Origin of the sequence: Moritella sp. F3, assembly GCF_015082335.1 — a bacterium.
In the GTDB taxonomy this organism is placed as follows: Bacteria; Pseudomonadota; Gammaproteobacteria; order Enterobacterales; family Moritellaceae; genus Moritella.
This window is the reverse complement of sequence record NZ_BLRL01000004.1, coordinates 1-57,671: the sequence shown is the minus strand read 5'-3', so window position 1 is coordinate 57,671 and position 57,671 is coordinate 1. Positions and strand designations below refer to the sequence as shown.

The 57,671-nt window shown below is 41.1% G+C and carries 50 protein-coding genes, 2 tRNA genes and 1 other RNA gene (1 of these 53 running past the window's edge); 19 read left to right on the top strand and 34 right to left on the bottom strand.

What is annotated here, in order from left to right; all coding sequences use genetic code 11:
• The 3 genes from JFU56_RS08815 to JFU56_RS08805 form a co-directional block, all read left to right on the top strand.
• Positions 1 to 216 carry the 3' end of a methyl-accepting chemotaxis protein gene (locus tag JFU56_RS08815; protein WP_198436925.1) on the top strand. Its footprint begins 1,485 nt before the window's first position, so only the last 216 of its 1,701 coding nucleotides appear in the window; the start codon falls outside the window, past its left edge; the stop codon is at positions 214 to 216.
• An 82-nt stretch (positions 217 to 298) separates the two neighbouring features.
• Positions 299 to 1,837: a nodulation protein NfeD gene (locus tag JFU56_RS08810; RefSeq protein ID WP_198436924.1), complete on the top strand. Its 1,539-nt coding sequence runs from the start codon at positions 299 to 301 to the stop codon at positions 1,835 to 1,837.
• The gene (locus JFU56_RS08805; protein WP_198436923.1) at positions 1,818 to 2,606 is read left to right on the top strand and encodes a slipin family protein; all 789 of its coding nucleotides are present in this window, start codon (positions 1,818 to 1,820) and stop codon (positions 2,604 to 2,606) included. Before JFU56_RS08810 ends, JFU56_RS08805 begins: the two co-directional genes overlap by 20 nt.
• Positions 2,607 to 2,742: 136 nt before the next feature.
• Here JFU56_RS08805 and JFU56_RS08800 read toward each other — a convergent pair whose 3' ends face one another.
• The 7 genes from JFU56_RS08800 to JFU56_RS08770 all read right to left on the bottom strand — a co-directional run bounded on the left by JFU56_RS08800 (position 2,743) and on the right by JFU56_RS08770 (position 12,975).
• Positions 2,743 to 4,338 carry an isocitrate lyase gene (locus JFU56_RS08800; RefSeq protein ID WP_198436922.1) on the bottom strand — a complete coding sequence of 532 codons (1,596 nt, stop codon included), beginning with the start codon at positions 4,336 to 4,338 and terminating at the stop codon, positions 2,743 to 2,745.
• Between the two features lie 84 nt (positions 4,339 to 4,422).
• Positions 4,423 to 6,039: a malate synthase A gene (gene aceB, locus JFU56_RS08795; RefSeq protein WP_198436921.1), complete on the bottom strand. Its 1,617-nt coding sequence runs from the start codon at positions 6,037 to 6,039 to the stop codon at positions 4,423 to 4,425.
• 266 nt (positions 6,040 to 6,305) lie between these two features.
• Complete coding sequence (locus tag JFU56_RS08790; protein WP_198436920.1) at positions 6,306 to 7,211, bottom strand: alpha/beta fold hydrolase; 906 nt, start codon at positions 7,209 to 7,211, stop codon at positions 6,306 to 6,308.
• A gap of 199 nt (positions 7,212 to 7,410) precedes the next feature.
• On the bottom strand, positions 7,411 to 8,118 hold the full coding sequence (gene phoU / locus JFU56_RS08785) for a phosphate signaling complex protein PhoU (protein WP_198436919.1): 708 nt from the start codon (positions 8,116 to 8,118) through the stop codon (positions 7,411 to 7,413).
• 24 nt (positions 8,119 to 8,142) lie between these two features.
• Positions 8,143 to 8,961, bottom strand: a complete 819-nt coding sequence (gene pstB / locus JFU56_RS08780; protein WP_198436918.1) for a phosphate ABC transporter ATP-binding protein PstB — start codon at positions 8,959 to 8,961, stop codon at positions 8,143 to 8,145.
• 129 nt (positions 8,962 to 9,090) lie between these two features.
• Positions 9,091 to 10,737 (bottom strand): phosphate ABC transporter permease PstA, encoded by a 1,647-nt coding sequence (gene pstA, locus JFU56_RS08775; RefSeq protein WP_198436917.1) that lies wholly within the window; start codon positions 10,735 to 10,737, stop codon positions 9,091 to 9,093.
• A gap of 27 nt (positions 10,738 to 10,764) precedes the next feature.
• Complete coding sequence (locus tag JFU56_RS08770) at positions 10,765 to 12,975, bottom strand: ABC transporter permease subunit (protein WP_198436916.1); 2,211 nt, start codon at positions 12,973 to 12,975, stop codon at positions 10,765 to 10,767.
• Positions 12,976 to 13,192: 217 nt separating this feature from the next.
• Here JFU56_RS08770 and JFU56_RS08765 point away from each other — a divergent pair, with 217 nt between their 5' ends.
• Complete coding sequence (locus JFU56_RS08765; RefSeq protein WP_198436915.1) at positions 13,193 to 13,696, top strand: glycine cleavage system protein R; 504 nt, start codon at positions 13,193 to 13,195, stop codon at positions 13,694 to 13,696.
• Positions 13,697 to 13,882: 186 nt separating this feature from the next.
• Here JFU56_RS08765 and JFU56_RS08760 read toward each other — a convergent pair whose 3' ends face one another.
• The 4 genes from JFU56_RS08760 to phoB form a co-directional block, all read right to left on the bottom strand.
• Positions 13,883 to 15,343 (bottom strand): NarK family nitrate/nitrite MFS transporter, encoded by a 1,461-nt coding sequence (locus JFU56_RS08760; RefSeq protein ID WP_198436914.1) that lies wholly within the window; start codon positions 15,341 to 15,343, stop codon positions 13,883 to 13,885.
• Between the two features lie 335 nt (positions 15,344 to 15,678).
• Positions 15,679 to 16,656: a PstS family phosphate ABC transporter substrate-binding protein gene (locus tag JFU56_RS08755; protein ID WP_198436913.1), complete on the bottom strand. Its 978-nt coding sequence runs from the start codon at positions 16,654 to 16,656 to the stop codon at positions 15,679 to 15,681.
• Positions 16,657 to 16,915: 259 nt separating this feature from the next.
• Positions 16,916 to 18,214 (bottom strand): phosphate regulon sensor histidine kinase PhoR, encoded by a 1,299-nt coding sequence (phoR, locus tag JFU56_RS08750; protein WP_198436912.1) that lies wholly within the window; start codon positions 18,212 to 18,214, stop codon positions 16,916 to 16,918.
• A gap of 22 nt (positions 18,215 to 18,236) precedes the next feature.
• Positions 18,237 to 18,923, bottom strand: coding sequence for a phosphate regulon transcriptional regulator PhoB (gene phoB / locus JFU56_RS08745; protein ID WP_019440384.1), 687 nt, complete (start codon positions 18,921 to 18,923; stop codon positions 18,237 to 18,239).
• A gap of 397 nt (positions 18,924 to 19,320) precedes the next feature.
• Between phoB and rdgC the strand changes: the two genes are divergently transcribed.
• The 4 genes from rdgC to JFU56_RS08725 all read left to right on the top strand — a co-directional run bounded on the left by rdgC (position 19,321) and on the right by JFU56_RS08725 (position 23,765).
• Entirely contained in the window at positions 19,321 to 20,235 is a 915-nt protein-coding gene (rdgC, locus tag JFU56_RS08740; RefSeq protein ID WP_198436911.1) for a recombination-associated protein RdgC, read from the top strand.
• A gap of 510 nt (positions 20,236 to 20,745) precedes the next feature.
• A complete protein-coding gene (locus JFU56_RS08735; RefSeq protein ID WP_198436910.1) occupies positions 20,746 to 21,900 on the top strand; it encodes a Na/Pi symporter in 1,155 nt (384 codons plus the stop codon).
• A gap of 210 nt (positions 21,901 to 22,110) precedes the next feature.
• On the top strand, positions 22,111 to 23,475 hold the full coding sequence (yegQ, locus tag JFU56_RS08730; protein WP_198436909.1) for a tRNA 5-hydroxyuridine modification protein YegQ: 1,365 nt from the start codon (positions 22,111 to 22,113) through the stop codon (positions 23,473 to 23,475).
• A 26-nt stretch (positions 23,476 to 23,501) separates the two neighbouring features.
• The gene (locus tag JFU56_RS08725) at positions 23,502 to 23,765 is read left to right on the top strand and encodes a YfhL family 4Fe-4S dicluster ferredoxin (protein WP_198436908.1); all 264 of its coding nucleotides are present in this window, start codon (positions 23,502 to 23,504) and stop codon (positions 23,763 to 23,765) included.
• An 89-nt stretch (positions 23,766 to 23,854) separates the two neighbouring features.
• On the opposite strand, the gene rimJ is transcribed toward JFU56_RS08725, so the two are convergent.
• From rimJ to JFU56_RS08710, 3 genes are all read right to left on the bottom strand, one after another.
• Positions 23,855 to 24,430: a ribosomal protein S5-alanine N-acetyltransferase gene (gene rimJ / locus JFU56_RS08720; protein WP_198436907.1), complete on the bottom strand. Its 576-nt coding sequence runs from the start codon at positions 24,428 to 24,430 to the stop codon at positions 23,855 to 23,857.
• A 32-nt stretch (positions 24,431 to 24,462) separates the two neighbouring features.
• A complete protein-coding gene (locus tag JFU56_RS08715) occupies positions 24,463 to 25,041 on the bottom strand; it encodes an NADPH-dependent FMN reductase (RefSeq protein WP_198436906.1) in 579 nt (192 codons plus the stop codon).
• Positions 25,042 to 25,213: 172 nt separating this feature from the next.
• Positions 25,214 to 25,756, bottom strand: a complete 543-nt coding sequence (locus JFU56_RS08710; protein WP_198436905.1) for an SCP2 domain-containing protein — start codon at positions 25,754 to 25,756, stop codon at positions 25,214 to 25,216.
• Between the two features lie 195 nt (positions 25,757 to 25,951).
• Here JFU56_RS08710 and JFU56_RS08705 point away from each other — a divergent pair, with 195 nt between their 5' ends.
• Complete coding sequence (locus tag JFU56_RS08705) at positions 25,952 to 26,947, top strand: peptidase U32 family protein (RefSeq protein ID WP_198436904.1); 996 nt, start codon at positions 25,952 to 25,954, stop codon at positions 26,945 to 26,947.
• Positions 26,948 to 27,043: 96 nt separating this feature from the next.
• On the top strand, positions 27,044 to 27,925 hold the full coding sequence (locus JFU56_RS08700; RefSeq protein WP_198436903.1) for a U32 family peptidase: 882 nt from the start codon (positions 27,044 to 27,046) through the stop codon (positions 27,923 to 27,925).
• Between the two features lie 60 nt (positions 27,926 to 27,985).
• On the opposite strand, the gene nlpI is transcribed toward JFU56_RS08700, so the two are convergent.
• From nlpI to rlmE, 15 genes are all read right to left on the bottom strand, one after another.
• On the bottom strand, positions 27,986 to 28,873 hold the full coding sequence (gene nlpI, locus JFU56_RS08695) for a lipoprotein NlpI (protein ID WP_198436902.1): 888 nt from the start codon (positions 28,871 to 28,873) through the stop codon (positions 27,986 to 27,988).
• 80 nt (positions 28,874 to 28,953) lie between these two features.
• Positions 28,954 to 31,071 carry a polyribonucleotide nucleotidyltransferase gene (gene pnp, locus JFU56_RS08690; RefSeq protein ID WP_198436901.1) on the bottom strand — a complete coding sequence of 706 codons (2,118 nt, stop codon included), beginning with the start codon at positions 31,069 to 31,071 and terminating at the stop codon, positions 28,954 to 28,956.
• 211 nt (positions 31,072 to 31,282) lie between these two features.
• The gene (gene rpsO, locus JFU56_RS08685; RefSeq protein ID WP_019440396.1) at positions 31,283 to 31,552 is read right to left on the bottom strand and encodes a 30S ribosomal protein S15; all 270 of its coding nucleotides are present in this window, start codon (positions 31,550 to 31,552) and stop codon (positions 31,283 to 31,285) included.
• A 217-nt stretch (positions 31,553 to 31,769) separates the two neighbouring features.
• Positions 31,770 to 32,735: a tRNA pseudouridine(55) synthase TruB gene (gene truB / locus JFU56_RS08680; protein WP_198436900.1), complete on the bottom strand. Its 966-nt coding sequence runs from the start codon at positions 32,733 to 32,735 to the stop codon at positions 31,770 to 31,772.
• 2 nt (positions 32,736 to 32,737) lie between these two features.
• The gene (gene rbfA, locus JFU56_RS08675) at positions 32,738 to 33,163 is read right to left on the bottom strand and encodes a 30S ribosome-binding factor RbfA (protein WP_198436899.1); all 426 of its coding nucleotides are present in this window, start codon (positions 33,161 to 33,163) and stop codon (positions 32,738 to 32,740) included.
• A gap of 77 nt (positions 33,164 to 33,240) precedes the next feature.
• Positions 33,241 to 35,952 carry a translation initiation factor IF-2 gene (gene infB / locus JFU56_RS08670; protein WP_198436898.1) on the bottom strand — a complete coding sequence of 904 codons (2,712 nt, stop codon included), beginning with the start codon at positions 35,950 to 35,952 and terminating at the stop codon, positions 33,241 to 33,243.
• A 26-nt stretch (positions 35,953 to 35,978) separates the two neighbouring features.
• Positions 35,979 to 37,478 carry a transcription termination factor NusA gene (gene nusA, locus JFU56_RS08665; protein WP_019440400.1) on the bottom strand — a complete coding sequence of 500 codons (1,500 nt, stop codon included), beginning with the start codon at positions 37,476 to 37,478 and terminating at the stop codon, positions 35,979 to 35,981.
• 14 nt (positions 37,479 to 37,492) lie between these two features.
• Positions 37,493 to 37,951 (bottom strand): ribosome maturation factor RimP, encoded by a 459-nt coding sequence (gene rimP, locus JFU56_RS08660; RefSeq protein ID WP_019440401.1) that lies wholly within the window; start codon positions 37,949 to 37,951, stop codon positions 37,493 to 37,495.
• Between the two features lie 239 nt (positions 37,952 to 38,190).
• A tRNA-Met gene (locus JFU56_RS08655) sits at positions 38,191 to 38,267 on the bottom strand.
• Between the two features lie 175 nt (positions 38,268 to 38,442).
• Positions 38,443 to 38,527 (bottom strand) — tRNA-Leu (locus tag JFU56_RS08650).
• A 123-nt stretch (positions 38,528 to 38,650) separates the two neighbouring features.
• Positions 38,651 to 38,971 carry a preprotein translocase subunit SecG gene (secG, locus tag JFU56_RS08645; protein WP_198436897.1) on the bottom strand — a complete coding sequence of 107 codons (321 nt, stop codon included), beginning with the start codon at positions 38,969 to 38,971 and terminating at the stop codon, positions 38,651 to 38,653.
• 260 nt (positions 38,972 to 39,231) lie between these two features.
• Positions 39,232 to 40,566: a phosphoglucosamine mutase gene (gene glmM, locus JFU56_RS08640; RefSeq protein ID WP_198436896.1), complete on the bottom strand. Its 1,335-nt coding sequence runs from the start codon at positions 40,564 to 40,566 to the stop codon at positions 39,232 to 39,234.
• Between the two features lie 103 nt (positions 40,567 to 40,669).
• The gene (folP, locus tag JFU56_RS08635; protein ID WP_198436895.1) at positions 40,670 to 41,521 is read right to left on the bottom strand and encodes a dihydropteroate synthase; all 852 of its coding nucleotides are present in this window, start codon (positions 41,519 to 41,521) and stop codon (positions 40,670 to 40,672) included.
• Positions 41,522 to 41,615: 94 nt separating this feature from the next.
• Entirely contained in the window at positions 41,616 to 43,535 is a 1,920-nt protein-coding gene (gene ftsH, locus JFU56_RS08630; RefSeq protein WP_198436894.1) for an ATP-dependent zinc metalloprotease FtsH, read from the bottom strand.
• A 294-nt stretch (positions 43,536 to 43,829) separates the two neighbouring features.
• A complete protein-coding gene (rlmE, locus tag JFU56_RS08625) occupies positions 43,830 to 44,474 on the bottom strand; it encodes a 23S rRNA (uridine(2552)-2'-O)-methyltransferase RlmE (RefSeq protein WP_198436893.1) in 645 nt (214 codons plus the stop codon).
• Positions 44,475 to 44,588: 114 nt separating this feature from the next.
• On the opposite strand from rlmE, the gene yhbY reads away from it, so the two are divergent.
• On the top strand, positions 44,589 to 44,885 hold the full coding sequence (gene yhbY / locus JFU56_RS08620) for a ribosome assembly RNA-binding protein YhbY (protein WP_019440407.1): 297 nt from the start codon (positions 44,589 to 44,591) through the stop codon (positions 44,883 to 44,885).
• A 132-nt stretch (positions 44,886 to 45,017) separates the two neighbouring features.
• Here the strand turns inward: yhbY and greA are convergent, their stop codons facing one another.
• The gene (gene greA, locus JFU56_RS08615) at positions 45,018 to 45,497 is read right to left on the bottom strand and encodes a transcription elongation factor GreA (RefSeq protein WP_198436892.1); all 480 of its coding nucleotides are present in this window, start codon (positions 45,495 to 45,497) and stop codon (positions 45,018 to 45,020) included.
• Between the two features lie 874 nt (positions 45,498 to 46,371).
• Here greA and JFU56_RS08610 point away from each other — a divergent pair.
• Positions 46,372 to 46,995: a trimeric intracellular cation channel family protein gene (locus JFU56_RS08610; RefSeq protein WP_198436891.1), complete on the top strand. Its 624-nt coding sequence runs from the start codon at positions 46,372 to 46,374 to the stop codon at positions 46,993 to 46,995.
• Positions 46,996 to 47,138: 143 nt separating this feature from the next.
• Here JFU56_RS08610 and tyrS read toward each other — a convergent pair whose 3' ends face one another.
• Positions 47,139 to 48,335 carry a tyrosine--tRNA ligase gene (tyrS, locus tag JFU56_RS08605; protein WP_198436890.1) on the bottom strand — a complete coding sequence of 399 codons (1,197 nt, stop codon included), beginning with the start codon at positions 48,333 to 48,335 and terminating at the stop codon, positions 47,139 to 47,141.
• Between the two features lie 172 nt (positions 48,336 to 48,507).
• On the opposite strand from tyrS, the gene JFU56_RS08600 reads away from it, so the two are divergent.
• Together JFU56_RS08600 and JFU56_RS08595 are read left to right on the top strand one after the other, a co-directional pair.
• A complete protein-coding gene (locus JFU56_RS08600; protein WP_198436889.1) occupies positions 48,508 to 49,809 on the top strand; it encodes a peptidoglycan DD-metalloendopeptidase family protein in 1,302 nt (433 codons plus the stop codon).
• Positions 49,810 to 49,836: 27 nt separating this feature from the next.
• On the top strand, positions 49,837 to 51,033 hold the full coding sequence (locus tag JFU56_RS08595; protein ID WP_198436888.1) for an anhydro-N-acetylmuramic acid kinase: 1,197 nt from the start codon (positions 49,837 to 49,839) through the stop codon (positions 51,031 to 51,033).
• A 154-nt stretch (positions 51,034 to 51,187) separates the two neighbouring features.
• On the opposite strand, the gene grpE is transcribed toward JFU56_RS08595, so the two are convergent.
• A complete protein-coding gene (gene grpE / locus JFU56_RS08590) occupies positions 51,188 to 51,820 on the bottom strand; it encodes a nucleotide exchange factor GrpE (RefSeq protein WP_198436887.1) in 633 nt (210 codons plus the stop codon).
• 518 nt (positions 51,821 to 52,338) lie between these two features.
• Between grpE and nadK the strand changes: the two genes are divergently transcribed.
• The 3 genes from nadK to bamE all read left to right on the top strand — a co-directional run bounded on the left by nadK (position 52,339) and on the right by bamE (position 55,639).
• The gene (nadK, locus tag JFU56_RS08585) at positions 52,339 to 53,220 is read left to right on the top strand and encodes an NAD(+) kinase (RefSeq protein ID WP_198436886.1); all 882 of its coding nucleotides are present in this window, start codon (positions 52,339 to 52,341) and stop codon (positions 53,218 to 53,220) included.
• 248 nt (positions 53,221 to 53,468) lie between these two features.
• Entirely contained in the window at positions 53,469 to 55,130 is a 1,662-nt protein-coding gene (gene recN, locus JFU56_RS08580) for a DNA repair protein RecN (RefSeq protein WP_198436885.1), read from the top strand.
• 152 nt (positions 55,131 to 55,282) lie between these two features.
• Positions 55,283 to 55,639 (top strand): outer membrane protein assembly factor BamE, encoded by a 357-nt coding sequence (gene bamE / locus JFU56_RS08575; RefSeq protein WP_019440416.1) that lies wholly within the window; start codon positions 55,283 to 55,285, stop codon positions 55,637 to 55,639.
• 123 nt (positions 55,640 to 55,762) lie between these two features.
• Here bamE and JFU56_RS08570 read toward each other — a convergent pair whose 3' ends face one another.
• Complete coding sequence (locus JFU56_RS08570) at positions 55,763 to 56,092, bottom strand: RnfH family protein (protein ID WP_198436884.1); 330 nt, start codon at positions 56,090 to 56,092, stop codon at positions 55,763 to 55,765.
• Positions 56,073 to 56,516 carry an SRPBCC family protein gene (locus JFU56_RS08565; RefSeq protein WP_198436883.1) on the bottom strand — a complete coding sequence of 148 codons (444 nt, stop codon included), beginning with the start codon at positions 56,514 to 56,516 and terminating at the stop codon, positions 56,073 to 56,075. The genes JFU56_RS08570 and JFU56_RS08565 overlap by 20 nt, the downstream gene beginning before the upstream one ends.
• Before the next feature lie 221 nt (positions 56,517 to 56,737).
• On the opposite strand from JFU56_RS08565, the gene smpB reads away from it, so the two are divergent.
• Together smpB and ssrA are read left to right on the top strand one after the other, a co-directional pair.
• A complete protein-coding gene (gene smpB, locus JFU56_RS08560) occupies positions 56,738 to 57,217 on the top strand; it encodes an SsrA-binding protein SmpB (protein WP_019440419.1) in 480 nt (159 codons plus the stop codon).
• A 41-nt stretch (positions 57,218 to 57,258) separates the two neighbouring features.
• Positions 57,259 to 57,617: a transfer-messenger RNA gene (gene ssrA / locus JFU56_RS08555) on the top strand.
• Positions 57,618 to 57,671 lie beyond the last annotated feature (54 nt).

The window sequence follows — 57,671 nt, the reverse complement described above, 5'->3', positions numbered from 1 at the left end:
GCTGTTGATGGCATCAATGATATGACCACGCATATTGCCACTGCCGCGACAGAACAGAGTTCAGTCACCGATGAAATAAACCGTAACATGATCAATATTCGCGATGTCGTTACCCAGCTATTAGCATCCAGTCATGAGACGACACTAGTTTCTACAGACTTATCAGCCGCAGGCGAAGAGTTAGAATCACTGCTCAGACAATTTAAGCTATCATAACGTCTGCGTTACTCGTGTATAACCGCCTGCATAACACGGGCACAGTATTTATGAGCTAGAATATAGGTAACGTCATCGTGAGATGTTACCTATGCATTATTTACTCATAAGCCTGCTATTACTATACAGTAGTATATTAAACGCGAACCAGACTGAACCAGCTGAGACGACCGCTAGCAATGTCGTCACGCCAGTGCCAGTATTAACCATCAAAGGTGCTATTGGCCCAGCCGTTAGTCATTACCTCACGTCTGAAATTAAGCGCGCTAACCAACAAACAACCAGTAATAGTCAAGGCGATAACGGCACACTCAACTCAAATTTAGCACCACTGATTATTATTACTATCGATACCCCTGGCGGCTTAGTCTCTAGCTTGCGTGATATTAACCAAGCTATTTTAAACTCTGATATCCCTATTGCTTGCTTGGTTCATCCACCCGGCGCAAGAGCCGCCAGTGCCGGTACCTATATTCTCTATGCCTGTCATATTGCAGCGATGGCGACCACCACCACATTAGGCGCTGCGACACCAGTCAGTATTGGTAACCCTCTGCCCGGCGGTGGTGATAAAAAACCTGCCAATCCTTATCAACCAACACCTAATGCGGATAACAAACCCGATACACAATCTGAAGATTCAGAAGGCAGCAATGCTAAGCAGAACGGGGCAGATCCAACGAACTCACCACAAGTAACTGAAAAAACAGCAATGGAAAAGAAAGTACTAAACGATTCAGTGGCTTACATTCGTTCTTTAGCGCAATTGCGTAAACGTAATGTGCAATGGGCTGAATTAGCCGTGACCGAGGCTGCCACACTGACTGCAGTGGAAGCATTGGATAAAAATGTCATTAATCTGATAGCTCAATCACCACAACATTTATTAAAAAAACTCGACGGCCAATACGTCACTATTAAACAGCAGCAAAGACGACTGACACTAACCAACAGTCCATTGGATCTACGTAAACCTAATTGGCGCAGTAACTTTATTGGCACTATAACCGACCCTAATATTGCCTACATTCTGATGCTAATAGGTGTCTATGGCATCTTACTCGAGTTTTACAGCCCCGGTATTGGAGTCGCTGGTATCGCAGGGTCGATTTCCTTATTCATCGCTCTGTACGCTTTCCAGCTATTACCACTTGATTATGTCGGCCTAGCATTATTATTACTGGGAATTGCGTTCTTGATAGCCGAATCGATGTCACCAAGCGTGGGGATTTTTGGACTTGGCGGGCTGATTGCTTTCACCCTAGGATCAATATTTTTATTTGATACGGATTTGCCGCAGTTTCAAGTATCACTACAACTCATCGCTGCATTAGCCGTGGTGTCATTACTATTTTTTGTGTTTATATTTGGGTATTTATGGGATATACGCAAAAACAAAGTCGTGAGCGGTAAAGAAGCTTTGATTGGTGCTCTAGTCACCGTAGACATCGGGTTCATCGGCCAAGGCCATATTAATATAAAGGGTGAATGTTGGTCAGCTTATTGCCCGCAGCAACTCACCGCCGGACAGACAGTAGAAATCAATGGCATTGATGGCTTAACGCTGATCTTATTGCCAGTCACTGAATTGGAGGTTAACGATGCAAGCAATCCTCAGTAGCGGCATGTTATTCACCGGAGCAATTATCTTTTTATTACTCCTGTTAATCATGAGCATGTTTCGGATCCTACGCGAATACGAACGTGGGGTGATCTTTTTCCTCGGCCGTTTTGAAAAGGTCAAAGGCCCCGGTCTGATCATCGTCATCCCAATAATACAACAAATGGTACGTGTCGACTTACGTACCGTGGTCATGGATGTGCCCAGTCAGGATGTTATCAGTCGCGATAATGTTTCTGTACGCGTTAATGCGGTGATTTACTTTCGGGTCATTGATTCTCAAAAAGCCATTATCAATGTCGAAAACTTTCTACAAGCGACCTCGCAACTAGCACAAACCACATTACGCTCAGTATTAGGTCAACATGAGTTGGATGAGATGTTAGCCAATAGAGATATGCTCAATACTGACATTCAAGCCATCTTAGATGCCCGTACCGATGGTTGGGGTATCAAGGTGTCTAACGTTGAAATCAAGCACATTGATTTAAACGAAACCATGATCAGGGCGATTGCGCGACAAGCTGAGGCGGAAAGAACACGACGGGCGAAAGTGATCCATGCATCAGGGGAAATGGAGGCATCGGATAAATTAGTTGAAGCCGCTGCAAAACTATCGCAAGAACCGAATGCTATCTTATTGCGTTATCTACAAACCTTAACCGAGATCGCCAGCGAGAAAAACTCCACCATCTTATTTCCGATGCCGACCGAACTGCTAGCGAACTTAATGCCAGGAAAAAAGCCGAAGAATAAAGACGACACATGACCCCTCTAAAACACAAAAACCAGCCGAAGCTGGTTTTTTCATATTAACTGACTTTCTATTTTAACTCATAATAAAGTAGTTACTCTCTTGCTCCTCCCCTGTTTATAGGGGGAGGTTGGGGGGGGATTATAATAAGTTAAAACTGGTTCATCGTGTTATCTTCGCCGCCCGCTTTCAGTGCTGCATCACCAGCAAAGTATTCTTTATGGTCATCGCCCATGTCAGAACCTGCCATGTTTTGATGCTTAACACATGCAATCGATTGACGGATTTCTTTACGTTGAACACCTTTCACATAACCCAGCATACCTTGGTCACCGAAGTACTCTTTCGCTAGGTTATCCGTTGATAGCGCAGCTGTATGGTAAGTTGGTAATGTGATTAGGTGATGGAAAATGCCCGCTTCACGTGCTGAATCAGCTTGGAATGTACGGATCTTTTCATCAGCTTGGGCTGACAATTCTGTCGTATCATATTTCTCGTTCATCAAGTCTGCACGGTCATATGCTGACACGTCTTGACCTGCTTCAACCATAATATCAAAGATTTGTTGACGGAAATTAAGTGTCCAGTTGAATGATGGCGAGTTGTTGTAAACAAGTTTCGCATTCGGTACTACTTTACGGATCTCATTTACCATTGCACCGATTTGACCAACGTGTGGTTTCTCAGTTTCAATCCATAATAAATCAGCGCCGCCTTGTAGCGATGTAATGCAATCTAGTACGCAACGTGCTTCACCCGTGCCTTCTTTAAATTGGAATAAGTTACTTGGTAGACGTTTAGGACGTAATAATTTACCGTCTTTCTTCAGAATAACATCGCCATTACCTAGCTCAGCTTGTGTGATCTCATCACAATCAAGGAATGAATTATATTGGTCACCAAGGTCACCCGGTTCATTCGTTACTGCAATTTGTTTTGTTAGACCAGCGCCTAATGAGTCAGTACGCGCAACAATAACACCGTTGTCGATACCTAGCTCTAGGAATGCGTAACGAACAGCATTGATTTTCGCAAGGAAATCTTCATGTGGTACCGTTACTTTACCGTCTTGGTGGCCACATTGTTTTTCATCAGATACCTGGTTTTCGATCTGAATACAACATGCACCCGCTTCAATCATTTTCTTAGCAAGAAGGTATGTTGCTTCTGCGTTACCAAAACCTGCATCGATATCAGCAATGATTGGCACAACGTGCGTCACGTGGTTGTCAATCTTGTCTTGTGTATCAGCTACTTTAGCTGAATCGCCCGCATCTCTTGCAGCGTCTAGTTCACGGAATAAACCGCCTAATTCACGTGCGTCTGCTTGACGAAGGAATGTGTATAGTTCTTCAATTAATGCTGAAACAGATGTTTTTTCATGCATTGATTGGTCTGGTAATGGACCAAACTCAGAGCGTAATGCAGCAACCATCCAACCTGAAAGGTAAAGATAACGACGGTCAGTATTGTTTTCAAAATGTTTCTTAATAGAAATCATTTTTTGTTGACCGATAAAACCATGCCAGCAACCTAAAGACTGCGTGTACAGTGAAGAATCATTATCGTAGTTTTCCATATCCGCACGCATAATGTCTGCTGTGTACTGTGCAATCTCAATACCCGTTTTGAAACGGTTTTGAGCACGCATACGCGCTGTATATTCTGGGCTAATTGCAGCCCATTTAGAACCTTGTTCCGCTTTTAGTGTAGCGACCGCATCGATATCATTTGTGTATGTAGACATTTTTATTCCCTTAATAATTATTTTAATACTTGATACAACAAGAACACCGCGGGATAAACTAACCCCGCCCTATTCCAAAAATTTCTAATCTAAGAAATCGTAACCAGGAAGGGTTAAGAACTCAGCAAGGTGATCACTGGTTGTTAACTCTTCAAACAGTTTTGACGCTTCAGCAAAGCGGCTATTTTCGTAAGCTTCCACACCAATTTCTTCATCGCGAATAACCACAAGTTCTTCTTGTAATAATTGGCAGAACAATGCTTTTGTGACAACTTTACCGTTGCTTAATGTTTTACCGTGTTGGATCCACTGCCAGATTGATGCGCGAGAGATTTCAGCTGTTGCTGCATCTTCCATTAGGCCATAAATAGGCACACAACCATTGCCCGAGATCCATGCTTCTAAGTAACGAACACCAATACGGATATTTAAACGCATGCCCGTTTCAGTACGCTCACCATCACACGGTTGTAATAGTTCAGCTGCAGTAACAGGTGCATCATCAGCACGACTTACTTGGATTTGGTTAGCATTACCTTCACCAATGTATTCGTTCATCACGCCCATCGCTGTATCAGCAAGGCCAGGGTGAGCAACCCAAGTACCATCGTGACCATTTTGTGCTTCTAAGGTCTTATCTGCGGTTACTTTCGTTAATACTTTATCGTTTTCTTCTGCTGTTTTAGCTGGAATGAATGCAGCCATACCACCCATAGCAAGTGCACCACGTTTATGACATGTTTTAATTAACAAACGTGAGTAAGCACTAAGGAAAGTTTTATCCATCGTTACTGAATGACGATCTGGTAGTACACGGTCAGCATGCTTACGCAGTGTTTTAATGTAGCTAAAGATGTAATCCCAACGGCCGCAGTTAAGAGCAACAATATGCTCTTTCATGCTATATAGGATTTCTTCCATTTCAAATACCGCTGGAATCGTTTCAATCAACAGTGTTGCTTTGATCGTACCGCGTGCTAGGTTTACTTTATCTTCTGCATAGCTAAATACTTCGCTCCACCATTTAGATTCATGATGACTTTGTAATTTAGGGACATAGAAATAAGGACCAGCGCCTTTCGCTAACAATGCTTCGTAGTTATTCGAGAAGAACAGTGCAAAATCAACTAAGCAGCCCGGTACAATTTTACCGTTAAAAGTGATATGTTTTTCTGGTAGATGTAAACCACGTACACGACAGATAAGCGTCGCCGGATCTTCATCTAAACTATAGTGTTTACCGTTAGCTGGGTTGGTATATTCAATCGTGCCGTTTACTGCGTCACGTAAATTAACTTGACCATCTAATACACCCGCCCATGTTGGTGCGAATGAATCTTCGAAATCAGCCATAAATACTTTAACGCGTGCGTTCAGTGCATTAATCACCATTTTACGGTCAACTGGACCAGTAATTTCTACGCGGCGGTCTTGTAGTTTTGCAGGGATACCTTGAATTTTCCAATCGCCTTCGCGGATATGGGCTGTTTCAGGCAGGAAATCTGGTAATTCACCAGCATCCATACGCGCTTGTTTCTTTACGCGTTGGTTTAGTAACTCATCAACTTGAGGAGCGAACTTTTCGACTAACTCAGTCAACAAAGCAACTGCTGCAGGATTTAGGATCTGTTGTTGTTCTTGGTTGATTTCCCCATGGAAAATCAGAGAACCTGTTTCATGAGACTGGGTATTGGCAGTCATAGTTTCACTCCGTTGAAATAATGTGTATTGACAACAATTCGACACCATTTAAACGCTGGAAAAATAACGACCCAATGTTTTAAACACGTGTACGAATTGCTTTCTCTACCTACACATTGCAACAAGTTACCCATAAATGCAACATATTTCACACTAATGACACAGTGTCAAATTACAGCTTTTAACTTTCTTAAAAATCAGTGAATAGTGAAGTAAATAATGAAGTGAAATATACTTTCATATGAAGTCTATATTGACCAATAACATTAGCTGACCTTTGATGTAACCCAATCTGTTACATCGTTAAATACCTCTCTCGCGTTCAACTCATTCAGCATCTCATGACGGCCATCAGGATAAAGCTTAAGGTGTACATTCTCACAACCATTCATTGTAATGTGCTGCTCTAATGCTAATACACCTTTACCTTGTAAACCGACCGGATCTTTATCGCCACTAAAAATATAAATAGGTAATTGATTAGGGATCTTGGCGATTGCTGATTTTTGACTAATGGTGATCAACCCAGACATAAAATCGAGCCAAAATTGTGGCGAGCATGGAAAACCACAATAATCATCATCAATATATTTATCGACTTGTATGGGATCACGGCTTAACCAGTCAGATGTGGTACGTGTCGGTTGGAATTTACTATTGAATGCGCCAAATGAAACAAAATCTAAAAAACGACTTGGCGAACGCGCACCAATACGCATTTTTTCAATTTTGCTGACTAAGGTGGCCAATTTATACATGATTGGATTTTGGTAATTAGAGCCACTGAGCACTAAGCCATTCAGCTTACAGCCATGTAAGATCGCATATTGCTGCGCAATAAAAGATCCCATGCTATGGCCAAATAATATCAACGGCGCATGATGACGTGCTGTGACATTGTCAACGATAAGGTCTAAATCACTGATCACTTTCTGCCAGCCATTATCGTCAGCGTAATGCCCTAATACTGGAGCATCATCACCGTGACCACGATGATTAGCACCATACACTGCAATACCAGCGGCATTACAAGCTAAAGCAAACGTTGCATAACGCTGAATATGTTCAGCCATGCCATGGCTTAATACCATCACATAACGGATGTCCTGCTCAGGTAACCAAGCAAATAATTTTATCTCGCGACCATCAGCGGCCGTCAGTACAGAATGCATCCCTATATCCTTATCAATTAATACCCGTTCAGTTAATGACACATATACTCGCACGCTGGTCTGTCTTGTAAAGCAAAATTAATCTGCTACGCGATTTCATCGTCATTGTAATTACATTCATGTGAAAAACAAAAAAGCCTTGTTTATCAATTGATAAACAAGGCTTAATTTATTCACTGGCAGGCGTAATATAACCCGCTTATTTAGCGAGTAAATCTCTCACTTCGTCGTGATTAATATGGCGAATATCTTTACCTTTAACAAAGTAAATAATGTATTCAGAAATATTCTGACAACGGTCACCAACACGCTCTAATGCACGAGCACACCAAAGTACATTCAGTACTTGTGGGATTGAACGTGGATCTTCCATCATGTAAGTCATTAACTCACGGATGATACTTTCGTATTCGCGGTCAACTTTGACATCTTCTTGATATACTTTAAACGCTGCATCAACATCCATACGCGCGAATGCATCCAGTACGTCATGTAACATTTTAACCGTATGACGGCCCATGTTTTCCATGCTTACTAGCGGCGGTGATTTCTTGTTACGGTTTTCAATCACTGTACGTGCGATGCGATCAGCAACATCACCAATACGCTCTAAGTCGGTAATGGTTTTAATAATCGCCATCACTAAACGTAAATCACTTGCCGCGGGTTGACGCTTTGCAATAATACGCGTGCAAGATTCATCAATCGCCACTTCCATTGAGTTAACGCTTTTATCCGTGTCGATGATCTTGTTCGCAACGTCGATATCTTGTGACGATAATACTTCAATTGCTGAATTTAACTGCTCTTCAACCAAACCACCCATGACCATGACTTGGTTACGAATGCTTTCTAGCTCTGCATTAAATTGGCCAGAAATATGACGGCCTAATGTTAAATTATCCATTTTTTTTCCTTAATGAAACTTAAATTAACCGTATTTACCCGTAATATAATCTTCTGTCTGCTTTTTAGCGGGTGTGGTAAATAACGTATTTGTGTCAGAGTACTCAACAAGCTTACCCATATACATAAATGCAGTATGGTCTGATACACGCGCAGCTTGTTGCATGTTATGCGTTACGATAACAACGGTGAATTTTTTCTTCAGCTCAGTGATCAACTCTTCAATAACAAGTGTAGAGATAGGATCCAGTGCTGATGTTGGTTCATCTAACAATAAAATTTCCGGTTCAATCGCAATAGCACGCGCGATAACCAAACGTTGTTGCTGACCACCCGATAGCCCGAATGCATTTTCGTGTAAACGGTCTTTTACTTCATCCCAGATAGCAGCACCACGTAATGAAGATTCAGCCGCTTCATCTAAACGACGTTTATCATTAATGCCTTGTAAGCGTAAACCATAAACCACATTCTCATAAATCGATTTAGGGAATGGATTAGGACGCTGGAACACCATACCAACATTACGGCGCAGTGTTGCAACATCAACATCACGGTCATAAATATTTTTATCGCGTAAGTTAATATCACCTTTAATGTGGCAGATATCAACTAAATCATTCATGCGGTTAATACAACGTAATAGCGTTGATTTACCACAACCAGACGGACCAATGAAAGCGGTGACTTGTTTTTTCGGTATTTTCATACTTACATCGAACAAAGCTTGCTTGTCACCATAGAATAAATCTAAGTTTTTAATTTCTAATGCTGTATCTGCTGCTGATAAGTTATTAACATCTAGGCTTACTACATCAGTCAAATTTGAACTCATATCAATCATTTTCTTTCCTATTGAAGCAGCCACTTGAGCAGCTGCTTTCCATTTTCTAAGTCTATAACCCAACAGGTCGTGTCTATAACCTAACAGGTCCTGTCTATAAATCTACAAGCTAACCTAACAGTTAGAGGTCTATAGTTCTAAATTTTTGAATTTTTCGCGTAAATGGTTACGCACTGCAATTGCCGTTAAGTTTAGGCCGATAATAACCGTCACTAACAAGAACGATGTGGCATAAACTAATGGTCGTGCCGCTTCAACGTTTGGACTTTGGAAACCAACATCATAAATGTGAAAACCTAAGTGCATGAACTTACGTTCTACGTGAACATATGGGAAGTTCATATCAACCGGTAATGTCGGCGCGAGTTTAACTACACCCACCAGCATTAATGGGGCAACTTCACCAGCAGCACGTGCAACAGCAAGAATCAGGCCGGTCATAATAGCCGGGCTCGCCATTGGCACAATAATACGCCATAACGTTTCAAACTTCGTCGCACCCAGTGCCAGCGAACCTTGACGTAATGATGTCGGTATACGTGATAAGCCTTCTTCCGTTGATACAATCACAACTGGTAGCGTTAAGATAGCAAGCGTTAATGCCGACCATAATACGCCTGGCGAACCAAATACCGGTGATGGGGATGATTCAGGATAGAAGAGTTCGTCAATCGAACCACCTAACATGTAAACAAAGAAACCTAGACCAAATACACCGTATACAATTGATGGCACACCAGCAAGGTTAATTACCGCAATACGGATCATTTTAGTCACACCGTTTTTCGGTGCATATTCATGTAAGTAAATCGCAGCGACGACACCCAATGGTGTAACAATCACAGCCATCAACATCACCATGAAGATAGTACCAAAGATAGCAGGGAAAACACCGCCTTCGGTATTTGCTTCACGTGGGTCGCTCGTCACAAAACTACCCATGTTACCAAACCAATGCATAATTTTGCTGACGATACCCATATCATTCGGATAAGTCACTTCCAATACGTTGGATAATGGAATACGTACTTCCTCACCACGCATGTCTTTTACAATAACAGCGTCACGATTAGCTTGGTCACGATAACTGAATAATTGCGCTTCATAAATTTGATATTCAGCACGCAGTCCTTCAGATATCTTGCTGTACTTACTTTCAATTTCGCTAGTCAACTCACCTTTGAGTTCATAACTGCGTAGCTTTAAACGAATACGTTCTAACTCATAGTTTACTGAACTAATTTTACCTTTCTGTAGCGCTTGTGCTTTATCGTTTAACGCAACAGCACGGTCAATTAAGGTTTCTAATTGCATCGCAGAAGTTAACGCTTTCTTTGTTCCAGCTTCTTCGACAGCAATTGGGTAACCATAAAAATTACCATTATTGAAACGTTCAAACACAGCAACGGCAGCAGGCGTTGATTGTTGTGTGATAGCCGTACCCAATAACCAGCTGAAATCTAAATCAACATATTCACGGTTACCGGTTTTAACTAAAATACGCTCAACCGTTTCTAGCGTTGGATCAATCTTTACGCCAGCTTCAAGTAAACGTTGAATAGGCACGACTTCACGGTCGTAGATTTCACCAATAACAACACGACTCGAGCCATCTTCTAGCTGTACATTAAATTCATGTATCGCACTTGGCCAGAAGTAAGTCAGACCACGCCATGCGATCAACATTAACAAACCAAGTACGGCAATCAAACTTATGCTTACAGCACCACCTGTCATCCATATCCAAGGCGATCCTGAGCGAAACCAATTTTTCATTTTAATATCCTAGTTACAAGCCTTAGATTAAATAGCGCTGTATTTTTCACGTAAACGCTGTCTCACGAATTCCGCAAGAGTGTTAAATACAAACGTCAGTACAAACAGTACGAATGCCGCTAAGAACAGTACGCGGTAATGTGAACTACCCACTTCTGATTCAGGCATTTCTACCGCAATATTGGCTGCTAATGTTCTCATACCAGAGAAGATATTAAAGTCCATTACTGGGGTGTTACCGGTTGCCATTAATACAATCATCGTTTCACCAACCGCACGGCCTAAGCCCATCATCACGGCCGAGAAAATACCAGGGCTCGCTGTTAGCAATACCACTTTAACCAGTGTCTGCCAGCTCGTCGCACCTAATGCTAATGAACCTTGCGTTAAGTGTTTCGGTACACTAAAGATTGCATCTTCAGCGATTGAGAAAATAGTCGGAATAACCGCAAAGCCCATAGCAATACCAACAATCAGTGAGTTACGTTGGTCGAAACCAAAGATATCATTGATATAAGCACGCGCATCGCCATCAAATACTAAATCTTCTACCAACGGACTTGCTAATACCGATAAATAACCGACCAGTAGTAATACCGGTAATAGGATAATAACGTGTGCACCTTGTGGAACACGATTAACAAATGACTGCGGTAAGAAATGCCAAATGGCAGCGACCATGACGGCGGAGAATGGCAATAACACCGCGATCATCATGACCCCAGGTAAATGCATTTCCACAAATGGCGCTAACCACAGACCCGCAAGGAAACCAAGGATAACAGTTGGTAATGCTTCCATGATTTCAACGGTTGGTTTAATGACTTTACGTAAACCTGAGTTCATGAAGTACGCAGTGTAAATTGCACCGGCAACCGCGATTGGCACAGCAAATAACATCGCATAAAATGCCGCTTTAATCGTACCGAATGTAATTGGCACTAAGCTTAACTTAGGCTCAAAGTCGTCTGATGCAGACGTTGACTGCCAGATATAATCTGGTTCAGGGTAACCTTCGTACCAAACTTCTTGCCACAATGCGCTCCATGTTACTTCTGGATGCTCATTAGTGAGCTTGTAGAAACCAATACCCTGTTCTGATTCAACTAAAAATGCATTTGCTCGAGGAGAGATTGCAAGGTGTTGCAGTGAACCCATTTTCAGGTCTTGGTGTAATAATGTCGTTTCACCCGTGGTGTGGAAAATGCTTAAGCTATTATCCGCTCCCACAGTCATGAAACCTTTACGTGAGTATTCAATCGTAATATCGGTGACACTTGATTTTGCATCAAACTGACGGATCTTAGTAAACTTACGCTCACCATCTTTAGCCACTTCAAACCATTGACTTACTACGCCGTTGTCGTTACCAACCAATAATGAACTTGCGCCTGTCAGCAGTGCAACATGAGTCACATTCTGTTGATGTTCATTAATGTCGAGTACTTCAACAATAGAAATATCATCAGTATCACGAATATCGTAAATAGAGAGTTTGTTACCGCTACGCATAAAGATGAAACGGAAGTTCGGTGTTAGCAATACTTGCTCAACATCCATTGGCATTGAAGGCAGTTCGATTGTTTCGCTGCTCCACTCCAATTCTTCTGTCATGAAGTTTTCTTCCGCAACATAACGTAACAACACACCACGATTGTCGGCAGTGACAGCAACGATAGCTGCATCTTCACCTTCAACTTCAATGGCAATATGCTGTAATGCTTGGCCCTGGCTATCAACTTCAATTGGTTGTTCGCCAAATGGGAACTCAACTTGAGGTGTGATAAGACGCTTATCGCCTGGGTATGTAATGTCGAAATCTGCAGCTGCAACAATCGCATGACCATCACTTAAACCGAAAACGACAGCTGATGATGTTGGTCCACTTTCGCCAAACGACGCCGCTTGCTGTGGTAATGCATATTGCATCAACGCCACATCAGGGTTAGTGGTGTTAAAGAAGTTAATCCCTAAGTCACTATAACGGTAAGCAATTTCATTTTGCTCTTCCATTGCTAATGCGTAGGTTTTACCAGCAAAAGATTGGCTGTATTGTGCTTTTGATTCTATTTTAGCAGATTCAAAAACCGGATAAACCACATACAATAGATAGAAAAATATTAACAACAGTGTCATCAGTACAACACCACCGCCCATTTTAATACCGTATTCTGCGAGTTTATCTTTAAGTAAGCGCTTGCGGGAGCCCGCAACCGTTAAAGAAAACTGTTCAGCCATCTCTTCCTCGTCTTTAGCTGTAATTAATCACAACAGGATTATAGGGAATTTATATGACAGTTATATGACATCCCGCAACAACGTTAAATATATTCCACATTAGCTCGACTTAGCTCTGATATTGGGATAATGGCACTATATTTATGCACACTATTTGCATATAGTACGCCGCATAATTATAGTACGCCGCATCAAATTTATTACATAAGGCTTAATAATGCTTAAACAACTTATCGTAACGCTTATTGGTGATGACAAATCAGGTCTCATCAATAATTTATCGCGTGTCGTCGCTGAACATAAGGGCAATTGGTTAGCAAGTAATATGAGTGAGCTCGCAGGGCAATTTGCTGGCATTCTACAAATTTCAGTTGAAGATGAGTATTACCGTGATTTATGTGAAGCATTAAGCCTCATTCCAGGCCTGACCATTAATTTCGCAGAAGGTAAAGATCAAAATATCTGGCAAAAATCACCTTGTCTAATTATTCAAGACACAGACAGACCAGGGATTATTAATGAAGTATCTCAAGTGCTTACGCAGTATGGCATTGAGTTAAAAGCGATCACAACACATTGTAAAGATCTATGGCAATCTGATAATAATTGTTTTTATGCCAAGCTGAAGCTCGCGTTACCAGACAACCTAGATTTTGATAACTTTAATATCGCGCTGACAAAAATATCACCAACCTTAATTTCTGAAATGACAGAAGCCTAATTAGCAATTAAGGCACTATAAGCCTCGACATAAATAAAGTGCTAAATGTATAAAGCACTGCAGATATAAAATACAGCACAAACAAAACGGCGCCATTATCGATAAGATAATGGCGCCGTTTTTATATCATACTGTCACAATCAATAGTCATCAACCAGTCATAAATAGTGCACAACGTCAGTTCATTTATGACACATTAATTAATGTGACTTTACCGTCTTCATCTACTTCTGCAATATGACCTTTCGGCTCTTCCATTAGCAGTAATGCAATAAAGCCCACAATAGCGGTGATCGCAATTGCGTAGAAGAATACTTGCGTTGATACAATTGAATAAAGCGTTAAGTAGAATACTGCGCCAACGTTACCGTATGCGCCAGTCATGCCTGCAATCTGCCCAGTTAAACGGCGCTTGATTAATGGTACAGCAGCAAATACAGCCCCCTCACCCGCTTGCACGAAGAACGAACACGCCATTGCAGTCGCGATAGCAACTGCAAGTGACCACTCACCAGTGATTTGTGACATCGCATAGTAGCCAACCGCAAGGCCCGCTGTCAGAATCAGTAAGGTTTTCTTACGGCCAAAGCGATCACTTATCCAACCGCCACCAGGACGAGACATCAGATTCATAAAGGCATAAGATGCTGCGACCATCCCCGCTTCTGCCATGCCTAAACCGAAGGTTTCAGCAAAGAATAACGGCAACATCGAAATAACCGCAAGTTCAGAACCAAATGTCGAAAAATATAATACGTTAAGTACCGCGACTTGTTTAAACTTATAACGCTCAATCTCTGGTACTTCTTTCACAAAGATATTGCTGTTTACTTGATAGGTTTTCCAACAATCCAATACATACAACACCGCTAAACCAATATAAACAGCATTAGTGGTGGTGTCGGTGAACATATCGATCTGTAGCAGTTTCCACGCTAATAAGCCCAGCGTAAGATACATTGGTAACTTCATGAATAGTAGTAAATAGAAATCACCTTTACTGGTCACTTCCATTGCCCCACCTTTTTTAGGGCGGAAGTACGTCGCACCTTTCGGTGTATCAGTCACGTTAAAGTAGTAAACAAAACTGAATAGTAAGCTCATTAAACCAGTAATGGCAATCGCATAACGCCAACCATTTTCACCACCAAACAATAAAGCTACTGTCGGCAATGTGAATGCTGCAGCCGCAGAACCAAAATTACCCCAACCGCCATAAATACCTTCCGCGGTACCTAATTCATTAGCCGGAAACCATTCACTGACAATACGGATACCAACAACAAAACCCGCACCAATTAGACCCATCATGAAACGCGCGATAGCTAACTGTTCAAAAGTCGTTGCCAATGCAAACATAAAACACGGTATTGAACAGACCGCTAACAAGGTTGAATAGACAATGCGAGGGCCGTACTTATCGGTTAACATGCCTATAATAACGCGTGCAGGAATAGTCAACGCCACGTTTAGGATTAACAGTGTTTTGACTTCTTCTGTCGTGAGTCCCATGCTGTCTTTAATCGCTAGCATTAATGGCGCGGCATTAAACCACACGACAAAAGTAATAAAAAACGCCATCCACGATAGGTGTAATGTTTTCATCTTCCCTGAAAAAGACAATATGTTAAATTTTTCTTGCCCCATAAAAAATCCCTCTCCGATAATTAAAACTAAATATAAAATCTTTATCCTAATGAAGGTATTGCAACACTAATGCCAACTAATCAAACAGCATTGAAACAATTATATATCAACAACTTAAATTAATTAAATTTAAAACCATTAGACCGATAATGAAAAAATGCACCAAGATGGGGACTAAATGTGAGGAATGTATCATTTTATGAGCAATAGTTCTAAATTCAGCGATAAGCAAAATAGCGTAATAAAGAACTAAATAAGGGCGAAACTCAGCACGTCAGAATGCAAAAAGCCCGCTAGATAGCGGGCTTTGAATTTATTAACTTAAGTAAGTCGTATTACAGTGTAATACCTGCTTTCTTAAGGTCTTTTGTTGTTACTGAGTTAGGTAGTGGGATGTAACCATCTTTCGCTACGATCTTCTGACCTTGTTTTGATAACATCAATTTTAAGAACTCTGTTTGCATTGGTGATAATGCTTTGTTTGGGTTCTTGTTGATGTAAACATATAGGTAACGAGACAGTGGGTATTTACCTGATGCTGCGTTATCTAGTGTTGCATCAATGTAGTTAGACCCTTTTTTCGCTAGAGCAACTGCACGTACACCAGATGTCTTATAACCGATACCTGAGTAACCGATTGCATTCAGTGATGATGATACAGACTGTACTACTGATGCTGAACCAGGTTGTTCATTTACGTTATTTTTGAAGTCACCCTTACAAAGTGCTTTCTTCTTGAAGTAACCATAAGTACCTGATACTGAGTTACGACCGAATAATTGAATATCACGTTCTGCCCAAGAACCTTCTAGGCCTAGCTCACCCCAACGTTCAACACGCTTAGATTCACCACATTTTAGTGTGCTTGAGAAGATTGCATCAACATCTGCAATGCTTAAACCCTTAATCGGGTTATCTTTATGTACGAATACCGCCAGTGCATCAATCGCTACACGGATTGCTGTTGGCTTGTAACCGTAACGTTTTTCAAACGCTTCAATTTCTTTCGACTTCATTTTACGGCTCATTGGACCGAACTGTGAAGTACCTTCTGTTAGTGCCGGTGGCGCAGTAGAAGAACCAGCCGCTTGAATTTGTACATTAACACTTGGGTAAGTATGTTTGAATTCTTCAGCCCACAACGTCATCATGTTTGCTAATGTATCTGAACCAACTGTAGATAGATTACCTGAGATACCGCTTACTTTTTGATACTCTGGTAATTTAGGGTCTAGACCTGCAGCAAATGCGCTTTGTGAAGCGATTGCTGTCATTGAAATCCCTAATGCTACAACAATTTGTTTAATATTCATTTTTTACTTCTCCAAGTATAATGTTTTATTTCGTCTTAATGACTAATAATGTTTTTCATCTCGTTTCTGTGACTACAAGTATCCAAGAAACTGATGACAATAATATGAACGAAACATGACGGTTTGATGACAACCACCGATTTATACTAAATAAAAGTCAATCTATGACAAATAAAATACACTCACACCGTTCAAGTATAAATTAATGACAAAAAAAAGCCCATCACACAATGGATGGGCTTCAATCGTTATTATGACCTTAATGGCGTTTTACAGTCGTCACCAAAGGTAATGTAAAGCTAAAGCAGCTGCCTTTATTCACTTTACTGTCAATATTTAACAAACTGTCATGATTGGTCAATACATGTTTAACAATGGATAAACCAATACCTGAGCCGCCTGAATCACGCGAGCGCGCATCATCGACACGATAAAAACGCTCAGTTAAATGATGGACATGCTCGGCAGAGATACCATCACCATTATCTTTCACGCTAAATGAGCCACCAGCAGCGGTTTTTTTCCACTCCACGATAACCTCACCTTGTTCTGGCGTATAACGTACCGCATTATAAATTAAGTTAGACACCGCGCTGCGTAGTTGCGATTCATCACCCATGGCAAATAAACCATGCTCGATGTTAAACGTGACATTTAACGCTTTGTCTGCACCTAAAATTAATACCTCTTGCTCTAACATCGACAACATAAACGGTATATCAACTTGTTTTTCAAAGTCGACAGCCTGTGCTGCTTCAATTCGAGACAAGGCGAGTAATTGATTAACTAATGAATCCATACGTGCTGTTTGTTCAGACATGACTTTGTGCGCACGTAAAAACATCTTATCCGACTCATCCGGTTCCAGCATTTCCAGATAACCTTTTAATACGGTTAACGGGGTACGTAATTCATGTGACACATTACCCATGAAATTTCGTCTAACTTGTTCTAATTGACGTAACTCAGTAACATCACGTGCAACAAGCATAGACTGATCATCAGTATAAGTCATGATACGAATTTCAAGTGTTTTAGCATTATGCGTCGGTGATGTGATCTCTAATGGCTCTTGGTAATCTTTCGAATTTAAATATTGGATAAAATCCGGTGTACGGATCAAGTTACCAATATGTTGGTTCGCATCCTCAGGCCATTTCAAGCCGATCATTTGTCGTGCTAATTTATTACACCACATAATCGAGTAATCAGTATCTAATGCAACAACTGCATCGGGGAGCGCTTCAGCACCTTCACGAAAACGGCGGATCACCACACGTAATTCTTTGCGCTTACGTTTATGGCGGCGCTGTAAACTGTAGATACCGTTAAAAATTGATTCCCAACTGCCTTTGCCTTCAGGGGGGGTAGCACTGCGCCCTACCCACAACCATTTATGCAATACATATTGATTACGATACAGGGCAATGACATTGATACCCGCAGCAATGAGTAAGCTCAAGGTGATGTCATCAATAATTAAACCAACAAGAAAAAACGGGATATACCAATATAACAGTCGCCATAAGCCACTGAGAAAAACGTTCGTTTTATTCATATTGTAACTTCAACTCTACTGATTAACGTACCGAGAAGCGATAACCTGCACCACGTACAGTCTGAACATATTTATCGTGTTCACTCGGTGTTAATGCTTTACGTAAGCGACGGATATGTACATCCACCGTACGGTCTTCCACATACACATTCATACCCCAAACATTATCAAGTAACTGCTCTCGAGAGTATACGCGCTCGGTATGCGTCATAAAAAAGTGCAGCAGTTTAAATTCTGTTGGGCCTATATCAATCACTTCATCACCAGCTGACACACGGTGTGCAACAGGATCAAGTTGTAAACCACTAATATCAATCACTGAATCTTGGGTCATTGGTGCAACACGACGCATCACAGCGTTTAATCGTGCAATCAATTCTTTAGGCGAGAATGGTTTGGTAATGTAATCATCCGCTCCGACCTCCAAGCCTTTGACTTTATCTTCCTCTTCACCACGTGCAGTTAACATCACGACAGGAATAGCAGATGAATGAGGTTGAGATTTTAGGTGCTTAATATATTTAATGCCACTGCCACCCGGTAACATCCAATCAAGTAAGATCAAATCAGGGTAAGGTTCAACGAGGCGCTCTACCGCTTCAGGATAATCCCCAGCTTCAACGACATCAAATCCTTTTTGCTCTAATGCAAAACACAACATTTCACGGATCGCTAGTTCATCTTCAACTACTAAAATTCGCTTAGACACTTTAAATATCCTTTACTATTACTCCCTTATCAACTGCGCACAGTCAGTAAAAGATTTCTATTTAAATGATGAAAGACTTGTTTATCTTTCGACTTTAACTGAAAGCGATTATCAGCTCAATATGTTTCAGTATTATTACATTGATGAATTTTTTATTAAAAAGTCGATGAACACCTAACAAATGTCATCAATCGCACATAAATATAGCACTTAATTAAAATACTGATTTTAATAATTAAATTTGCAATACCATTAAGTTATTTATATACCTCAATGACAAAGGGTGTATTAAATGGAGATCTCGATTGGTGAAGGTTTAACCACGAGGCAAACTTGTATTTCCAACACCCTTGAGTATACTGGTTATCCAAACAGTTGATACCAAGGTCCTGCTATAATGTGGTTTAAAAACTTACTAATTTATCGTTTCACCCGTCCATTTGAACTAGATATTGAGCAACTTGAAACCAAGTTAGCTGACTTCCCGTTTACCCCTTGCGGTAGCCAAGACTTATCAAAGTTCGGTTGGATCAAACCACTGGGTAAATCAGGCCAAGCGTTAACACACGGTATTAGCGATAACATTCTGATCTGTGCTAAAAAAGAAGACCGCGTATTACCTGCATCTGTGGTTAAAGACATGCTACAAGAAAAAGTAGATACCATCGAAGCAGAACAAGGTCGAGGCCTAAAGAAAAAAGAAAAAGATGCATTGAAAGAAGATATCGTTCATCAACTTTTACCCCGTGCATTCCCACGTAGCAGCCAAACATTTGCTTGGATCTGCCCATCACAAGATTTATTAGTGGTTGATGCTTCAAGCGCTAAAAAAGCTGAAGACCTAATCGCGTTATTACGTAAATGTGTTGGTAGTCTACCCGTTATTCCTGTTGCGTTAACAACTCCAGCTGACGTAACGATGACAGAATGGTTAAATAACGGCGCTGCTGCACCTGGTTTTGAATTAGGTGATGAAGCGGAATTACGCTCTGCACTGGAACATGGCGGAATTATCCGTTGTAAAGAACAAGACTTAACAAGTGAAGAAATTCAACACCATCTTAATGCTGATAAGCTAGTAACAAAATTAGCGCTAGATTGGAGTGAATCGCTCTCTTTCTTACTTGGCGAAGATATGTCAGTAAAACGTCTTAAGTTCAGCGACCTTATCAAAGAACAAAATGATGATGTAGCAACAGATGATTACGCAGCTAAATTCGATGCAGACTTTGCCTTGATGACTGGCGAGTTGATGCGCTTTATTCCAGATCTAATCACTGCGCTCGGCGGCGAAGAATCAACGACAAAATAATAATTCGTAATAAGCTGTCGTCATAAAAGGCGCTATAAACTATAAACCACGCCTTACTATGCAGTATGCCGACATCGGTATGCTGCATTCTCTACTATCTACTATCTACTATCTACTATCTACTATCTACTATCTACTATCTACTATCTACAGCATGTCTTTGGGTTATTGATCATGTCATCTCTTTTCACATTAAAGCGCATTTTATCCCAGCTCTGCACCTTATATCCGCATAATTAACATGACAACACTGTCACAATAGCGCTCATTTGCGCATAAAAACACCAATAGCACCCAATTAAAGCGAGCTGTTCGAACTTAAAACAATAAATAATGAAAATAATTTTTAACAAATAGCCATATAAAAACAGCCACTTAAATATTAACATTCATTTTTTATGACATTAAAAACCCACTGTAATATTTCTGTCACACAAGTTTGTTCTAATCCTTCTCGTCAACTAACTGAAGCAAATCTGTCAAGAGCGACGGATAAAACGGTACCTAGAGATGAAAAACAACAACGAAGCAATTGAATTGAACCCAAGCACAATGCAAAAAGTATTTAGCTGGGTAAGTGTAGCCGCATTGGTATACTTCGTATTGGTAGCTGTATCTACGGTAAGCGGAGGCTTTAAAATGTTCTCCGGTGGTAGTGCTGGTGCAGAACAAATATTCGCTTTCGCAACTAACCCATTTGTCGCTTTATTACTAGGTATCCTAGTTACAGCGTTAGTACAATCTTCAAGTACAGTAACATCAGTAATCGTTGGCCTAGTAGCCGGTGGCTTACCACTCTCAATCGCAATCCCGATGGTTATGGGTGCGAACATGGGTACGACAATCACTAATACTTTCGTGAGCATGGGTCATATCCGTGACAAGAAAGAGTTTGAACGTGCATTTAGTGCTGCAACAGTACATGACTTCTTTAACTTACTCGCTGTCGCTATCTTCCTACCACTGGAAATTGCATTTGGTATCCTTGAGAAAATGGCGACCTTCCTAGCAGACTTCTTTGTTTCTGATAGCAGCTTAAGCATTAAAGAATTCAACTTCATTAAACCGTTAACAAAACCAGCAGTAAGCCAAATTAAAGAACTTGCTGGTTCATTACCTGTAGAAAGCAATACAGCAGGTCTAATCATGGTATTCATCGGTATCTTCATGATTGGTTTCTCAGTTACCTTCCTAGGTAAAGTATTGAAATCAGTAATGGTTGGCCGTGCTAAAGCTGTATTACACGGTGCAATCGGTCGTGGTCCAGTAAGCGGGATCTTATCTGGTACAGCTGTCACTGTGATGGTGCAATCATCATCAACGACAACAAGCTTAATGATTCCACTAGCGGGCAGCGGTGTATTTACTACACGTCAAATCTTCCCATTCACACTAGGTGCGAACATTGGTACAACAATTACAGCGTTACTTGCTGCAACATCAATCAGTGGTGATACAGCGCAACTAGCGATGACAATTGCACTAGTACACGTCATGTTCAACGTGTTCGCAGTAGCACTTATCTACGGTATCCCGTTCTTACGTGAGATTCCTATCAAGTGTGCTGAAGCATTAGCACGCCAAGGTACTGAAAACAAATTCATCGCCTTTGGTTATGTAGTTGGCGCATTCTTCGCACTACCTGGATTAATGATTATCTTCTAAATCCAGATTGCAAAAATGACGAAATAAAAAGCTCAGACTTGTTCTGAGCTTTTTTGTATCTGCACGAAAATACCACATCAACCCAACCAAAACTCTTCGAATAAAACATGATCCAGATCAAGACTAGAACTGCGGCCACCACGTAGAATCGCGAACCTTGATGCCCGAACGGCATTCCCTGACTTGAACTCAGACAATATTGAGGTTGAAATGTTTACTCCAGAATTACTTTCCCCTGCCGGTTCTTTAAAGAACATGCGCTATGCTTTTGCTTACGGTGCTGATGCTGTTTACGCTGGTCAACCGCGTTATAGTCTACGTGTTCGTAACAACGAATTTAGCTTAGAAAACCTAGCCATTGGTATCAATGAAGCGCACGCACTTGGCAAGCAATTCTATGTGGTTTGTAATATCCAACCTCATAACTCGAAGTTAAAAACCTTCATTCGTGATTTAACACCTATCATCGCGATGAAACCAGACGCGATAATCATGTCTGATCCAGGTCTGATCATGATGGTGCGTGAAGCGTTCCCTGATATGGTTATTCACCTATCAGTACAAGCAAACGCAGTAAACTGGGCAACAGTTAAATTCTGGTATACCCAAGGTATTAAACGTGTGATTTTGTCTCGTGAATTATCACTTGATGAAATTGAAGACATTCGTTTCCATTGCCCTGACATGGAAATCGAAGTATTTGTACACGGTGCTTTATGCATGGCTTATTCAGGCCGTTGTCTACTGTCTGGTTACATTAACAAACGCGATCCAAACCAAGGTTCATGTACCAACTCATGCCGTTGGAAATACGATGCTCATGATGCGACTGAAAATGAAACCGGTGATATTGTTGCAACAAACCCTGAGATCTATATTCCAGAATCAGCTGAGCCGACATTAGGCGAAGGTAAACCGACTGACCAAATCTTCTTATTACAAGAACAAGGTCGTCCAAACGAATATATGCCAGCGTTTGAAGATGAGCATGGTACTTACATCATGAACTCAAAAGACCTACGTGCTATCCAACACGTTGAACGCCTAACTAAGATGGGTGTACATTCATTAAAAATTGAAGGTCGTACTAAATCGTTCTACTACTGTGCACGTACTGCGCAAGTATATAAACAAGCGATTAACGATGCTGTTGCAGGCCGCGAATTTGATCCTTCACTATTGGGTACACTAGAGCATCTTGCACACCGTGGTTACACTGAAGGTTTCTTAAGCCGTCATACACACGATGCATACCAAAACTACGATTACGGTTATTCAATCAGTGAAACACAACAATTTGTTGGTGAACTAAATGGCCGTAACGACAAAGGTCTTGCTGAAGTTATCGTTAAAAACAAATTCTTGGTAGGTGATTCATTAGAACTAATGACGCCACAAGGCAACATGACCTTCAAACTTGAAGAATTAGAAAACCGTAAAGGTGAAGCAATGGAATATGCACCAGGTTCTGGTCACATTGTTTACTTACCGGTTCCAGAAGAAGTTAAACTGGATCATGCGCTACTGATGCGTAACTTTGCCAATAGTGAAGATACCCGTAACCCGCATAAATAATCCATTAGGAAAGAAGAAATAACCTTATGGCATTATTAATTAATGATAAGTGTATTAACTGTGACATGTGCGATCCGGAATGTCCGAATGGCGCAATCACCTTTGGCGCGAAGATTTATGAAATCGACCCGCTACTATGCACCGAATGTGTAGGTCATTATGACAAGCCGACCTGTAAAACTGTTTGCCCGATTAACTGCATTATTACCGACCCGGATTATGTAGAAAAAGAGGAAGCGTTATGGGAAAAATTTGTCATGATCCAAGAAGCGACAAAAGCAGCCCGCTAATCCAGATATAGCAGGTATTCGATTTACGTCGAATAAATATGAAAACGGCGAGCTTATAGCTCGCCGTTTTGCTTTAATGCTATTTTTATTTAGTTCAATGCTTTACGCGCAGACCAATCTTCATGTAACAATGCCGTTAATACATGGTCCTGCCAACTTCCCGCTATCTTTAAGTATTTGCGTGCATAACCTTCACGTTCAAAACCTAATCGCTGTAATAACGCGCCACTACGTGCATTCACCGGAATATAATTAGCCATTACTCGATTCAATCCGACATTTTCAAACATGAACGCTAAGCAGGTTTGTAAAAACTCAACCATCAGTCCCTGCCCTTCATACGCCTTGGCAATTGAATAACCGAGAGAGCAGGACTTAAACACCCCTTGAATAATATTGCTAAAGTTAGCCACAGCTACAATATCAGAACTATCCCGATCGATAGCAATAAAATTAATCGCACTCGCGGCATTAAATTCGATATGGATCTGTTCGACACGCAGTTGCCACCAACGCAGCGTATAATAAACCTCACTACGTATTGGTTCCCAAGGTGCTAAATGAACTTGATTACGAATATAATACTGACATAGTTTTTCAGCATCACTCGCTACCGCAACACGGATAATTAAACGCTCAGTAACAAATTGGGGAAATCTTGACATCCAACACCTCAGCTAAACTAAACCAGACTAGGCTAAGCGAGATGTAACCTTGTTGACGATAATAGGCCACCATTATCAACCAACTGCTTCATCAAACCTAGATTAGCCAGTATACGTTCAACTAACGGCGTTTCAAATGGATAATAGGTTTCTTTGCAATTATTCACAGACTCAATTGTTGCAACAATAAAATGTTCTAAGATCAAACAGGTATGATTTTTACGGAAGTTGGCCATCGCGAGTTCTGTCGACGAGTACGCGCCACGACAATTGCTGCCGACGCGTAATACCGCACAGGGTAACAAAGGGAAGTTATCATGCTGACAGAATGCATAAAAATTATCTAAACTTTCTTCTTCCCACTCGGGACTGACGATAATGATGGCATCAGCAGAGCGTATTAACTGCGCGGTCAATTGCCACTCATCTTGCCAATCATCCATTTCGTTTTTTATCGCTTTATCCCAAATAGGCAAGGCTAGTTTCACAAAATCCAATAGATTAACTTTACTAAATAACTGTGACTGCTCGGCTAATTGTAATACAGACTGAGCAACCTTGATGGTTGTCGACCGATTTCGGGTACTACCACTAATAACAACTAGTCTCACTGTGTGCTCCTTGCCTCAAATTATTCACGACTAAATCGTTTCCATATCCATATGGAAATAACGTCAATCTAGTGATGATATGGGGGAGCGTAAGCAAGGTCTATAGCGAATAGCTAAAGCAATACTATAACCATGCTATAACCATACGAAGGCATGAAGCGATTATAATTTTTTACTGCGCAGTTGCTTGCTTCGCTGTATTCGTGTTTTTTTCACTGCTTAGCACTGGCTCAGTTAACCCCTGCTGAATAAACTCTGCCACATACGACAATAGTGTCGTGACCGCTTTCGGTAGTTCATCCAGATCAAAACTATCGAGCATATTTTTAACTTCTAAGCCGAGTTCAGTATCGCCTTCAATTTTCAAACGGCGCTGGAAAAATAACGTGTCCGGATCTTCTTTACGCGCGGTAATTAATACCAACTCATTTAAGTTACCTTTGAAACTAACATCAACGGTTTGTGCATTCGGTGCTATCACCAGTTTATTGTCCACACAGCTAATAAACCAATTAATGCCCAAGTCAGTAATTTCAACTTGCAGCCATTTTTGCTCAAGAAACTCAAACTCATCATCCGCGAGTGCTTCAGCGAATACTTTATTAAATACTTGTGATAGCACTTTCTCTTGCAGTGAAAAAGGCAATACTTTAGCCGGTATCGCTAATAGTGTTGGTACAGTGTGTACCAACTTACGGTGTAGAGTATGTAACATTGAGCATTGTTCCTTGGCATAGTTTCTTAAATATAAAAATCATTCTAGCCCTGTTAAATTCACCTGTTCATAATCGAGGTCAATTTATGGTGAATTTAAACTAAGTAAATTAGTTAATCCTGCCCTAAATCAATTATCTGTAAAAATGCTTGCCTTACACTTTCGCCATGATTCATGGTTCGAGATAATATAACAATGGAATTACTCTGCCCCGCAGGTAACTTACCGGCCCTAAAAACGGCTGTAGATAATGGCGCCGATGCTGTTTATATCGGTTTTAAAGACGATACTAATGCCCGCCATTTTGCTGGTTTAAACTTTACCGATAAAAAACTCGATAAAGCGGTCGATTATATCCGTAGTCACAACCGTCACTTACACGTAGCGATCAATACTTTTGCCCATCCAGGTAAATTAGAACGCTGGGAACGTGCCGTTGACCGTTGCGCAGATATGGGTGTGGATGCGGCGATCATTTCTGACGTGGCCGTGCTTGATTATGCCTCCAAGAAATACCCTGACTTAGAACTGCATTTATCCGTGCAAGCCTCTGCAACCAATGTTGAAGCCATTAACTTTTATACCAATAATTTTAATGTCAGCCGCGTGGTATTACCGCGCGTATTATCGATTCACCAAGTAAAACAATTAGCCCGTAATACCGATGTCGAATTAGAAGTTTTTGCCTTTGGTAGCTTGTGTATTATGGCCGAAGGCCGTTGTTATCTATCTTCGTATTTAACCGGTGAGTCACCAAATACAGTTGGTGCATGTTCACCTGCAAAATTCGTGCGCTGGGAAGAAACCGATCAAGGCCTGGAGTCTCGCTTAAACGATGTGCTTATCGACCGCTACCAACCAGAAGAGAAAACTGGTTATCCAACCCTTTGCAAAGGTCGCTTTAACGTCGATGGTAAAGTATTCCATGCATTGGAAGAACCGACTAGTTTAAATACGCTTGCACTCATACCTGAACTTGCCAACGCGAATATATCAGCGGTTAAAATTGAAGGTCGCCAACGCAGCCCAGCTTATACCGAGCAAGTGACGAAAGTATGGCGCGCCGCAATTGATCGCTATCGCCGAGACCCAGCGCAATACCAAGTCGACGCCGCATGGAATAAGCAGCTAGATCAGCTTTCTGAAGGCACCAGTACCACGTTAGGCGCTTATCACCGAGATTGGCAGTAACCTTTAACTTATATTGGCAACAAGCAAGTTTGCAAATCTATGTGGATAATACCTATATTTGCAAACTCACATTGGCAAACAGCCACGAGAGTAATTATGAAATACGCATTAGGTCCAATCTTATATTATTGGCCAAAACAACAAGTCGAAGATTTTTATGCTGCGGCGGTTAACTCCGAAGCCGATATTATTTATCTTGGTGAAACAGTTTGCAGTAAACGTCGAGAGCTGAAACCAAAGGACTGGTTGGGCTTAGCTAAAGATATAGCTGATTCCGGTAAGCAAGTTGTGATCTCAACGATGGCGCTATTAGAAGCACCCTCAGAGGTCAATATACTGCGTAAGTACTGTGAAAATGGTGACTTTATTGTTGAAGCAAATGACTTTGGTGCGATTAATTTATTAGCTGAAGCCAAAACGCCCTTTATCTGTGGCCATGCGTTAAATGTCTATAACGCGCAAGTATTACAGCTACTCGTTAACAAAGGCATGCAACGTTGGGTAATGCCAGTTGAACTATCTCGAGATTGGTTAGTGCAGTTGCAAGAAGACAGTCGTTTACTGAATATTCGCGACCAATTTGAAATCGAAGTATTTGCCCATGGGCATTTACCATTGGCCTACTCTGCGCGTTGCTTTACTGCACGCTCAGAAAACAAGGCAAAAGATGATTGCGAGCTATGCTGTATTAACCACGCCAATGGTAAACCAGTTTACAGCCAAGACGATAAAGAGTTGTTTACGATTAATGGTATTCAAACCATGTCAGGCTATAAATACAATTTATTAAATGATGTAGCAAGTATGCAGGATTTAGTCGATGTGGTGCGCGTGAGTCCACTCGGAGACTCCGCATTCGATACGCTTGGGCAATTTAAACAAGCAGCGGAAGATAATATTAAATTCGACTTACAGCTCGATCGTGAGTGTAATGGCTATTGGCATCAAATTGCTGGATTCGACACGGTGACAAGCTAACACCATCTTAATCCTCCCCCCTATATTGCATCGGGGGAGGTTCAAAAATGGTTGTTTGTGTTAATTATTCGCTAAACGGCTCAATTCTAAACGCGCGTAACCATGCTCAATAAACTCATAAACATTGTTACTTAATGCTAATTTGAAATAACTTTCAGCAGCATGATTATCATTCATTAAGACTTTATATTTACCAAGGTAAAAATACGTTTCAGTTAAACGATGCGCTAATATTTTGTTATAGCTCGGGTCAGTTTTATCTAATCCATCGAGTAATTTAGCCAATAATTGTGTCTCACTTAACTCTTGAGTGTATAGCGCCACAATATTCCACGACCAATTGTTATCAATATGCTGGCTATAACGCGTTTTGACGGCGGCTAATGCATCTTGAGCACTTACTTGATACTCAGGATAATACAACCACAATGTTCTGAATGGGTCGTTTGGCGCTTCATTATAAGCACTAACCAGATCATCAGTCGCTAAACTATAGCGCTCACCATAATATAAAGCGATACCGCGGTTGAGAAGTACATAATTATTCTCTGGATCTAACTGCGCAATTGAATCATATGCATCATACGCTTCATCAAACTGTTCGGTTTGAGTCATATACAAACCAATAAAGTTATAAGCAGGCACAAAATCAGGCTGTAATGTCAATGAACGTTGAAAGTCAGCATGTGCTAATGAGCGTAATCCCATGCTATCAGCAAGTAAGCCTCGCTCATAAAAATAACGCGCTTGGCGACTACGGTCGTCTTTAGCATCTAGGATCAACTGGCTATAGCGCATTAACATAATTTCGGTTTGGTAATTAACTTGAAGTGGTTCTGCGAGAATTAATTCGGAAGGCGCGCGGTCATCCGTTGAAAAAGACCCCGACAGTGAACTACAACCTGAAAGTAAGGCTGTAACAATTAATAAACTAAGACATCTTTTCATAATTACCACTTATTATTTACAGATACAAAAAAGGAGCGTATCAACGCTCCTTAAAATAATCAATCTAAATTAACAACAAGTTATTCGCTAACTGGTTGCTCAGCTGGCGCTGCAGGAGCGTCCATTGCTTCTTTAATACTTAGACGGATACGACCTTGACGGTCTACTTCTAGAACTTTAACTTTAACTACTTGTTCTACAGACAGGTGATCTGCAACTTTGTTCACACGTTCTTGCGTAATTTGCGAGATGTGAACTAAGCCATCTTTACCAGGTAAGATGTTAACAAATGCGCCGAAGTCAGCTAGACGTACAACTTTACCTTCGTAGATTTGACCAACTTCAACTTCAGCTGTTAATTGGTGGATACGTTCGATTGCTGCTTGTGCCTGTTCGCCACTTGTCGCTGCAATTTTCACTGTACCGTCATCTTCGATTTCGATCGTAGTACCAGTTTCTTCAGTAAGTGCACGAATTGTTGCGCCGCCTTTACCGATGATGTCTTTGATCTTGTCCGTGTTGATTTTGATAGTATGAATACGCGGTGCGAATTCAGATACGTCATCACGGTTAGTTGCGATAGCTTGATCCATAACACTTAAGATGTGTAAACGTGCAGCTTTTGCTTGTACAAGCGCTTTCTGCATGATTTCTTTAGTGATACCTTCAATTTTGATATCCATCTGTAGTGCAGTGATACCAGCAGTTGAACCAGCAACTTTAAAGTCCATGTCACCTAAGTGATCTTCATCACCAAGAATGTCTGAAAGAACTACGCTACGGTCACCGTCAAGTACTAGACCCATTGCGATACCCGCAACAGAAGCCTTGATTGGTACACCAGCATCCATAAGTGCTAACGAAGTACCACATACAGAAGCCATTGAGCTTGAACCGTTAGATTCAGTAATTTCAGATACAACACGTACTGTGTACGGGAATTCATCTGCCGTAGGCATAACAGCTAAAACACCACGTTTCGCTAGACGACCGTGACCAATTTCACGACGTTTAGGCGAACCAACCATACCAGTTTCACCAACACAGTAAGGAGGGAAGTTATAATGCATTAGGAAACGGTCAACAGTTTCGCCAGTTAGACTGTCGATACGTTGTGCATCACGTTCTGTACCTAATGTAGCAGTAACTAGTGCTTGAGTTTCGCCACGTGTGAATAGTGAGCTACCGTGTGTACGTGGTAGAACGCCAGTCATTACGCTTAGTGCACGGATCATTTCTGGATCACGACCATCAATACGTGGTTCGCCATCTAGAATACGATTACGTACGATGTTCTTTTCTAGAGAACCAAGTAGTTCACCCGCTTCACGCGTGTTTAGTTCTGCGTTTTCTTCTTGAAGTTTAACGATTGCTGCTGACTTGATGCCACCAACTTTAGCGTAACGTTCAGTTTTTTCTTGGATTTGGTATGCTTCTGCAAGGTCACCTGAAGCTAGTTCAGCGATTTTCGCTTTAAGCTCAGTGTTTACAACTGGTGCAGACCAATCCCATTTAGGCGTGTTAACTTCAGCAGCAAATTCTTTAACAGCTTCGATAACAACTTGCATTTGCTCGTGGCCATAAACAACCGCGCCTAGCATTTGTTCTTCGCTTAGAATTTCAGCTTCAGACTCAACCATAAGTACTGCATTTTCAGTACCAGCAACAACTAGGTCTAGTTTGCTTTCTGCTAACTCAGATGTTGATGGGTTAAGAATGTATTCGTCATTTTGGAAACCGATACGTGCAGCACCGATAGGACCGTTGAACGGCATACCAGAGATGCTTAATGCAGCTGAAACACCAATTAATGCAACCAAGTCAGGTTGGATTTCTGGGTTAACAGATACAACAGTAGCTACTACTTGTACTTCATTTTTGAAGCCAGCAGGAAATAGTGGACGGATTGGACGGTCGATTAGGCGACATGTTAAAGTCTCGCCTTCACTTGGACGGCCTTCACGTTTAAAGAAGCCACCAGGGATCTTACCTGCAGCGTAAGTACGTTCTTGGTAATTCACTGTTAGCGGGAAGAAATCACGACCAGCTTCAGCTTGTTTTTTACCAACAACACTTACTAAAACAGAAGTATCACCGATGCTTGCCATTACAGCTGCTGTTGCTTGACGTGCAATAACACCTGTTTCTAATGTAACTGTATGTTGACCATACTTAAACGATTTTACGATAGGATTCACTCTTTGTCCTTAATCTTTAATGTCTCTTTAATTTCGTCGCTAAGTATACTGCATAAAAAAATTAAAGGGCAATGTAAGTATTGGAAATAGTGAAATAAGTTGGAAAATAACGTGATGAGGGGGCGTTTTCAGGTAAATTAAAAAGCAAAAAGGAGCCAAATTGGCTCCTTTCTTATAATCTGTTGTCCGTAGACGTCAAATTAATCGTCGATTAACGACGTAGACCTAGACGTGCAATAAGATCTGCATAACGTACGTTTTCAGTACGTTTTAGGTAGTCAAGAAGTTTACGACGGCTAGCAACCATACGTAATAGACCACGACGGCTGTGGTGATCGTGGATGTGCTTCTTGAAGTGACCTTGAAGGTGGTTGATTTGTGCAGTTAGTAGTGCAACTTGAACTTCAGTTGAACCAGTGTCGCCTTCTTGACGGGCGAAATCTGCAACGATTACTGCTTTAGCTTCAGCGCTTAATGACATAGTGGAATCTCCAATATAGATAAATAGCTTATAGCCGACCACTCGTTCAGCTATAAGAAGAACCGCGGAGTATACAGACGTCGGAGAGTTCCTGCAATCATTTTCATTGATCAATAGATAAACAAATAGCACCTAGGAAAAGACGTATAAAAAAGGCACTATTACCTGCGTAACAATGCCTTTTATTTTATCTATTAGTCATAACTGAATAACAGGTTTATTTTGGTTCGCGCGCCTGCGTTTCGTAATTAACGATACGTTTAGGGGCGACTCTACCTTGGTCATCAATATTACCAACACCAATGAAAGCACGCTCTTCACCTACTGTCATACGGACTAAGCCAGATTCAGGTGTGTTTGGTACTACAACTGGTTGCCCATGTAATACAAAACCGCCCGTTTCTTCACTCATGTTCGCTTCAGGTAAATGACTTACCGCTGAATCAAGTGGCATTAATAACGGATCAAGCACATCTTTCGGCTCAACACCCTCTGCTTTCGCTTGTTCAACCATCTCTTCCAGCTGTTCGAACGTCATCATACGTTCTGCTGGATAAGCGCTAACACCAATACGGCGTAGCATAGAGACATGTGCTCCACAGCCTAGTAGCTCCCCTAAATCATCAACGATAGTACGGATATAAGTACCCTTACTTACGTGAATTTCTAAGTTAACTTCATCATTTTCAAAACTTAATAATTTAAGTTCAAAAACTGAAATAGGACGTGCAGGACGGTCGATAAAGATACCTTGACGCGCATACCAGTACAAAGGCTTCCCTTCGTGTTTCAATGCCGAAAACATTGACGGTACTTGCTTAGTGTCACCACGGAAAGTATCAAGAGCAATTAACAACTCAGCATCGCTCACATTAACGGGACGCGTTTGCACGATCTCGCCATGTGAATCAGATGTGTCCGTACGTTCACCCAGCTTTGCAGTTACGATGTAACGCTTGTCTGAATCAAGCAAGAATTGTGAAAACTTCGTTGCTTCACCAAAACATAGCGGTAACATACCGGTCGCAAGTGGATCTAAAGCGCCAGTGTGACCCGCTTTTGCAGCAAAGAAAATTTTCTTTACACGCTGTAATGCATCGTTTGAACTAATGCCTGTTGGTTTATCCAACAAGAATACACCGTGTACATCACGGCCATTCCAGCGACGACGACGTCCAGACATGACTAAGACTCTCCTTCAGAAGCGTCTTTTTCATCTGCCGTAGTGCCGTAATCATCTTGCAGTTTTTTATCTTTAGCACGTACTTCAGTTACTAAGGTTGAAAGACGCATACCTTCAACAAGCGTGTTGTCATAGATGAAACGTAGTTCAGGTACAATACGTAGCTTCATTGAGCTACCGACTAACGAGCGGATATAACCACTTGCTGAATCAAGTGCTGCAACGCCTTCTTTAATACGTTCTTCATCGTTATCAATATTGAAGAAAGTAACGTAAACCTTTGCGTAAGAAAGGTCACGAGACAGATCGATACTTGATACTGTAACCATGCCAACACGTGGATCTTTCACTTCACGTTGTAAAATACGTGCGAGTTCTTGTTGTAATTGCTGAGCAACACGACGTGAACGACTGAATTCTTTTGCCATTTTTAAATTCCTCTAAAGGAAAATGGGGACCGAAAGGCCCCCATAAAGTTATCTTAATCGAACCGAGCTATTAACCGTTACAGAGTACGTTTAATTTCAACAGTTTCGAATACTTCGATTTGGTCGCCAACGCGTACGTCGTTGTAGTTTTTAACGCCGATACCACATTCAATACCCATGCGAACTTCTTGTACGTCATCTTTAAAGCGACGTAGAGATTCAAGTTCACCTTCGTAAATAACAACGTTTTCACGAAGTACACGGATTGGAGCGCTACGTTTGATGATACCTTCAGTAACCATACAACCAGCAATAGAACCGATTTTAGGTGATTTGAATACATCACGAACTTCAGCAAGACCAATGATTTCTTGACGGAATTCAGGTGCAAGCAAACCACTCATCGCTTGTCTAACTTCATCAATCACATCATAGATAACGCTGTAGTAACGTAAATCAACACTTTCGTTGTTTACAACTTCACGCGCTTTTGCGTCAGCACGTACGTTGAAACCAAGTACAATTGCGTTTGATGCAGCAGCTAGTGTTACGTCAGTTTCAGTAATACCACCAACACCACGAGTGATGATTGCAACTTTAACTTCGTCTGTTGAAAGTTTAACAAGTGAATCACAAAGTGCTTCAAGTGAACCTTGAACATCGGCTTTAAGTACGATATTAAGTTCAGAAACTTCGCCCGCTTCCATGTTCGCAAACATGTTATCAAGTTTAGATTTCTGTTGACGAGCAAGTTTAACATCACGGAATTTACCTTGACGGTAAAGTGCAACTTCACGCGCTTTCTTCTCATCACGTACTACAGTCGCTTCATCACCTGCTTGAGGCACACCTGAAAGACCTAAGATCTCTACAGGAATAGAAGGACCAGCTGATTCGATTGGCTTACCATTCTCATCACGCATAGCACGAACACGGCCATATTCTAAGCCACAAAGCACGATATCGCCTTGCTTAAGTTCACCTTGTTGTACAAGTACTGTTGCAACTGGACCGCGACCTTTATCAAGACGAGATTCAATAACAACACCCGCAGCAGGACCAGTAGCAACAGCTTCTAGTTCTAGTACGTCAGCTTGTAGCAAGATAGCTTCAAGTAGCTCATCAACACCAGTACCCGCTTTAGCAGAAACATAAACAAACATGTTTTCGCCGCCCCAGTCTTCTGGCATAACGTTGTGTTGAGCTAGTTCGCTCTTAACGCGGTCTGTATCAGCACCTTCTTTATCCATCTTGTTCACTGCAATAATCAGCGGCACATCCGCAGCTTTCGCATGGTGGATAGCTTCGATTGTTTGTGGCATAACACCATCATCTGCAGCAACAACAAGAACAACAATATCTGTCGCTTGAGCACCACGAGCACGCATAGACGTAAACGCCGCGTGTCCAGGAGTATCAAGGAAAGATACCATACCGTTGTCAGTTTCAACGTGGTAAGCACCGATATGCTGTGTAATACCACCGGCTTCACCGTCAGCAACTTTAGCACGACGGATGTAATCTAGTAGTGATGTTTTACCGTGGTCAACGTGACCCATGATAGTCACAACTGGTGCACGAGTAACTTTAACACCTTCAATTACATCTTGCGCGTCAGCTAATACCGATTCTTCTAAGGCATTTTCTTTAACTAAGATAACTTTATGGCCCATGTCTTCTGCAACAAGTTGTGCAGTTTCTTGGTCAAGTACTTGGTTAATAGTAACCATAGAGCCCTGCTTCATCATATATTTGATGATTTCAGTCGCTTTGATTGCCATTTTTTGTGCTAATTCACTAACACTGATCGTTTCACCGATGCGAACATCACGCTCAACTTTAGCAACTGGCTTATTGAAGCCTTGTTGCATGCCTTCAGGTGCGTTAACTGATTTACCTTGATGACGGTTATAACGGTTATCAGGCTTACGACCTTTCGCTTTACGTGCTTTACCTTTACCTTTTGGTGCAGGTTTTGCAGCTTCAGTTACAGGTGCAACAGGTTTTTTCTTACGCACACCTTTTTCTGAACGTGCATCAGCATCATCTTCAGCTGCTTGCGCATGCGTAGATGTTGTTACGTGGTAATCAGCCGACTTCTCTGTTTTTGCACGTTCAGCTTCTTCTTCAGCCCAACGTCCAGAGTTTTCTTCTGCTAATTTACGTGCTTCTTCAGCTTTTTGTTGAGCTTCCAGCTCAGCTTTACGAGTGGCTTCCTGCTCTTGCTTCTGCTTCAACGCTTCCGCTTCGCGCTTCGCCATATCATCTGCCTCTTTTGATTTAGTAGTTTTCTGTTTTGTGTCACGTTTTGCTTTATCTGCAGCATCACGTTTTGCTTTTGCTTCAGCGTCTGCTTTTTCTTTTGCTTGAGCATCAGCTTGTGCTTTCGCTTCAGCTTGAGCTTTCGCTTCTGCTTGTACTTTTAATTCAGCTGCTTGCGCAGCTTCTGCTGTAGCTTTTTCTTCTGCTAATTTCGCTTCATCTTCAGCGGCAGTACGTTTTACGTAAGTACGTTTTTTACGTACTTCTACTGCTACTGATTTCTGCTTACCGCCACCGCTTGCTACGCTAAGCGTGCTTTTGGTTTTGCGTTGTAATGTTAAGCGACTTGGCTCAGCCGTATCACTACCGTGTTGTTCACTTAAGTGCACAAGTAGTGTCTGCTTTTCACCTTCATTAACCGTACTATCGTTCGCTTTTGCTATACCAGCATCAGAGAATTGTTGTACTAGGCGATCAACAGTCGTACCGATATCCTCGGCCAATTTTGTAATTGATACATCTGCCATGTAATTCGATCCCTCTCTTCGCGTTATTATTCGCTATCACTGAACCAACAGATATTACGTGCAGCCATAATTAATTCGCCGGCACGTTCATCCGTTAACTCTTCAATTTCGCTTAAATCGTCGATGCCCTGTTCAGCTAGCTCTTCCAGAGTTGTTACTCCGATGCTTGCAAGTACATAAGCTAGGTGCTTCTCTAAGCCTTCAAGCGCTAGTAAATCTGCACTTGGTTCTGCACCTTCTAGTGACTCTTCTGCAGCAAGTGCAGATGTCGTTAGTGCGTTTTTAGCACGTGAACGTAATTCATCAACTAGATCTTCATCAAAACCGTCGATTTGTAAGAATTCATTAACTGGTACATACGCGATTTCTTCTAGTGAAGAGAAACCTTCGCCGATCAGTAATTCAGCCATATCTTCATCAATATCTAATTTATCAGTGAAGATATTCATCAAACGGTCGTTTTCTTTCTGGTGTTTTTCGTTCGCTTCAGCAACGGTCATCACGTTTAGTTCCCAACCCGTAAGTTGTGATGCTAGACGTACGTTTTGACCATTACGGCCAATTGCTTGTGCTAGGTTATCTTGTTCAACCGCAATATCCATTGAGTGTTGATCTTCGTCAACAATAATAGAAGCAACTTCAGCAGGAGCCATTGCATTGATAACGAATTGTGCCGGGTTATCATCCCAAAGGATAATATCAACACGCTCACCGTTTAATTCACTTGAAACTGCCTGTACACGTGCGCCACGCATACCAACACAAGCACCTACAGGATCGATACGTTTGTCGTTAGATTTAACGGCAATCTTTGCACGCGAACCAGGATCACGAGCAGCGGCTTTAAGTTCAAGCATCTCTTCGTTGAATTCTGGCACTTCTACGCGGAACAATTCGATTAGCATTTCGTTACATGCACGGCTAATAAATAGCTGTGTACCACGCGCTTCAGGTTTTACTTCTTTCAGTAAGCCTTTAATGCGATCGCCAGTACGGAATGATTCACGTGGCAGCATTTCATCTTTAAACATTACTGCTTCAGCATTGTTACCAAGATCTAATACAACTGTTTCACGGTTAGCACGTTTAACTAAACCAGTGATTAGCTCACCTTCGTGTTTAGCGTATTGCTGAACGATTAAATCACGCTCTGCTTCACGTACTTTTTGAATGATTACTTGCTTAGCTGTTTGCGTTGTTACACGGTCAAATACAACTGATTCAATTGTATCTTCAATGTAACCACCAACTTCGATGGTTTCATCATCAAATTTAGCTGCGTCCAGGGTAATTTCTGAGAAAGGATTTTCTAATGCTTCACCTTTATCATCGATTACAAGCCAGCGACGGAACGTTTCAAAATTACCCGTTTTACGGTCAATTTCAACACGAACTTCAATTTCGCCTTCATATCGTTTTTTAGTCGCTGTTGCTAGAGCAATTTCCATCGCTTCGAAAATTTTCTCACGAGGTAGTGCTTTCTCGTTAGAAACTGCATCAACAACTAACAGAATTTCTTTATTCATTCCCGGACGCCTCGTTAGTCAAATTTTGGAACTATATTTGCTTTTTGGATATTCGCGTGTGCTAAGACTTCGTCTTTGCCATCAATTGTTACAGTGATCATCTCACCATCAACACTTTTGATTACGCCTTTAAACTTACGACGACCATTCACAGCCATACGTAATAATGCTTTAATTTCAGAACCACAGTACTCAGCGTAATGTGCAACTTTAAATAATGGACGTTCCATACCAGGTGAAGATACCTCTAAGAAGTACTCCGTAGTAATTGGATCTTCAACATCCATAATAGCGCTAATTTGGTGACTTACTTTCGAACAGTCATCAACAAAAATACCATTTTCATGATCGATATAAACAAGTAATGTCGAGTGTTTACCCGCGCGTGTGAACTCAATACCGATAAGATCAAAACCTAACATTTCAACTGTTGGTTCTAACAATTCAGTTAGTGTTTGTTCTAAACTCGCCAAAACAACCCCCTAAAAACGAAAAAAGGGCATATGCCCGTAATTTAAAAAATAAAAAAGCCCCGACTATAAGGCGAGGCTTCTTACTACTAGACCTTGTAATCCACTTGCGTGGCGCTTATTAAATAAATAATAAACAAGAAGCCAATAGAATTACGTAAATTACATTTATCGAGATAAAAATAAATTTAAGTAATGCTATTTGCACACTGTTGACTAGCCCTATCAACAGATATAAGAACTGGTTGCGGGAGCTGGATTTGAACCAACGACCTTCGGGTTATGAGCCCGACGAGCTACCAAACTGCTCCATCCCGCGACAATATTCTTACTGCGCTGATTATAGGCTATTGCGATAGTAATAAGCAAGGCCAAATTAACTTTAATACTAAAGTTAACTGTAAAACTGACAGCAACAATTAAATGCTGCAGCAAAAACAAAAAAAGCCAATTCATAATGAATTAGCTTTTAATATTTATTCTTATAAATTTAGTGGTGCGGATGGGGGGACTTGAACCCCCACGACCTAAGTCACCAACCCCTCAAGCTGGCGCGTCTACCAATTCCGCCACATCCGCGCAATACTAAATTTATTATTTCTTTTTTATAAGTTACATCATTAATTTGAGGTAATATTTGTAACTTAGTCTTACTACATAATGCCTTAAGCTAGCGGATAATTAAATCGCCAAGCTTAATGCTTATTGAGGTACGTCGCTGTTGCTTACTGGCGCTACTGGCACATCGCTTGTGATCACTGGTTTTTCAGCATCTAAAATCACATCAGTATCAGATTGCGTAGATAAATTACCAAGCACTAGGCTTAAAGCAAAAAACACAACAGCAAGTATTGCTGTAACGCGAGTTAAAAAGTTACCTGAACCGCCAGCACCAAATACAGTATTTGAGCCACCAGAACCAAAGCTAGCACCCATATCGGCGCCTTTGCCTTGCTGCATAAGAACGAATCCGATGATTGCAAGTGCAACAATTAAGTAAATAACAATAATAACTTCGTACATTTTAATACCTAAATCTCAAAAGGTTTAATATAGCTTTATCGAACATCCTTACCCGAGGTAAGGGACACTTAATCCGATAGTCAGTCAATCTCTAACTAAATCACGATAAGTGGTAAAGCGAAGCAGATATTATCTAACCTCTACCTTAGTTGCAAGCTGATTATTAAAAAAACAATGAATAAAAGGCTTTAGCACAAAACAACATCAGTTGCGGTATACTAATAAGCCTTAAAATCACTGTATATATGGGCTATATCGGTTTAAAAAGTAGCTTTTACGACATCAGCAATTTTATTAGCCAGTGCTAAGACATGCGTTTCGTCTTCACCTTCTACCATCACACGAATAAGTGGTTCAGTACCTGATTTACGCAGTAGTACACGCCCACGATCTCCAAGCTCTTGCTCAACATCTTTAACCGCTGCTAATACTGATTCAGCTAACAATGGATCAGAGTCACCACTAAAACGTACATTCACTAGCACTTGTGGGAATTTGCTCATACCTGAACGTAATTCTTTCAGCGTTAAACCACTGTTAATCATCGCAGCTAACACTAATAAGCTCGATACGATACCGTCACCTGTCGTAGTATGATCAAGTGAAATAATGTGACCAGAGTTCTCACCACCAATACGCCAGCCTTTTTCAAGTAACATTTCCACGACATAGCGATCACCTACCGCACTACGTGCAAACGGGATCCCCAGAGACTTAAGTGCGACTTCTAAGCCCATATTGGCCATCAATGTACCAACAACACCGCCTTTTAACTCACCGTTGCGCAGCGCGTCACGAGCCATGATATAAAGTATTTCATCACCATCAATAACATAACCAGTATGATCGACCATCATTAAACGATCGCCATCACCATCATAAGCAACACCAAGGTCAGCCTTTTCAGCAAGCACACGTGCAGCTAATGCAGCCGGTTCTGTCGCGCCACAGCCATCATTAATGTTCAGGCCATTCGGACTAATACCAATCGGAATAATCTCTGCGCCGAGTTCTTTAAATACGCTTGGCGCGATGTGGTAAGTTGCACCGTGAGCACAATCTAATACGATCTTAAGACCTTTTAAGCTGGCACGTGATGGGAACGTACTTTTACAATATTCGATATAACGACCAGCAGCATCTTCAATACGCACTGCTTTACCCAATAGGGCTGATTCAACACAAGTCAGTTCTTTTTCTAATTCAGCTTCAATTGCGAGTTCAACTTCATCTGGTAATTTTGTGCCGTTAGCAGAGAAAAACTTAATACCGTTATCATGGTAAGGGTTATGCGAAGCACTGATCACGATACCCGCTTCAGCACGGAATGTACGAGTTAAATAAGCAACAGCAGGCGTAGGCATCGGCCCCATGAACGCAGCATCAAGACCTGCAGCAGATAAACCGGCCTCTAAAGCACACTCCAACATGTAGCCAGAAATACGTGTATCTTTACCGATAAGTACTTTTCTTGTGCCCTGTTGTGCAAGAACTTTACCTGCGGCCCAACCTAATTTAAGTGCGAATTCAGGGGTGATTGGCGCTTTGCCTACAAGACCCCGAATACCATCGGTACCAAAATACTTTCTTGACATATTTAATCCCTAATATTTTATATTTTTAGTCAAGCTATAAACTCAACCATATTCTATTTTTAAAATAAAAAGCTATATACTGTATATAGCACTCGTTATTTTATTAGCACACACGATGTTTTTTGAGCTGAGAGACAATCGCTAAAGTATCTGCAGTCTCTCGTACATCATGCACACGAAATATATGTGCGCCATCTGTAGCGGCGCTGTTTGCACATGCAAGACTGCCAGCTAAACGCTGCGACTCATCACACTGCAATAAATTACCGATCATCGACTTACGTGAAACACCAATCAGTACAGGTAAACCAAACTGATGGAATACAGCCGTATCTGCCAGTAACTGATAATTTTGCTCTAAAGTCTTACCGAAGCCAAAGCCAGGATCAAGTATGATATTTTCACGTTTGATACCCGCATTAACACAATCCAAGATACGCAGTTCTAGAAACGACACAACTTCTGCGGTGACATCTTGATAAGCGGGTGCATCTTGCATGTTACTTGGCTGCCCCTGCATATGCATAATGCAGACAGGTACAGCAAGTTCAGCGGCCGCTTGTAATGCCCCCTCTTCCTTTAGTGCTCGAACATCGTTAATAATGTGTGCCCCAGCAGCAATAGCTTGGCGCATTACTTGTGCTTTACTGGTGTCGATAGAAATAATCACATCCAGTTGTGCTGATATACGTTCAATAATCGGGATCACACGGGCAAGTTCTTCTTCTAAACTTACAGCACTTGCACCAGGGCGTGTTGACTCACCACCGATATCAATAATCGTCGCGCCATCAGCAACCATCTTTTGCGCTTGCTGAAAAGCAGCATCTAGTGCGTGATATTGCCCACCATCAGAAAAAGAATCTGGTGTGACATTAAGAATACCCATGACCACAGGTTGATCCAGATTAAGTATTTTAACACGCTTGTTATTGGCCGTTAAGTTTAACTGCATTATCGTTTTATCCCTAAAAAAAAACCCCGAGTTAGACTCGGGGTTTATTCTATCATGAATTAATAGCTATAAAGTAATACTGAGCAAGCGAAGCTTATTCTGTATCTTCTTTATCTTTCTTATCGCTATCATCTTCATCAACTTTAGTTTCTTTTACAGCGTCTTTAGTTTTGTCGCTGTCTAGCGTTCCGTAGCTTTCGCCCCAGTCTGCAGGTGGACGCACTTCAACACGCGCCATTAAGTCATCAATTTGTTTCGCATCGATTGTTTCATATTTCATTAATGCATCTTTCATTGAATGCAAAATATCCATATTTTCACTTAACAATTTATACGAACGTTGATAGTTAGTATCAACTAAGAAACGAATCTCATCATCGATTAATTTCGCTGTATCTGCTGACATGCTTGCAGCTTGTGAGCCACCGCCACCAAGGAATACTTCACCTTGCTCATCAGCAAACTTCATTGGACCTAATTTTTCAGATAGACCCCATTGCGTAACCATTTTACGAGAGATGTCTGTAGCACGTTCAATATCGTTTGAAGCACCAGTAGATACCGAGTCTTTACCGAAGATGATTTCTTCAGCAATACGACCACCGTAAAGACTTGAGATCATGCTTTCTAAATGACGTTTTGAATGACTCACGCGATCTTGTTCAGGTAAGTACATAGTCACACCTAGCGCACGGCCACGTGGAATAATACTTACTTTATAAACAGGATCATGATCTGGTACTAAGCGGCCAATGATTGCGTGACCAGCTTCGTGGTACGCTGTCATCGCTTTCTCTTCTTCGCTCATTACCATGCTCTTACGTTCAGCACCCATTAAGATCTTATCTTTCGCTTTTTCGAATTCGGCCATAGATACAGTACGCTTGTTACTACGCGCTGCAAATAGTGCAGCTTCGTTAACAAGGTTAGCAAGTTCTGCACCAGAGAAACCTGGTGTACCACGTGCAATCAATACTGTTTCAACGTCATCGCTGATCGGTACTTTACGCATGTGTACTTTAAGAATTTGCTCACGACCACGGATATCAGGTAGTCCAACCGTTACTTGGCGATCAAAACGACCTGGACGTAGTAGCGCTGGATCAAGTACGTCTGGACGGTTCGTCGCAGCAATAACAATGATACCTTCATTACCTTCAAAGCCATCCATTTCAACCAACATTTGGTTTAGCGTTTGCTCACGCTCATCGTGACCACCGCCCATACCAGAACCACGTTTACGACCTACAGCATCGATTTCATCAATGAAGATGATACATGGTGATGATTTTTTCGCTTGTTCGAACATGTCACGCACACGAGATGCACCAACACCAACAAACATTTCAACGAAATCAGAACCTGAAATAGTGAAAAATGGTACTTTCGCTTCACCAGCAATTGCTTTTGCTAGTAACGTTTTACCTGTACCAGGTGAACCAACTAATAAGATACCAGTTGGGATTTTACCACCCAGCTTTTGGAATCGAGTTGGATCTTTTAAGTAATCAACCAATTCAGCAACTTCTTCTTTTGCTTCATCACAACCTGCAACGTCAGCAAATGTTGTTTTGATTTGATCTTCACTCATTAGACGGGCTTTACTCTTACCGAATGACATAGCGCCTTTACCGCCGCCACCTTGCATTTGGCGCATAAAGAACACCCAAACACCGATAAGTAATAGCATTGGGAACCAAGAGATGAAGATAGAAGTCAGTAAACTTTCTTCTGCTTCAGGCTCACCAAATACTTTAACGTTGTTGTTTAACAAATCATTTAACAGCTGTGGATCTTCTGCTGGTAAGAAAGTAACAAACTTCTGGCCACCTTGGCTAACACCACGGATTGTACGTCCGTTGATCTTAACTTCGTTAACCTGTTTATTTCTAACTTGTTGTACAAATGAACTGTAATCTAACTGATTACTGGAATTATCATTTGGTCCGAAACTCTGAAATACTGACATTAATACGACTGCAATAACCAGCCATAAAATCAGATTTTTTGCCATATCACTCAAAATCTAGCCTCTCCGGGTCTTAAGTTCCCTGAAAAAAAACAGTTGATACACTCAATATATTTAAATATAGACAGTTTAACAACAACTTACATTTTAAATTTTCATCCTGTGATCCTTACAAGTCAAATGTAAGGTGCAGAACCCTTTGGATATTCTCTACTGTCTAATTGAATATATCAAGAGTTGACGATTTATTAACATAATAAAATGCTTATGGTCGTCAAATCTCTGTTTTATCCTTTAATAACAGCAGTCATATTATTCTTTGTAGCTAGCCACAAAAATTTAACCTTTGTAACCTGTTGCCACAATGAAGACTTCGCGTGAACGTGCACGTGACGAATCCGGTTTTCTGGTTCTAACGACAGTAAACATACTACGCACATCTTTCATGAATTGCTCAAAGCCTTCACCTTGAAACACTTTAACCGCAAAACTACCACCGGGTTTAAGTACTTCACGACACATTTCCAGTGCCAATTCGACCAAATACATTGCTGCTGGTTGATCAACACCAATATTGCCACTCATGTTTGGTGCCATATCAGAGATAACAACATCAATCTGGCCATCGCCCACTTTCGCAAGTAATGCAGACAATACTTTTTCATCTCTAAAGTCACCTTGCAAGAAATCAACGCCTGCAATTGGATCCATAGCTAAAATATCACAAGCAATAACACGACCTTTATCACCTAACTGCTTCACAGCATATTGCGACCAACCACCTGGAGCAGCACCAAGGTCGACAATATTCATACCCGGTTTTAATAATTTATCTTTTGCTTGGATCTCTTCAAGCTTAAAAGTTGCACGTGAACGCAACCCTTGTTTTTTTGCATCTTTAACGTATTTATCGTTGTGATGCTCTTGTAACCAATTTTTAGAACTGCCTTTTTGGGTACTTTTTTTCTTTGGTGTCGGGGTCATCTGAAAGCCTGTTAATAATATTTTTTTAAACCATTGCCATAATGGCATGGTATTAAGATGAAGATGAAGCTAAAATTACTCTTTTTCAACCCTAAGTAATAAGAAATTTAAAATATGGCATTAAGCAATAAACAAAAGCAACACTTAAAAGGTTTAGCACATTCATTAAAACCTGTCATCTTACTAGGCCAACACGGCTTAACTGAAGGTGTTATGGCTGAAATTGAAGTAGCAATCGCACATCATGAACTAATCAAAATTAAAGTTGCGTCTGAAGACCGTGACCAAAAAGCATTAGTAATGGATACCATTGTTAAAGAAGCTAACGCAGAAAAAGTAATGAGCATTGGTCACACACTGGTTATTTATCGTACAAGTGATGAAAAGAAAATCATACTGCCAAAGAAATAATCGCTTTGTGAGTATCCAGCTGGGCAAGGAATCCCAGCTCGACTATACCCAGTGTTAACACTGGGTCGCAGAGCATATAAATACAGGCCTGCATCTTCATACTATGTTCGCAAGTAAACTATGTGTCGATAGTTAGATATATTCTACCGATACAATTTCAAATTCAATCGCGCCGCCCGGTGTCGTTACCATAGCAACATCATCCACGCTTTTGCCAACTAATCCACGTGCAATTGGTGAGTTAATTGAAATACGATTCTCTTTAATATTCGCTTCATCATCACCAACAAGATTGTAAGTGATCTCATCTTCTGTTTCAGTGTTATATAACGTCACTGTAGAACCAAAGATAACACGGCCATTATTAGTGATTTTTGTCACATCAATAATTTGGCAGTTAGACAGCTTCCATTCGATATCTTGAACACGGCCTTCACAGAACCCTTGCTCTTCACGTGCTGCATGATATTCCGCATTTTCTTTTAAATCGCCATGTTCGCGTGCTTCAGCAATTGAATTTACAATTTCAGGGCGACGAACTGTTTTAAGATGTTCTAATTCTACACGTAAATTCTCTGCACCACGTGCAGTCATTGGGATCATATTACTCATAATGCTAACCTTTTTAATCAATTCATTATCGTGGCATTACTCAATGTTCAATGCTGATAATGTTTACAATCATAATGGCCTATTGTAATACGAATATGACGATACTTCACCCTATTCAAACCATTAAAGCCATTTAATCTTATTATTGAGATGTGAATTCGTTCATGACCCATGTTCCTTAAATTGCTGCATAACACCCACTTAGATCACGATTTCAGAAAGCACAAGCAAAGTGAACAATGGGATAGCCAAAAGTACACTTCTATTGCCATTTTATAAACTATAATAAGAATATAAGCATGTACACAGACGCCAAAGTGTTAACAAATAAGTGAATACAGTAACTAATCAAGACTTCACCAACTTTAAGCACCCAAACCATCAAAAAACACACTTTACTTATAAAAAGCTAGCCAAACGAATAGAATATGTGCATAATGTATCCAATACAGCAATCCAAGGACATAATCATGAAAGAATTTCTAGCAGTTTTTACTGTTTTAACTACTTTAGCTATCACAAGTGGTGTTTTGCCATCAATCGCTAACCTATAGTTTCAAAAGTTCCGAAAACAGCATGGAAAAGTTTTTATTTATAATGATACTTTATAAATAACCGAAAACTTCTCTATGCTGTTTTTTTATGCCTGTAGAAAAACCTATTTAACTCACTTATCCGTCCATTTCATCTGAAATATCAGATTTATTACATTCCCAAATTTCGCAGCAAAAATTCAAATTTTATCTATATTTTGCAACTTTATTTGTTAGAACTTCGATATAGCTAGAAGAAATCATTTTCTCTATCCGTATACTCAGCATCTCGTTATCGCGGACAAATGTAGAAAGGATTAATAAGTTTACTAATGATGAACATGGATATTATTTATTTACTCGATTTAGCGGGTACTGCTGTTTTTGCAATATCAGGCGTTCAGGTCGCAGGACAGATGCGTATGGATCCATTCGGCGCAACAGTTTTGGCTGCGGTAACCGCCGTTGGTGGTGGCACTATACGTGATGCGATCTTAGATGTAGGTCCGGCATTCTGGGTTCATGATCCCGTCTATCTCAGCGTTATCATTCTAACGTCCTTGCTCACTATTTTGTTTGCCAACCGTAATCATCGCATGCCGCCAATATTATTGCCGCTTGCTGATGCTGCTGGTTTAGCCTTATTTACCGTGATCGGAACCCAAAAAGCGCTAGCTTATGGTGCACCTGGGATGACAGCTGTCGTTATGGGGGTGCTCACAGGTGTAGCAGGCGGTATTATCCGCGATCTATTAGCCAGCCGTGTTCCCATGGTATTACAAAAAGATATCTATGCGACGGCATCAATACTTGGCGGTGTCGTCTATACCGGTGCAGTCTCCATTGGTATCAATGAGGGTTTTGCGATGTTACTCGCGATGACAGGGGTGTTTACGCTCCGTATGGCCGCAGTACATTGGCATTTACGTTTACCTACTTTTGTTTTAAAACATCATCGTTCTTAACTAAAGCCTATTCAGCTTATAAAATGAAGTGATTAAACGAAAAAGCCCGTTATGACAATATCATAACGGGCTTTATTCTTTACACTACCGTTCCGTTAATAACGACACAGCAGTGCTAAGCAGTAGTGGTTGATAATTAGCAGTTAACTAAGTGTAATTCGTGCAAACTTACGTTTACCCACTTGGTATACAGCTGTACCAGCAGTTGGTACAAAGCGTGTATCTTCTACTTTATCGCCATCAATCTTCACAGCGCCTTGCTTGATCATACGCATCGCTTCCGATGTGCCTGATACCAAGCCAGCTTCTTTTAATAAGTTAGCAATCGCTAGCTCATCACTTACTGCAAAATCAAACTCCGGCATTTCATCAGGAATAGCATTTTTAGAAAAACGCTGAGTGAAATCATTATGTGCACTCTCAGCAGCAGCTTCATCATGGAAACGCGCAATGATTTCTTTCGCTAATGAGATTTTAACATCACGTGGGTTTACTGCGTTTGCTGCAATATCTGCTTTGAACTTCTCAATTTCAGCCAATGGGCGGAATGATAATAGCTCGAAGTAGTTCCACATCAAGTCATCTGTAATAGACATGATCTTACCAAACATCTCATTAGGTGCATCAGTTACGCCAATGTAGTTGTTAGCAGATTTAGACATTTTCTTCACGCCATCTAGACCTACAAGCAGTGGCATCATGATAACTGTTTGTGGTTTTTGACCTTCTGCTTTTTGTAATTCACGACCCATTAATAGGTTGAATTTTTGATCTGTACCGCCAAGTTCAACATCCGATTTTAGCGCAACTGAATCATAACCTTGTAGTAATGGGTACATGAATTCATGGATCGCAATACCTTGATTTGACGCATAACGTTTTTTGAAATCATCACGTTCTAGCATACGCGCAACTGTTTGTTGCGACGCTAAACGGATCATACCAGCAGCACCCAATTCATTTAACCACGTTGAGTTAAACTCAATGCGCGTTTTTGACTCATCTAAGATTTTGAATACTTGGTCAGTATATGTTTTAGCATTAACCAGTACATCTTCACGCGTCAATGGTGGACGCGTCGAGTTTTTACCTGACGGATCACCAACGGTTGCCGTAAAGTCACCAATCAAGAAGATCACTTCATGACCAAGATCTTGGAATTGACGTAACTTGTTTAAGATAACAGTATGGCCTAAATGTAGATCAGCACCCGTTGGATCTGCACCTAATTTAATTCTTAGCGGACGACCTTCTTTCAGTTTTGCAACTAGCTCTTCTTCAACTAGGATTTCTTCTGTACCACGTTTAATTTCGCGTAACGCATCATTGATTTGCGTCATAATGTTAAGCTCCACACTTATTACCTAAATATAATGACTCTATAGTACTGGATAGCATCTCAATTGAAAACCGTTGCACTCTGGCATTTCAGGATAATTTTTTTTGCACAGACCTAAGTATTTGTTAGAATATGGCTCTTATTTTTTAATTACCACAAGGTAGTGCCTTCCTATGTCATTCGGTAAGCGTTTTAAGCTATTACCAAAACAACACCGAACGTTCATTCTCATTATCTTTGGTTTGATCATTACGCTGCTGTTTCTACCTGTATCCACCAGCGCACCAGCGTCATCAGATGATGAATCTTTCTACCTCTACAAGATTGGCGACCGCTACAGTTTAAAGCTACCTAATATAGCCGCCGCAGAGGAACGCAAGCCCATCACTCAGCGATTAACCAGTGAAGAGATCGTCGTGAAATCGGGTGATAACTTGTCTTTAATTGGCAAACGTGGTCATTTATCAACGAAAACCATCTATGAAATCGACAGGTTGGCATCGGCAAAACGCTTACGTAGCATTTACCCTGGCCAAAAATTGACCATCACCACGGATGATAATGGCGAATTTGTTGAGCTTATATATCCATATAGCACGACAGAATCGTTATACATCAATAAAACGGCTGATGGTTACAGCACCAAAAATATTAAAAACAAAATTGAAATACGTGAACAGTTTACGCGGGCCGAGATCACCAGTAATTTCTGGAATGCAGGGGTAAAAGCAGGTATGCCAGCAAAACAAATCATGAACTTAGCCACTGTCTTTGGTTGGGATATTGATTTCGCCTTAGATATTCGCGCTGGCGATAGTTTTGCAGTCATCTATGAAGAACAATATATTGACGGTGACTTTATCTCTACCGGCAATATTTTAGCCGCCGAGTTTATTAACCAGGGTGATAAATACCAAGCAGTACGCCACCAAGATGGTAGCTACTACACGCCATTAGGTCGATCTATGCGTAAGGCCTTCTTACGTGCGCCAGTAAACTTTAAATATATCAGCTCTAGCTTTAACCGTAATCGCCGTCACCCTGTGACAGGTAAAGTGCGCTCACATAATGGCATTGATTACGCAGCCAGAACCGGCACGCCCATTGTGTCAGCCGGCGATGGTAAAGTCATTGCCTCTGCTTATAACCGCTTTAACGGTAATTACGTCTTTATTAAGCATAGCGCGAATATTGTGACTAAATATCTGCACATGAACAAACGTAGTGTTAAAAAAGGCCAACGTGTTAAACAGAACCAAAAAATTGGTACCGTAGGCGCAACTGGTCGTGTAACTGGCGCGCATTTACATTATGAATTTTTGGTTAATGGTAAGCACAAGAACCCTAAAACGGTGGCATTACCAAAAGCAGATTCATTACGTGGTAATGATAAATCGACGTTTGTGTCTGGTGCTAAAAATATCATCGATAAGCTAGAAAATAACGCCAAGTTATACAGTTTTATCGAACAATAAAATAAACCAGCAGTGCAAGGGATCCCAATGTTAGACAAACGTGAGCTGTATATCGGATTAATGTCCGGCACGAGTATTGACGGCATTGACGCTGCATTAGTTGCATTTGATGGCGATAAATGTGAATTACTTGCAGAACATCTACAGCCTATGCCTGCTGAGTTAACCGCACAGCTACACCAGCTTTGTCGCCCAAGTAATGATGAAGTAACGGCGCTAGCAAAGATAGAGCAGCCGCTTGCACAAGCCTTTGCACTTGCTTGCCAACAGTTACTCGCGAAGACCCCTTACAATGCCAGTGATGTCACCGCCATAGGTTCTCACGGCCAAACTATACGTCATCATCCCGAGCATGGTTTTACCTTACAAATTGGTGATGCCAATATCCTCGCTGCTTTAACCAACATTGATACTGTCGCTGACTTTAGACGTAAAGATATGGCGCTTGGCGGTCAAGGAGCGCCTTTAGTGCCCGCGTTCCATCAAGCAGTGTTTCAACACCCAACCCTCAATCGCGCGATTGTTAATATTGGCGGTTTGGCTAACATCACTTACTTACCCAGCTTAAAACAAAGTAAACCTGTCGTTGGCTATGATACTGGTCCCGGTAATACGCTACTCGATGCGTGGTTTTCGGCTAAAAACAACAGTACTAAAAACTATGACGAAGACGGTCTCTGGGCTAAATCTGGCGTTATTATTCAGCCACTATTAAGCTTATTGCTACAACACCCTTACTTTGAATTAGCCCCTCCTAAAAGCACAGGGCGGGAGTTATTTAACTTAGCGTGGTTACAGCTATATTTAGCTCACGATTCAAATAGTGGTTTACATGGCAACTTATATAGCGATGTCGATGTACAACGCACTTTAACGCGCTTTACTGCTGTGTCTATTGCCAATGAAGTGAATAAATTAGCACTTAATATCCGCAGTGATATGAGTGGCATTAATCTAAATGCTAATAGCCTAAGCAACAGCACTGAAGTGTATATTTGTGGTGGCGGCGCGGCGAATCCATTACTCATGGCTGACTTAGCGGAAGTCTTACCCGACAATGCAGTGATGACGACTGCAGAAATAGGTATTGATCCGGATTGGGTTGAAGCTATTGCATTTGCTTGGTTAGCTAAACAACATATACATAAGCAGCCCGGTAACCTACCAGCTGTGACAGGTGCAAGTCGAACTGCCATTTTAGGCGCATACTATCCAACAAATTAACCCAGAAAATTAATCTAACGACTTAATCTCGCCTCACCTTCCTTGTCGTTTTGGCTCAATACAAGTATTTGACTAAATTACAGGTAAAAAAATAGAGCCAAACGGCTCTATTTTCACAGCGGTGCTATATTATAGCTACTTGCTACAGTCGCAATTAAGCTTGTGTGTCAATTGTAGGTGTTGCAGCAGGCGCAGCTTTAGAGATCATCACCATTGCAGGTCGAATTAGACGACCGTTTAGCTCATAACCTTTTTGCATTACAGTAATAACTGTATTTGGCGCAACGTCAGCACTTTCAATCATACTCATAGCTTGATGCAATTCAGGGTTAAACGCTTCACCTTCAGGGTTTACCGCTTTAACACCAAATTTTTCTAATGCTGATTCTAAAGATTTAGCTGTTAGCTCAATACCTTCGATCAGTGGCACTAGTGCTTCATTCGTTTTATCAGCATGTTGTAGACCACGTTCCATGTTATCAATAACAGGTAGTAGTTCATTAGCAAATTTTTCTAATGCGAATTTCTTTGCTTTATCAACATCAATCGCAGCACGGCGACGAATATTATCAGCGTCAGCTTTAGCGCGTAATGCAGCGTCTTTAAATTCAGCTGCAGCTGTAGATGCTTTTTCAAGTTCAGCTTCTAATGCAGCGATACGTGCAACAGACTCATCAACTTCTACAGTTACTTCTTCAACTACAGGCTGTGCTTCAACTTCAGCTTCTGTTACTAACTGCTCTTCAACTTGCTTTTCAGCCTGTACTTTTTGCTCTTCGCTGCTCATTACTTTCTCCGACATTCAATTCAGCATACTTTATATAAGTACACTATATTACAATTTATGGGTTATACCGAAATATAATGGGGATCCTAACACGAGATTCAAGTCAAATTCATCTCTAGTTAACTCCTAGCGTAAAATAGTGTGAAAATTACAGCTGAAATAGCTAATGAAGCGCTATATATATTGTCTTTAATCTTTGAATCTTCAACTCGCTTAAGTATATATACCCAAACGACTTCAAGATGCACAACCAGCAAACCGAAAGGAAGAATATTCAAGGCATGAAGTCGACGATTTAGTTATTCTAAATCAAAACTTCATAACGCCGAAGATGCTTTCTTTCGGCTTGCCCTACGGGAGACTAGCTGGAATAACACTACTGCGTTACAATATTTGAAAATGGAGTAACCATTATCTGCATATTGAGCCTTGTTCTGTTATCCCTGCCAGTCTCTGGTATAGCATCTTGAAGTAGTTTGGGTATACTAACTCTATACTTAATTAGTGGAATCAAGGCAATGAAGAGAGAGTTCAAAACTATCGGGTTAATCGGCAAACCCAAGCATCCAGAAACAACTAAAACCCTTATTGCCTTACATAATTTTTTAACCAAACATGACTACAATGTCATTGTGGATAGCCGTGTATCCCAAGATCTTGAGATGGCAGAAGTCTTATCACGCCCACTTATGAATTTAGGTGAAGAGGCCGACCTCGCCATCGTCGTTGGTGGTGATGGCAATATGTTAGGCGCAGGCCGGGTATTATCACGTTTCGATGTCGCTGTTATCGGGGTTAACCGTGGTAATTTAGGTTTTCTAACCGATCTCGACCCTGAAGCCTTTGACGAACATTTACTGGGTGTATTAAAGGGTGAGTACATTTCAGAAAAACGCATCCTATTAAACACCTCGATATATCGCTACGGCATGTTAAAAGCAACTAACCTTGCCTTTAATGAAACCATCTTACATCCGGGTAAGATCCCTGCGATGATCGAATTTGAAGTCTATATCGACAATAGCTTTATGCTCAGTCAACGTGCCGATGGTTTACTGGTATCAACGCCGACCGGTTCTACCGCTTACTCATTGTCTGCCGGTGGTCCAATCGTATCGCCAAATTTAGAAGCTATCTCGCTAATGGCGATGTTCCCACATACACTCTCAAGTCGACCTATTGTGATCAACGCCAATAGCACAGTACGCTTAGTCGTATCGCCAAACAATGAAGAGAACATGATGGTCAGTTGCGACGGTCATGTGCACATTGGTGTGTTACCTGGTGATGAAATAATCATTAAACGTGACAAAAACCATCTGCATCTTATCCACCCAAAAAGCTATGATTACTTTAATGTTTTACGTGAAAAATTAGGTTGGGGCAGTAAATTATTTTAATCTAAATAGTCCTAGTGTAAGGCTTATCCCGCGCTTAAGCCTTACACACCCCTCATCTGCCGTTATTATCTAATATCTATCACGTCACGACCAACACACTTTCTAGTGGCTTTCCCCTACCTCATGCCAGTAAATCGAGATCACAAAGTAAAAATAAACCGCACAACTAAACGCAAAGTATTTACACTTATGGGCTCGCGCATATATACTGTATATAAACCCAGCCTGATAAAATAAACAGGATACGCATGCTAACGCAACTCACTATTCATAATTTTGCTATAGTTAAATTTTTAGAACTTGAACTGAAATCGGGAATGACAACCGTGACAGGTGAAACAGGGGCCGGTAAGTCTATTGCTATCGATGCTTTAGGACTCGCTTTAGGCTCTCGCGCCGACGCCAGCACTGTTCGTCCTGGTGAAAAGAAAGCCGAGATAAGTGCTATCTTTACCGTGGAACCAAGTTCACTCGCCTACAAATGGTTAGTCGAGCACGAATTAAATAATGAAGATGAGTGTATCCTGCGTCGTGTGATAACCACAGAAGGTCGATCTAAAGGTTATATCAATGGGATCCCTGTACCACTACAACAACTTAAATCGATCTCACAATTTTTAGTGCAAGTACATGGGCAACACGCTCACCAAACCTTATTAAAACCAGAGGTCCAGTTAGCTATTCTCGATGGCTATGCGAGTCATACAAAACTACAGCTCAACGTGCGCGATGGTTACCGTACTTGGCATAATCTAGCCAATGAAGAAAAGAAGTTATTACAAAATCAACAACAACGCGCAGCACGACAACAATTACTGCAATACCAGGTATCAGAACTTGACGAATTTGCCCTTGCCGATGGTGAATACAGCCAAATTGAAGCTGAACACAGGCTGCTTGCCAACAGCACAGAATTAGTTGAAGAATGCATGAGCAGTGCTGATACCCTTTATGAAAATGAAGACAACACCATCTGCAGTATGCTGCAAGTCGTTACTCACCGTTTAGAAAACTTGCTCGACATGGATCCAAAATTAAAATCCATCACAGATACCTTGCAAGAAGCCGTGGTACTGGTTGAAGAAGCCGGTAATGAACTCCGCAGCTACACCGATAACCTCGAGCGTGATCCACAGCAATTCGAATACCTTGATGAACGGTTAGGTAAAGCCTTAGAACTGGCTCGTAAACACCAAGTACCAGCAGACCAGTTAGCAACACATCATCAAATGCTAAAATCGGAGCTGGAGAATATAGCCGGGGATGACGAGCGTATTGAAAGCATTAAGCTTGAATTAGCAGAGTCACAAAATAAATATAATCAACAAGCAGAAAAGCTGTCGATTAGTCGTCAAAAATACGCCAAACAACTAAATAGGCTGATCACAGCTAGCATGCACGAGCTAAGTATGGAAAACGGTTGCTTTGAGATGGTTCTGGAAGCCTACGAACATAAAACCCCTAACCCACACGGTTTAGATAATATTAACTTCTTGGTATCAACTAACCCAGGTCAACCATTACAAGCACTAGGTAAAGTGGCATCAGGTGGTGAGCTATCCCGTATTAGTTTAGCGATCCAAGTTATCACAGCGCAAAAAATATCAACGCCAACGCTCATTTTTGATGAAGTCGATGTGGGTATCTCAGGACAAACAGCCTCAATTGTCGGTAAATTACTGCGTCAGTTAGGTGAGAAAACGCAGGTCATGTGCGTAACTCATTTACCGCAAGTGGCATCTAAAGGCCATCAACAAATGTATGTGAGTAAAACCACTGACGGTAAAACAACCGAGACCTGCATGAAGGCCTTAAGCCAAGAAATGCGTATCGAAGAGCTAGCGCGTCTACTCGGTGGCGATAAGATCACCGCATCAACGTTAAACAACGCTGCAGAAATGTTAGTGTAAGCACTCATCAACGTCAAAATGCAGGGAACTATTCCCTGCATTTAACCTCTAATCAGCTAACTTAAGCTAGTCGGCGAATACACCGATTTACTTCACTCGCCAGCCGAGTTACTATTTACCTTTCTTATATGGACTTAATTAGCAAAATACTTATGCGCTTAAAACACTTACTTATTGCAGGCTTGGCTATCTTTAGTTTATCGGGCTGCTCAATTCTTGAAAAACTGGTTTATAAAATTGATATCCCACAAGGTAACTATGTTGAGGATGACCAAGTAGACAAATTACGTGTTGATATGACTAAAGAACAAGTCACATTTGTGCTTGGCAGTCCAATGCTGGTTGATTCGTTTGACCGTGATGTTTGGAATTACTTATACCGCTTTAAAACAGGCCGTGGTGATGTAACCACGAAAGAATTGGTCTTAACATTTTCAGGTAATAACTTGAAGACAGTGGTCGGTGATTATCCACTAAGCCCTGATTTTTCAACACCGCTGGGTCAATAAGCAAACTGCGATTTCTATTGAACCTGAGTTTGGATAATAGAAATTGTAGCGTTACTTATAAAGAGATAATAAAAATCACAACCTGCACTAGATTGTGATTTTTATTTTATTCAGCCAATGGCGTTATTTTATTTTCTGACCGGTCTTTTCGTGCAGTCGCCCTTCTTCTTTGGCTTTACCCGCACGACGCTTACGCATTTCTTTTGGATCTGCGATTAATGGGCGATATATTTCAACACGCTCACCGTCTTCGATCACAGTATCTAGTTTGATTAAACGGCTGTAGATACCCAATTTATTGATTTTGAATTCTATCTCTGGGTATTTAACCAAAATACCGGATGCCTCGATCACTTGCTGTGCTGTTGCACCCTGCTCAACGCTTACCTTAAAGGTAATTTGCTCTTTCGGCAGCGCATAAATCACTTCAACATTAATTTTGGTTGACACCATAAACCTCTTTTGCACGGTCGGTAAAAGACTGCACCATGTTATTCACGAGATCAGAGAAGATACGGCCAAATGCCACTTCCACTAATTTACTGCTAAACACAAACTCTAAATCTAGCGTCACTTTACATGCTGTTTCATCTAATGCTTTAAACGTCCAGCCACCGGTGAGCTTTTTAAACGGACCATCAACCAGATCCATTTGCACTTGTTGCCCTGGTATCAGGGTATTTTTGGTGGTGAAGGTTTTACTAATACCGGCTTTAGCAACATCAACCGCAGCTGTCATTTGGTTATCACGTTCATCTAAAATGCGTGTACCAGTACAACCTGGTAAAAAATCTGGGTATGCATCAACATCGTTTACTAAATTAAACATTTGGTCAGCGCTATACATTAACAGTGCGCTGCGCGTTATCCGTGGCATACGTGTCCCTATCTTCAAAACTATAATCTAAAAATCAAATCGTTTACTAAAGGCTCAATATCTCGCGGCCATTAGTAATAAGCAGGCAACTTTAGCATTTATCTCACTAAAATTCATTTGTTATTCCGCGCAAAGCAAGACAAGTACTAGGATAAAATGCGATTTTGTTATAATATTTATAACATTAAATTCCGTCAATGATGGGTGCATAAAGATAAATTATGGCTAAGAAAAAACCAAAAAATAGCGAAAACACGATAGCGCGAAATAAGACCGCTAGTTTCGAATATAAAATCGAAGACCGCTTAGAAGCTGGACTAGAACTTCAAGGTTGGGAAGTTAAATCATTACGCGCTGGTAAAGTAAACATTACAGAAAGTTATGTGTTTATTAAAAACGGTGAAGCGTTTATGTCAGGTGCGCAAATAATGCCACTCGATGCTGCATCAACGCACGTAGTATGTAACCCAACACGTATTCGTAAGCTGTTATTAAATAAGCGCGAATTAGAAGTACTAGCAAGTAAAGTTGAGCGTCAAGGTTATACTATCGTAGCAACATCTATGTACTGGAAACAGGCATGGGTGAAAATCAATATTGGCCTTGCAAAAGGTAAAAAAGAGCACGATAAACGTTCAGATGTGAAAGATCGAGAATGGAAAATAGACAAAGAACGAATGATGAAGCACAAAGTTCGTTAATTAGTTGCAATTCCAAACTAAAGGCGTAGAATTTTAGTTCTGGGGTCGATTTAGGATTCGACGAGATTCACGAAACCCTAGGTGCATGTCGAGGGGCGGTTGGCCTCGTAAAAAGCCGCACTGTTATAGTTGCAAACGACTCTAACTACTCTCTAGCAGCTTAGGCTTGCTAGCCATCATTTAGAACCCTGCCTGAGGGTCTCTAATATTGTATGGTCATTAAATATCAGGATCGCATGGACTCTTCGCTCGTAGAGAAAGTGCTAAACTCAATCGAGCACGCTTTTGTTCGGCCTGTCACTCGGCTTAATAAAAAGTTAAATTAATAGAGATGACTAAACATGTAGTACCGCGGATGTAGGTTTTTCGGACGGGGGTTCAACTCCCCCCGACTCCACCAAACGCAAGTTAGAACGGCACCCTCCTAAGTGTCGCAGCCCATTGAATGGTTTGA

Bases quoted from the DNA above. Each gene is read 5' to 3' on its own strand.
- JFU56_RS08810 (WP_198436924.1), top strand. From the start codon at position 299: ATGTTACCTATGCATTATTTACTCATAAGCCTGCTATTACTATACAGT.
- JFU56_RS08805 (WP_198436923.1), top strand. From the start codon at position 1,818: ATGCAAGCAATCCTCAGTAGCGGCATGTTATTCACCGGAGCAATTATC.
- JFU56_RS08800 (WP_198436922.1), bottom strand. From the start codon at position 4,338: ATGTCTACATACACAAATGATATCGATGCGGTCGCTACACTAAAAGCG.
- aceB (WP_198436921.1), bottom strand. From the start codon at position 6,039: ATGACTGCCAATACCCAGTCTCATGAAACAGGTTCTCTGATTTTCCAT.
- JFU56_RS08790 (WP_198436920.1), bottom strand. From the start codon at position 7,211: ATGCATTCTGTACTGACGGCCGCTGATGGTCGCGAGATAAAATTATTT.
- phoU (WP_198436919.1), bottom strand. From the start codon at position 8,118: ATGGATAATTTAACATTAGGCCGTCATATTTCTGGCCAATTTAATGCA.
- pstB (WP_198436918.1), bottom strand. From the start codon at position 8,961: ATGATTGATATGAGTTCAAATTTGACTGATGTAGTAAGCCTAGATGTT.
- pstA (WP_198436917.1), bottom strand. From the start codon at position 10,737: ATGAAAAATTGGTTTCGCTCAGGATCGCCTTGGATATGGATGACAGGT.
- JFU56_RS08770 (WP_198436916.1), bottom strand. From the start codon at position 12,975: ATGGCTGAACAGTTTTCTTTAACGGTTGCGGGCTCCCGCAAGCGCTTA.
- JFU56_RS08765 (WP_198436915.1), top strand. From the start codon at position 13,193: ATGCTTAAACAACTTATCGTAACGCTTATTGGTGATGACAAATCAGGT.
- JFU56_RS08760 (WP_198436914.1), bottom strand. From the start codon at position 15,343: ATGGGGCAAGAAAAATTTAACATATTGTCTTTTTCAGGGAAGATGAAA.
- JFU56_RS08755 (WP_198436913.1), bottom strand. From the start codon at position 16,656: ATGAATATTAAACAAATTGTTGTAGCATTAGGGATTTCAATGACAGCA.
- phoR (WP_198436912.1), bottom strand. From the start codon at position 18,214: ATGAATAAAACGAACGTTTTTCTCAGTGGCTTATGGCGACTGTTATAT.
- rdgC (WP_198436911.1), top strand. From the start codon at position 19,321: ATGTGGTTTAAAAACTTACTAATTTATCGTTTCACCCGTCCATTTGAA.
- JFU56_RS08735 (WP_198436910.1), top strand. From the start codon at position 20,746: ATGAAAAACAACAACGAAGCAATTGAATTGAACCCAAGCACAATGCAA.
- yegQ (WP_198436909.1), top strand. From the start codon at position 22,111: ATGTTTACTCCAGAATTACTTTCCCCTGCCGGTTCTTTAAAGAACATG.
- JFU56_RS08725 (WP_198436908.1), top strand. From the start codon at position 23,502: ATGGCATTATTAATTAATGATAAGTGTATTAACTGTGACATGTGCGAT.
- rimJ (WP_198436907.1), bottom strand. From the start codon at position 24,430: ATGTCAAGATTTCCCCAATTTGTTACTGAGCGTTTAATTATCCGTGTT.
- JFU56_RS08710 (WP_198436905.1), bottom strand. From the start codon at position 25,756: ATGTTACATACTCTACACCGTAAGTTGGTACACACTGTACCAACACTA.
- JFU56_RS08705 (WP_198436904.1), top strand. From the start codon at position 25,952: ATGGAATTACTCTGCCCCGCAGGTAACTTACCGGCCCTAAAAACGGCT.
- JFU56_RS08700 (WP_198436903.1), top strand. From the start codon at position 27,044: ATGAAATACGCATTAGGTCCAATCTTATATTATTGGCCAAAACAACAA.
- nlpI (WP_198436902.1), bottom strand. From the start codon at position 28,873: ATGAAAAGATGTCTTAGTTTATTAATTGTTACAGCCTTACTTTCAGGT.
- rpsO (WP_019440396.1), bottom strand. From the start codon at position 31,552: ATGTCATTAAGCGCTGAAGCTAAAGCAGTAATCGTTGCAGATTTCGCC.
- truB (WP_198436900.1), bottom strand. From the start codon at position 32,735: ATGTCTGGACGTCGTCGTCGCTGGAATGGCCGTGATGTACACGGTGTA.
- rbfA (WP_198436899.1), bottom strand. From the start codon at position 33,163: ATGGCAAAAGAATTCAGTCGTTCACGTCGTGTTGCTCAGCAATTACAA.
- infB (WP_198436898.1), bottom strand. From the start codon at position 35,952: ATGGCAGATGTATCAATTACAAAATTGGCCGAGGATATCGGTACGACT.
- nusA (WP_019440400.1), bottom strand. From the start codon at position 37,478: ATGAATAAAGAAATTCTGTTAGTTGTTGATGCAGTTTCTAACGAGAAA.
- secG (WP_198436897.1), bottom strand. From the start codon at position 38,971: ATGTACGAAGTTATTATTGTTATTTACTTAATTGTTGCACTTGCAATC.
- glmM (WP_198436896.1), bottom strand. From the start codon at position 40,566: ATGTCAAGAAAGTATTTTGGTACCGATGGTATTCGGGGTCTTGTAGGC.
- folP (WP_198436895.1), bottom strand. From the start codon at position 41,521: ATGCAGTTAAACTTAACGGCCAATAACAAGCGTGTTAAAATACTTAAT.
- ftsH (WP_198436894.1), bottom strand. From the start codon at position 43,535: ATGGCAAAAAATCTGATTTTATGGCTGGTTATTGCAGTCGTATTAATG.
- rlmE (WP_198436893.1), bottom strand. From the start codon at position 44,474: ATGACCCCGACACCAAAGAAAAAAAGTACCCAAAAAGGCAGTTCTAAA.
- yhbY (WP_019440407.1), top strand. From the start codon at position 44,589: ATGGCATTAAGCAATAAACAAAAGCAACACTTAAAAGGTTTAGCACAT.
- greA (WP_198436892.1), bottom strand. From the start codon at position 45,497: ATGAGTAATATGATCCCAATGACTGCACGTGGTGCAGAGAATTTACGT.
- JFU56_RS08610 (WP_198436891.1), top strand. From the start codon at position 46,372: ATGGATATTATTTATTTACTCGATTTAGCGGGTACTGCTGTTTTTGCA.
- tyrS (WP_198436890.1), bottom strand. From the start codon at position 48,335: ATGACGCAAATCAATGATGCGTTACGCGAAATTAAACGTGGTACAGAA.
- JFU56_RS08600 (WP_198436889.1), top strand. From the start codon at position 48,508: ATGTCATTCGGTAAGCGTTTTAAGCTATTACCAAAACAACACCGAACG.
- JFU56_RS08595 (WP_198436888.1), top strand. From the start codon at position 49,837: ATGTTAGACAAACGTGAGCTGTATATCGGATTAATGTCCGGCACGAGT.
- grpE (WP_198436887.1), bottom strand. From the start codon at position 51,820: ATGAGCAGCGAAGAGCAAAAAGTACAGGCTGAAAAGCAAGTTGAAGAG.
- nadK (WP_198436886.1), top strand. From the start codon at position 52,339: ATGAAGAGAGAGTTCAAAACTATCGGGTTAATCGGCAAACCCAAGCAT.
- recN (WP_198436885.1), top strand. From the start codon at position 53,469: ATGCTAACGCAACTCACTATTCATAATTTTGCTATAGTTAAATTTTTA.
- bamE (WP_019440416.1), top strand. From the start codon at position 55,283: ATGCGCTTAAAACACTTACTTATTGCAGGCTTGGCTATCTTTAGTTTA.
- JFU56_RS08570 (WP_198436884.1), bottom strand. From the start codon at position 56,092: ATGGTGTCAACCAAAATTAATGTTGAAGTGATTTATGCGCTGCCGAAA.
- JFU56_RS08565 (WP_198436883.1), bottom strand. From the start codon at position 56,516: ATGCCACGGATAACGCGCAGCGCACTGTTAATGTATAGCGCTGACCAA.
- smpB (WP_019440419.1), top strand. From the start codon at position 56,738: ATGGCTAAGAAAAAACCAAAAAATAGCGAAAACACGATAGCGCGAAAT.